General features: G+C 26.9%; 56 protein-coding genes, 12 tRNA genes, 2 rRNA genes and 2 pseudogenes (2 of these 72 cut by a window edge). 45 read left to right on the forward strand and 27 right to left on the reverse strand.

What is annotated here, in order from left to right:
* The 4 genes from JSR03_RS00370 to JSR03_RS00385 form a co-directional block, all read right to left on the reverse strand.
* A 23S ribosomal RNA gene (locus tag JSR03_RS00370) occupies nt 1-421 on the reverse strand; it reaches 2,455 nt to the left of the window's first position.
* Between the two features lie 22 nt (nt 422-443).
* Nucleotides 444-517 (reverse strand) — tRNA-Ala (locus tag JSR03_RS00375).
* A gap of 4 nt (nt 518-521) precedes the next feature.
* Nucleotides 522-595: transfer RNA gene (locus JSR03_RS00380), tRNA-Ile, on the reverse strand.
* Nucleotides 595-2,131 (reverse strand): 16S ribosomal RNA (locus JSR03_RS00385). The genes JSR03_RS00380 and JSR03_RS00385 overlap by 1 nt, the downstream gene beginning before the upstream one ends.
* The 16S and 23S rRNA genes sit together here with 2 tRNA genes alongside, the layout of an rRNA operon.
* Nucleotides 2,132-2,236: 105 nt before the next feature.
* Between JSR03_RS00385 and queA the strand changes: the two genes are divergently transcribed.
* From queA to rpoC, 15 genes are all read left to right on the forward strand, one after another.
* A complete protein-coding gene (queA, locus tag JSR03_RS00390; protein ID WP_204097784.1) occupies nt 2,237-3,352 on the forward strand; it encodes a tRNA preQ1(34) S-adenosylmethionine ribosyltransferase-isomerase QueA in 1,116 nt (371 codons plus the stop codon).
* Nucleotides 3,353-3,372: 20 nt separating this feature from the next.
* Nucleotides 3,373-3,792, forward strand: a complete 420-nt coding sequence (locus JSR03_RS00395) for a SufE family protein (RefSeq protein ID WP_204097785.1) — start codon at nt 3,373-3,375, stop codon at nt 3,790-3,792.
* Nucleotides 3,793-4,416, forward strand: a complete 624-nt coding sequence (locus JSR03_RS00400; RefSeq protein WP_204097786.1) for a hypothetical protein — start codon at nt 3,793-3,795, stop codon at nt 4,414-4,416.
* A gap of 5 nt (nt 4,417-4,421) precedes the next feature.
* A tRNA-Thr gene (locus JSR03_RS00405) sits at nt 4,422-4,495 on the forward strand.
* 9 nt (nt 4,496-4,504) lie between these two features.
* Nucleotides 4,505-4,586, forward strand: a tRNA-Tyr gene (locus JSR03_RS00410).
* A 4-nt stretch (nt 4,587-4,590) separates the two neighbouring features.
* Nucleotides 4,591-4,662, forward strand: a tRNA-Gly gene (locus JSR03_RS00415).
* Nucleotides 4,663-4,670: 8 nt separating this feature from the next.
* Nucleotides 4,671-4,743 (forward strand) — tRNA-Thr (locus tag JSR03_RS00420).
* 20 nt (nt 4,744-4,763) lie between these two features.
* A complete protein-coding gene (gene tuf / locus JSR03_RS00425; protein WP_204097787.1) occupies nt 4,764-5,945 on the forward strand; it encodes an elongation factor Tu in 1,182 nt (393 codons plus the stop codon).
* 8 nt (nt 5,946-5,953) lie between these two features.
* A tRNA-Trp gene (locus JSR03_RS00430) sits at nt 5,954-6,027 on the forward strand.
* A gap of 14 nt (nt 6,028-6,041) precedes the next feature.
* Nucleotides 6,042-6,494 carry a 50S ribosomal protein L11 gene (gene rplK, locus JSR03_RS00435; protein ID WP_204097788.1) on the forward strand — a complete coding sequence of 151 codons (453 nt, stop codon included), beginning with the start codon at nt 6,042-6,044 and terminating at the stop codon, nt 6,492-6,494.
* Nucleotides 6,463-7,086: a 50S ribosomal protein L1 gene (locus JSR03_RS00440; RefSeq protein WP_204097656.1), complete on the forward strand. Its 624-nt coding sequence runs from the start codon at nt 6,463-6,465 to the stop codon at nt 7,084-7,086. Before rplK ends, JSR03_RS00440 begins: the two co-directional genes overlap by 32 nt.
* A 56-nt stretch (nt 7,087-7,142) precedes the next feature.
* Nucleotides 7,143-7,682, forward strand: a complete 540-nt coding sequence (gene rplJ / locus JSR03_RS00445; RefSeq protein ID WP_204097657.1) for a 50S ribosomal protein L10 — start codon at nt 7,143-7,145, stop codon at nt 7,680-7,682.
* Complete coding sequence (locus JSR03_RS00450; protein WP_204097658.1) at nt 7,672-8,046, forward strand: ribosomal protein bL12; 375 nt, start codon at nt 7,672-7,674, stop codon at nt 8,044-8,046. The genes rplJ and JSR03_RS00450 overlap by 11 nt, the downstream gene beginning before the upstream one ends.
* 5 nt (nt 8,047-8,051) lie before the next feature.
* Nucleotides 8,052-11,747 (forward strand): DNA-directed RNA polymerase subunit beta, encoded by a 3,696-nt coding sequence (rpoB, locus tag JSR03_RS00455; protein ID WP_204097659.1) that lies wholly within the window; start codon nt 8,052-8,054, stop codon nt 11,745-11,747.
* 15 nt (nt 11,748-11,762) lie between these two features.
* A complete protein-coding gene (gene rpoC, locus JSR03_RS00460; RefSeq protein ID WP_204097660.1) occupies nt 11,763-15,845 on the forward strand; it encodes a DNA-directed RNA polymerase subunit beta' in 4,083 nt (1,360 codons plus the stop codon).
* Here rpoC and JSR03_RS00465 read toward each other — a convergent pair.
* Entirely contained in the window at nt 15,842-16,582 is a 741-nt protein-coding gene (locus JSR03_RS00465; protein ID WP_204097661.1) for a tRNA pseudouridine synthase A, read from the reverse strand. The two genes, rpoC and JSR03_RS00465, sit on opposite strands and share 4 nt — an antisense overlap.
* 57 nt (nt 16,583-16,639) lie before the next feature.
* On the opposite strand from JSR03_RS00465, the gene JSR03_RS00470 reads away from it, so the two are divergent.
* Complete coding sequence (locus JSR03_RS00470) at nt 16,640-17,623, forward strand: RluA family pseudouridine synthase (RefSeq protein ID WP_204097662.1); 984 nt, start codon at nt 16,640-16,642, stop codon at nt 17,621-17,623.
* Between the two features lie 77 nt (nt 17,624-17,700).
* Nucleotides 17,701-17,774, forward strand: a tRNA-His gene (locus tag JSR03_RS00475).
* A gap of 113 nt (nt 17,775-17,887) precedes the next feature.
* Here JSR03_RS00475 and rpmG read toward each other — a convergent pair.
* From rpmG to tyrS, 6 genes are all read right to left on the reverse strand, one after another.
* On the reverse strand, nt 17,888-18,067 hold the full coding sequence (gene rpmG / locus JSR03_RS00480; protein WP_204097663.1) for a 50S ribosomal protein L33: 180 nt from the start codon (nt 18,065-18,067) through the stop codon (nt 17,888-17,890).
* Nucleotides 18,057-18,281: a 50S ribosomal protein L28 gene (gene rpmB, locus JSR03_RS00485; protein ID WP_204097664.1), complete on the reverse strand. Its 225-nt coding sequence runs from the start codon at nt 18,279-18,281 to the stop codon at nt 18,057-18,059. The genes rpmG and rpmB overlap by 11 nt, the downstream gene beginning before the upstream one ends.
* Nucleotides 18,282-18,310: 29 nt before the next feature.
* Nucleotides 18,311-19,555 (reverse strand): serine--tRNA ligase, encoded by a 1,245-nt coding sequence (gene serS / locus JSR03_RS00490; protein WP_204097665.1) that lies wholly within the window; start codon nt 19,553-19,555, stop codon nt 18,311-18,313.
* 88 nt (nt 19,556-19,643) lie between these two features.
* A tRNA-Phe gene (locus JSR03_RS00495) sits at nt 19,644-19,717 on the reverse strand.
* 11 nt (nt 19,718-19,728) lie between these two features.
* Entirely contained in the window at nt 19,729-22,422 is a 2,694-nt protein-coding gene (locus JSR03_RS00500) for a class I tRNA ligase family protein (RefSeq protein ID WP_204097666.1), read from the reverse strand.
* Nucleotides 22,412-23,668, reverse strand: a complete 1,257-nt coding sequence (tyrS, locus tag JSR03_RS00505; protein WP_204097667.1) for a tyrosine--tRNA ligase — start codon at nt 23,666-23,668, stop codon at nt 22,412-22,414. The genes JSR03_RS00500 and tyrS overlap by 11 nt, the downstream gene beginning before the upstream one ends.
* 97 nt (nt 23,669-23,765) lie before the next feature.
* Here tyrS and JSR03_RS00510 point away from each other — a divergent pair, with 97 nt between their 5' ends.
* The 4 genes from JSR03_RS00510 to leuB are packed head-to-tail and all read left to right on the forward strand — an operon-like array spanning nt 23,766 to nt 28,001.
* The gene (locus tag JSR03_RS00510; protein ID WP_204097668.1) at nt 23,766-24,920 is read left to right on the forward strand and encodes a 2-isopropylmalate synthase; all 1,155 of its coding nucleotides are present in this window, start codon (nt 23,766-23,768) and stop codon (nt 24,918-24,920) included.
* Nucleotide 24,921: 1 nt separating this feature from the next.
* Nucleotides 24,922-26,319, forward strand: coding sequence for a 3-isopropylmalate dehydratase large subunit (gene leuC / locus JSR03_RS00515; protein ID WP_204097669.1), 1,398 nt, complete (start codon nt 24,922-24,924; stop codon nt 26,317-26,319).
* The gene (gene leuD / locus JSR03_RS00520; protein ID WP_204097670.1) at nt 26,306-26,890 is read left to right on the forward strand and encodes a 3-isopropylmalate dehydratase small subunit; all 585 of its coding nucleotides are present in this window, start codon (nt 26,306-26,308) and stop codon (nt 26,888-26,890) included. The genes leuC and leuD overlap by 14 nt, the downstream gene beginning before the upstream one ends.
* Before the next feature lie 34 nt (nt 26,891-26,924).
* Nucleotides 26,925-28,001, forward strand: coding sequence for a 3-isopropylmalate dehydrogenase (leuB, locus tag JSR03_RS00525; protein ID WP_204097671.1), 1,077 nt, complete (start codon nt 26,925-26,927; stop codon nt 27,999-28,001).
* 137 nt (nt 28,002-28,138) lie between these two features.
* On the opposite strand, the gene JSR03_RS00530 is transcribed toward leuB, so the two are convergent.
* Entirely contained in the window at nt 28,139-28,537 is a 399-nt protein-coding gene (locus JSR03_RS00530; RefSeq protein WP_204097672.1) for a ribonuclease P protein component, read from the reverse strand.
* A gap of 104 nt (nt 28,538-28,641) precedes the next feature.
* On the opposite strand from JSR03_RS00530, the pseudogene JSR03_RS00535 reads away from it, so the two are divergent.
* A pseudogene (locus JSR03_RS00535) lies at nt 28,642-29,430 on the forward strand (PCRF domain-containing protein); the annotation flags it as partial.
* Nucleotides 29,424-29,633, forward strand: coding sequence for a 30S ribosomal protein S21 (gene rpsU, locus JSR03_RS00540; RefSeq protein WP_204097674.1), 210 nt, complete (start codon nt 29,424-29,426; stop codon nt 29,631-29,633). The pseudogene JSR03_RS00535 and the gene rpsU, both read left to right, overlap by 7 nt.
* On the opposite strand, the gene JSR03_RS00545 is transcribed toward rpsU, so the two are convergent.
* From JSR03_RS00545 to JSR03_RS00560, 4 genes are all read right to left on the reverse strand, one after another.
* The gene (locus JSR03_RS00545; protein ID WP_204097675.1) at nt 29,630-30,595 is read right to left on the reverse strand and encodes a GTPase; all 966 of its coding nucleotides are present in this window, start codon (nt 30,593-30,595) and stop codon (nt 29,630-29,632) included. The genes rpsU and JSR03_RS00545 overlap by 4 nt on opposite strands.
* A gap of 3 nt (nt 30,596-30,598) precedes the next feature.
* Entirely contained in the window at nt 30,599-31,990 is a 1,392-nt protein-coding gene (gene lpdA, locus JSR03_RS00550; protein ID WP_204097676.1) for a dihydrolipoyl dehydrogenase, read from the reverse strand.
* A gap of 26 nt (nt 31,991-32,016) precedes the next feature.
* Nucleotides 32,017-32,090 (reverse strand) — tRNA-Leu (locus JSR03_RS00555).
* A gap of 129 nt (nt 32,091-32,219) precedes the next feature.
* A complete protein-coding gene (locus JSR03_RS00560; RefSeq protein WP_204097677.1) occupies nt 32,220-32,657 on the reverse strand; it encodes an SsrA-binding protein in 438 nt (145 codons plus the stop codon).
* Between the two features lie 99 nt (nt 32,658-32,756).
* Between JSR03_RS00560 and JSR03_RS00565 the strand changes: the two genes are divergently transcribed.
* On the forward strand, nt 32,757-33,071 hold the full coding sequence (locus tag JSR03_RS00565; RefSeq protein ID WP_204097678.1) for a DUF3127 domain-containing protein: 315 nt from the start codon (nt 32,757-32,759) through the stop codon (nt 33,069-33,071).
* Nucleotides 33,072-33,085: 14 nt separating this feature from the next.
* Here the strand turns inward: JSR03_RS00565 and groL are convergent, their stop codons facing one another.
* The 3 genes from groL to miaB form a co-directional block, all read right to left on the reverse strand.
* Nucleotides 33,086-34,729, reverse strand: a complete 1,644-nt coding sequence (groL, locus tag JSR03_RS00570) for a chaperonin GroEL (RefSeq protein ID WP_204097679.1) — start codon at nt 34,727-34,729, stop codon at nt 33,086-33,088.
* 3 nt (nt 34,730-34,732) lie between these two features.
* Entirely contained in the window at nt 34,733-35,002 is a 270-nt protein-coding gene (locus JSR03_RS00575) for a co-chaperone GroES (RefSeq protein ID WP_204097680.1), read from the reverse strand.
* A 90-nt stretch (nt 35,003-35,092) separates the two neighbouring features.
* Nucleotides 35,093-36,397, reverse strand: a complete 1,305-nt coding sequence (gene miaB / locus JSR03_RS00580; protein ID WP_317193092.1) for a tRNA (N6-isopentenyl adenosine(37)-C2)-methylthiotransferase MiaB — start codon at nt 36,395-36,397, stop codon at nt 35,093-35,095.
* A 44-nt stretch (nt 36,398-36,441) separates the two neighbouring features.
* Here miaB and sufB point away from each other — a divergent pair, with 44 nt between their 5' ends.
* From sufB to infB, 5 genes are read left to right on the forward strand one after another with little or no spacing between them, the layout of a single operon-like run.
* A complete protein-coding gene (gene sufB / locus JSR03_RS00585) occupies nt 36,442-37,869 on the forward strand; it encodes a Fe-S cluster assembly protein SufB (protein WP_204097682.1) in 1,428 nt (475 codons plus the stop codon).
* Nucleotides 37,870-37,905: 36 nt separating this feature from the next.
* Nucleotides 37,906-38,646 (forward strand): Fe-S cluster assembly ATPase SufC, encoded by a 741-nt coding sequence (gene sufC / locus JSR03_RS00590; protein WP_204097792.1) that lies wholly within the window; start codon nt 37,906-37,908, stop codon nt 38,644-38,646.
* Complete coding sequence (locus tag JSR03_RS00595) at nt 38,643-39,935, forward strand: SufD family Fe-S cluster assembly protein (RefSeq protein WP_204097683.1); 1,293 nt, start codon at nt 38,643-38,645, stop codon at nt 39,933-39,935. Before sufC ends, JSR03_RS00595 begins: the two co-directional genes overlap by 4 nt.
* 16 nt (nt 39,936-39,951) lie before the next feature.
* Nucleotides 39,952-41,154, forward strand: a complete 1,203-nt coding sequence (locus JSR03_RS00600) for an aminotransferase class V-fold PLP-dependent enzyme (RefSeq protein ID WP_204097684.1) — start codon at nt 39,952-39,954, stop codon at nt 41,152-41,154.
* A 10-nt stretch (nt 41,155-41,164) separates the two neighbouring features.
* Nucleotides 41,165-42,832: a translation initiation factor IF-2 gene (gene infB, locus JSR03_RS00605; RefSeq protein WP_204097685.1), complete on the forward strand. Its 1,668-nt coding sequence runs from the start codon at nt 41,165-41,167 to the stop codon at nt 42,830-42,832.
* Between the two features lie 3 nt (nt 42,833-42,835).
* On the opposite strand, the gene rpsT is transcribed toward infB, so the two are convergent.
* The 3 genes and pseudogenes from rpsT to rpsP form a co-directional block, all read right to left on the reverse strand.
* Entirely contained in the window at nt 42,836-43,054 is a 219-nt protein-coding gene (rpsT, locus tag JSR03_RS00610) for a 30S ribosomal protein S20 (RefSeq protein ID WP_204097686.1), read from the reverse strand.
* A gap of 13 nt (nt 43,055-43,067) precedes the next feature.
* Nucleotides 43,068-43,139: transfer RNA gene (locus JSR03_RS00615), tRNA-Glu, on the reverse strand.
* 38 nt (nt 43,140-43,177) lie between these two features.
* Nucleotides 43,178-43,426, reverse strand: a pseudogene (gene rpsP / locus JSR03_RS00620) (30S ribosomal protein S16); the annotation flags it as partial.
* A gap of 77 nt (nt 43,427-43,503) precedes the next feature.
* Between rpsP and JSR03_RS00625 the strand changes: the two are divergent.
* Nucleotides 43,504-43,574: transfer RNA gene (locus tag JSR03_RS00625), tRNA-Gln, on the forward strand.
* Between the two features lie 17 nt (nt 43,575-43,591).
* Nucleotides 43,592-43,780 carry a 50S ribosomal protein L32 gene (rpmF, locus tag JSR03_RS00630; protein WP_204097688.1) on the forward strand — a complete coding sequence of 63 codons (189 nt, stop codon included), beginning with the start codon at nt 43,592-43,594 and terminating at the stop codon, nt 43,778-43,780.
* On the opposite strand, the gene JSR03_RS00635 is transcribed toward rpmF, so the two are convergent.
* From JSR03_RS00635 to JSR03_RS00650, 4 genes are read right to left on the reverse strand one after another with little or no spacing between them, the layout of a single operon-like run.
* The gene (locus JSR03_RS00635; protein WP_204097689.1) at nt 43,770-44,753 is read right to left on the reverse strand and encodes a pyruvate dehydrogenase complex E1 component subunit beta; all 984 of its coding nucleotides are present in this window, start codon (nt 44,751-44,753) and stop codon (nt 43,770-43,772) included. The genes rpmF and JSR03_RS00635 overlap by 11 nt on opposite strands.
* 17 nt (nt 44,754-44,770) lie before the next feature.
* Nucleotides 44,771-45,715 (reverse strand): sigma-70 family RNA polymerase sigma factor, encoded by a 945-nt coding sequence (locus JSR03_RS00640; protein WP_317193093.1) that lies wholly within the window; start codon nt 45,713-45,715, stop codon nt 44,771-44,773.
* On the reverse strand, nt 45,712-47,799 hold the full coding sequence (locus JSR03_RS00645; RefSeq protein WP_239079301.1) for a polyribonucleotide nucleotidyltransferase: 2,088 nt from the start codon (nt 47,797-47,799) through the stop codon (nt 45,712-45,714). Before JSR03_RS00645 ends, JSR03_RS00640 begins: the two co-directional genes overlap by 4 nt.
* Before the next feature lie 2 nt (nt 47,800-47,801).
* Complete coding sequence (locus JSR03_RS00650) at nt 47,802-47,972, reverse strand: 30S ribosomal protein S15 (protein WP_204097690.1); 171 nt, start codon at nt 47,970-47,972, stop codon at nt 47,802-47,804.
* Between the two features lie 72 nt (nt 47,973-48,044).
* On the opposite strand from JSR03_RS00650, the gene JSR03_RS00655 reads away from it, so the two are divergent.
* Nucleotides 48,045-48,299, forward strand: coding sequence for a type B 50S ribosomal protein L31 (locus tag JSR03_RS00655; RefSeq protein WP_204097691.1), 255 nt, complete (start codon nt 48,045-48,047; stop codon nt 48,297-48,299).
* Nucleotides 48,300-48,303: 4 nt separating this feature from the next.
* On the opposite strand, the gene tsaD is transcribed toward JSR03_RS00655, so the two are convergent.
* On the reverse strand, nt 48,304-49,305 hold the full coding sequence (tsaD, locus tag JSR03_RS00660; RefSeq protein ID WP_204097692.1) for a tRNA (adenosine(37)-N6)-threonylcarbamoyltransferase complex transferase subunit TsaD: 1,002 nt from the start codon (nt 49,303-49,305) through the stop codon (nt 48,304-48,306).
* A 45-nt stretch (nt 49,306-49,350) separates the two neighbouring features.
* Here tsaD and rpsL point away from each other — a divergent pair, with 45 nt between their 5' ends.
* The 13 genes in view from rpsL to rpsQ are tightly spaced (at most 12 nt apart) and all read left to right on the forward strand, a layout consistent with a single transcriptional unit that may run on beyond the window.
* A complete protein-coding gene (gene rpsL / locus JSR03_RS00665) occupies nt 49,351-49,725 on the forward strand; it encodes a 30S ribosomal protein S12 (protein ID WP_204097795.1) in 375 nt (124 codons plus the stop codon).
* Nucleotides 49,725-50,204 (forward strand): 30S ribosomal protein S7, encoded by a 480-nt coding sequence (rpsG, locus tag JSR03_RS00670; protein WP_204097693.1) that lies wholly within the window; start codon nt 49,725-49,727, stop codon nt 50,202-50,204. The genes rpsL and rpsG overlap by 1 nt, the downstream gene beginning before the upstream one ends.
* 12 nt (nt 50,205-50,216) lie before the next feature.
* A complete protein-coding gene (gene fusA / locus JSR03_RS00675; protein WP_204097694.1) occupies nt 50,217-52,310 on the forward strand; it encodes an elongation factor G in 2,094 nt (697 codons plus the stop codon).
* Nucleotides 52,304-52,600: a 30S ribosomal protein S10 gene (gene rpsJ, locus JSR03_RS00680; protein ID WP_204097695.1), complete on the forward strand. Its 297-nt coding sequence runs from the start codon at nt 52,304-52,306 to the stop codon at nt 52,598-52,600. The genes fusA and rpsJ overlap by 7 nt, the downstream gene beginning before the upstream one ends.
* The gene (rplC, locus tag JSR03_RS00685) at nt 52,594-53,208 is read left to right on the forward strand and encodes a 50S ribosomal protein L3 (RefSeq protein ID WP_204097696.1); all 615 of its coding nucleotides are present in this window, start codon (nt 52,594-52,596) and stop codon (nt 53,206-53,208) included. Before rpsJ ends, rplC begins: the two co-directional genes overlap by 7 nt.
* Before the next feature lie 2 nt (nt 53,209-53,210).
* Nucleotides 53,211-53,858 carry a 50S ribosomal protein L4 gene (gene rplD / locus JSR03_RS00690; protein ID WP_204097697.1) on the forward strand — a complete coding sequence of 216 codons (648 nt, stop codon included), beginning with the start codon at nt 53,211-53,213 and terminating at the stop codon, nt 53,856-53,858.
* A gap of 6 nt (nt 53,859-53,864) precedes the next feature.
* On the forward strand, nt 53,865-54,179 hold the full coding sequence (gene rplW / locus JSR03_RS00695) for a 50S ribosomal protein L23 (protein ID WP_204097698.1): 315 nt from the start codon (nt 53,865-53,867) through the stop codon (nt 54,177-54,179).
* Between the two features lies 1 nt (nt 54,180).
* A complete protein-coding gene (rplB, locus tag JSR03_RS00700) occupies nt 54,181-55,008 on the forward strand; it encodes a 50S ribosomal protein L2 (RefSeq protein ID WP_204097699.1) in 828 nt (275 codons plus the stop codon).
* An 8-nt stretch (nt 55,009-55,016) separates the two neighbouring features.
* Nucleotides 55,017-55,307, forward strand: coding sequence for a 30S ribosomal protein S19 (rpsS, locus tag JSR03_RS00705; protein WP_204097700.1), 291 nt, complete (start codon nt 55,017-55,019; stop codon nt 55,305-55,307).
* Nucleotides 55,307-55,666: an uL22 family ribosomal protein gene (locus JSR03_RS00710; protein ID WP_204097701.1), complete on the forward strand. Its 360-nt coding sequence runs from the start codon at nt 55,307-55,309 to the stop codon at nt 55,664-55,666. The genes rpsS and JSR03_RS00710 overlap by 1 nt, the downstream gene beginning before the upstream one ends.
* Complete coding sequence (gene rpsC / locus JSR03_RS00715) at nt 55,651-56,313, forward strand: 30S ribosomal protein S3 (protein WP_204097702.1); 663 nt, start codon at nt 55,651-55,653, stop codon at nt 56,311-56,313. Before JSR03_RS00710 ends, rpsC begins: the two co-directional genes overlap by 16 nt.
* 3 nt (nt 56,314-56,316) lie before the next feature.
* Entirely contained in the window at nt 56,317-56,721 is a 405-nt protein-coding gene (gene rplP / locus JSR03_RS00720; RefSeq protein WP_204097703.1) for a 50S ribosomal protein L16, read from the forward strand.
* Nucleotides 56,721-56,921 carry the 5' portion of a 30S ribosomal protein S17 gene (gene rpsQ, locus JSR03_RS00725; RefSeq protein WP_394798632.1) on the forward strand. 39 nt of this gene lie beyond the right edge of the window, so the window shows 201 of its 240 coding nt (coding positions 1-201); its start codon is at nt 56,721-56,723; the stop codon falls past the right edge of the window. The genes rplP and rpsQ overlap by 1 nt, the downstream gene beginning before the upstream one ends.

Below are 56,921 nucleotides of genomic sequence, written 5' to 3' on the forward strand. Positions count from 1 at the left end.
CAGACAGAATTTCCCGTGTTCCGTCTTACTTAGGATACTAATAGGTAGCTCTTCTATTTCGCAGACAGGACTTTCACCTTCTTGGGTTAAGTTTTCCAAATTATTCTACTATAGAATCGTCTCCCATATTTTAGTCCTACAACCCCATTCACAGAAAATGGTTTAGGCTTTTCCAATTTCGCTCACCACTACTTTCGGAATCACTCTTGTTTTCTTTTCCTCTAGGTATTAAGATGTTTCAGTTCCCTAGGTATCTGCTCTTTTAAAAGATGCTAATGTTAAATATTAGCAGGTTCCCCCATTAGGAAATTTACGGATCTATTTCTTGTTAGCAAATCCCCGTAACTTTTCGTTGCTACCCACGTCCTTCATCCTCTCTCAGAGCCTAGGCATCCACCAAACGCCCTTAAGTTACTTATTAAATAAAATGAAATTATATTTATTGGAGGATATCGGGTTCGAACCGATGACCTACTGCTTGCAAAGCACTTGCTCTAACCTACTGAGCTAATCCCCCTTATTAGTCCCGCGTGGATTTGAACCACGGACCTCTACATTATCAGTGTAGTGCTCTTACCTACTGAGCTACGAGACTTTTAAAATGTTCCAGCCGCACCTTCCGGTACGGCTACCTTGTTACGACTTAGCCCCAGTCATTGATTTTACCCTTGGCAGATTCTTTGACGTCACTGACTTCAGGTACTTCCAACTTCTTTGGCTTGACGGGCGGTGTGTACAAGGCCCGGGAACGTATTCACCGCGTCATGGCTGATACGCGATTACTACCGATTCCAGCTTCATAGAGTCGAGTTGCAGACTCCAATCCGAACTGAGATCGGGTTTTGAGATTGGCTTATGGTTGCCCACTTGCTACTCTTTGTACCGATCATTGTAGCACGTGTGTGGCCCAAGACGTTAGGGCCGTGATGATTTGACGTCATCCCTACCTTCCTCTCAGCTTGCGCTGGCAGTTTTATTAGAGTTCCCGGCTAATAACCGCTGGTAACTAATAATGGGGGTTACGCTCGTTAAAGGACTTAACCTTACACCTCACGGCACGAACTGACGACAACCATGCAGCACCTTGTACTCCGTCCTAAGACTAAACTATTTCTAGTTTATTCGTAGTACATTTAAGTCTTGGTAAGGTTCTTCGCGTATTATCGAATTAAACCACATGCTCCACCGGTTGTGCGGGCCCCCGTCAATTCCTTTGAGTTTCAATCTTGCGATCGTACTTCTCAGGTGGATCACTTATCACTTTAGCTTAACCACTGAATATTTTCTTTCTAGTTTCTATCCAACAGTTAGTGATCATAGTTTACTGCGTGGACTACCAGGGTATCTAATCCTGTTTGCTACCCACGCCTTCGTGCCTCAGTGTCAGTTGAGATCTAGTAACCTGCTTTCGCTATCGGTGTTCTGTGTGATATCTATGCATTTCACCGCTACACCACACGTTCCAGTTACTCCTATCTCACTCTAGTTTTACAGTATCAGTAGCCGTTTGACAGTTAAGCTGTCAGCTTTCACTCCTGACTTAAAAAACAACCTACGCACCCTTTAAACCCAATAATTCCGGATAACGCTTGTATCCTCCGTTTTACCGCGGCTGCTGGCACGGAGTTTGCCGATACTTATTCGTATATTACCTTCAATTCTTTCTAAAAGTTTTTATTCATATACAAAAGCAGTTTACAACCTTTCTGGCCTTCTGCCTGCACGCGACGTAACTGGTTCAGAGTTGCCTCCATTGACCAATATTCCTCACTGCTGCCTTCCGTAGAAGTTTGGTCCGTGTCTCAGTACCAATGTGGAGGTACACCCTCTCAGGCCCCCTACTGATCATTGCCTTGGTGAGCCTTTACCACACCAACTAGCTAATCAGACATATGCCCATTTAATGCCGTTAATACTTTAACAAGTTTTCTTCTTAAAAACTTGTATTATGAGGTATTACTTCAAGTTTCCTTGAACTATTCCTCTGCAGAATGTAGGTTACATATGTTTTACTCACCCGTTTGCCGGTCGCCAACAAAATAAGTCACCTTATTTCTTGCTGCCCCTCGACTTGCATGTGTTAAGTTCGCCGCTAGCGTTCATCCTGAGCCAGGATCAAACTCTTCGTAGTTGTTAACTTATATTATTCTTTTAATTTTTTATTATTCTTTATTTTTATATTTAAATATATACTTACTTTTTAACACTTAAAAAAGTAACGAATCAAAACCACACTATGTCTAACACTGGCTTAATTAAAAAAGATAGTTATAATATTTCAAAACATCTTTTAATTAATTTTAAAAATTCTGATTTTAATTTTACAGTCCCTAAAAAACTAATTCCTAATAAACCGAGACTTGATAATGAGGCACGACTTATGGTTTTAAATCGAGATAATATGTCTATTGATCACCAATATATATATAATTTTAATAATTATTTTTTTAATGGCGATACTATAGTATTTAATAATACCAAGATGTATAAATCTATATTATATGGTAAAAAAGAAAAAACTGGGGACAATATTCAAGTCTATTTACTTAGAGAAGTGAACAAAAAAGAAAAATCTTGGGAAGTTCTGGTTCAACCAGCACGTAAAATTAGAATTGGAAATAGACTTTTTTTTTTAGATGAAAATAATGAAAAACTGCTTGCAGTAGTACATGATAATACTATTTCTAAAGGACGAATCTTAAAATTTCATAGTGACTTACCTAATAAAGAATTTAAAAGAAAGATTAATCATTTAGGAAAAATACAAGCTGATATATATACAGATTTTAAAAATTCTTTTCTTGATCTTTCCAAGATGCAAACTATCTATGCTAAAAAAGCAGGTTCAACATCTCCTCATTTTCCTGGTTTACATTTTTCTAAATTATTATTAAAAAAACTGGAATTACAAGGAGTAAATTTTTCTTATATTACTTTACACTTAGGTACTAATACTTATGAAAAAATCCTTGTTGAAGACATTCAAAAACATAGAATGAAAGAAGAATATTTTAATATTCCTATAAAAGCTTGTAAACTTATTAATTCTAGTCTAAAATCGCACCAAAAAGTTTGTGCAGTTGGTACTAGTACTTTACGAGCCTTAGAAAGCTCTGTTTCTACATATAATACTTTGAATCCTAATAAAAAATGGACTAATAAATTTATTTATCCTTATTATAAATTTAATATAGTTAATTCTATACTAACTAATTTCCATCCACCAAAATCTACCTTAATTCCTTTATTATGTGCTTTTACGGGCTATGAATTTTTAATGAAGGCATATGATATAGCAATTAAGGAAAAATATAAATTTTATAATTTTGGAGATGCTATGTTAATTCTTTAAACAGAAATTATTTTAAATTAATGAATTCTCATTCTCTTATTCATCGAGAAAAACAAATTTTACATATTTTTTCTACTCTAAAAAGTAAAAAGAATATTTCTAAATATTTAATCTACGTTGGAAAAAAAATAAATTATTCTCCTTTTTTTCTTAATAAGAATAATCTTTTGAGTGGTTGTCAAACTAAAATATGGTTATTTTTTTTTTATAAAAAAAAATATCTCTTTATTTTGTCATATAGTGATTCTATTATAATTAGAGCATTAACTTTCTTTTTAACAAAAATTTATAGTAATAATTTACCTCTTAATATTATTAATTATAGCTCTGTCTTATTGAAAAATAAAATTTTAAAATCTTTTTTCTCCAATCAGAAAAATAACGCTCTTCAAATTATAATAAACCGTATTAGGTATCAAGCTGTTAAATCTCTAATATAAATGGCTTTTATTTTGATAATAGAAACGGCTACTACAATTTGTTCTCTATCTTTAAGCTATAAAAATATTTTATTAAAAAATATTAATTTTTATAATTGCTATTTCCAACATATTAATATCTTACATTTCTTTCTAAGAAAAATATTAACAATTTGTAATTTAGAGTTTCTTTTTTTAGACGCTATTGCTTTTAATAATGGTCCCGGATCATATACTAGTTTAAAACTTGGTTTAGCTACTGCTAAAGGGATTTCTTATGCTCTTAATATTCCTCTAATATATTTTAATTTTAAACCGGCTTTAAAAGAATTATATAATAATTTCTTTCTGCTTATAAAAGATAAATATTCTCAATATAATATTCTTTACTTTGAAAACAAAATATTTTTTAATATTAATAAATATCATTTATTTCAATTAATAAAGAAAAATCTAATTAAAAACTTTTTTTTATATACTAGATATGATTTATATTTAGAGTTATATAATATTCTTAAATTAAATAAAATTAAGTATTATTTTATTAATACTAAATATTTTATTAATATAGTTTATTCAAAATATAAACACAATCTCTTTCTTAAAGAGAAAGAGAAATTATATATAAAATATAATTATATATAATAGTTGCCGGACTAGCTCAGTAGGTTAGAGCACTTGATTTGTAATCAAGAAGTCAAGGGTTCGAATCCCTTTTCCGGCTTTTAACAAGGGGGTGATACTCAAGTGGACAACGAGATCAGACTGTAAATCTGCTGGATTATCCTTCGTAGGTTCAAATCCTACTCACCCCAAGTTGCGGGAATAGCTTAATTGGTAGAGTATCAGCCTTCCAAGCTGAAAGCACGGGTTCAAATCCCGTTTTCCGCTTGCTGAAAGCCAATGTAACTCAATTGGTAGAGTACTTTCTTGGTATGAAAGTAGAAACAGGTTCAAGTCCCGTCATTGGCTATTAAAGTTAATTAAATTTAATGGCAAAAGAAATATTTAAACGTGAAAAACCACATTTAAATATCGGAACTATAGGACATGTTGATCATGGAAAAACTACACTAACAGCAGCTATAACTAATGTTTTATCTAAAAAAGGTTTAGCACAAGCTAAGGCTTTTAGTGCTATAGATAATGCCCCCGAAGAAAAAGAAAGAGGAATAACAATTAATACTTCACATGTTGAATATGAAACTACTTTAAGACATTATGCTCACGTAGATTGTCCAGGTCATGCGGATTATATTAAAAATATGGTAACAGGTGCAGCTCAAATGGATGGTGCCATATTAGTAATATCAGCAACAGATGGTCCCATGCCACAAACTAGAGAACATATCTTATTAGCTAGACAGGTTGGCGTACCTAATATAGTAGTATTTTTAAATAAAATAGAAATGGTTGAAGATAAAGAACTAGTTGAATTAGTAGAATTAGAAATCAGAGATTTATTATCTAAATATGAATATGATGGTAAAAATATTCCAATTATCAAGGGATCTGCTTTAGGCGCATTAAACGGAATTAAAAAATGGGAACTTAAAATTGAAGAATTAATGAATGCAGTAGATAAACATATCAAGCTTCCAAAAAGACAAATAGAAAAAGACTTTTTAATGCCTATTGAAGATGTTTTCACAATAACGGGAAGAGGCACAGTTGCAACCGGACGAGTAGAATCTGGTATAATTAAAACTGGGGATTCAATTGAAATTATTGGTTTTAGTGAAAAGAAAATAAATAGTATAGTAACAGGAGTAGAAATGTTTAGAAAAATTTTAGACAAAGGAGAAGCAGGAGATAATGTAGGCCTTTTGTTAAGAAGTATAGAAAAAAAAGATATAAGAAGAGGAATGGTAATTGCAAAACCTGGTACCGTATCAATACATAGAAAATTTAGAGCTGAGATATATATTTTAAAAAAAGAAGAAGGAGGTAGACATACCCCATTCTATAACAATTATAAACCTCAATTTTATTTAAGAACTACTGATGTTACTGGGAAATTCTTAAATCAAATTGAAATGGTAATGCCTGGAGATAATCTCACATTAGAAGTAGAATTACTACAACCAGTAGCCTTAAATGAAGGTTTAAAATTTGCAATAAGAGAAGGAGGTCATACAGTAGGAGCTGGAAAAATTACTAAAATATTAGAATAACAAAAGAAACGGGTGTAGCTCAATTGGTCAGAGCATCGGTCTCCAAAACCGAAGGTCGTAAGTTCAAATCTTACCATCCGTGATAAATTATTTAATATGAAAAAAAAACCGATTAAAATTATTAAATTAAATATAAAAGGAGGTCTAGCAAATCCCTCCCCCCCAATAGGTCCAATATTAGGAGCAGCAGGAATAAATATTATGGACTTTTGTAAAAAGTATAATAAAAAAACTTTAAATCAAATTGGGAAATTAATACCAGTAGTGATCAAAATAAATGAAGATAAATCTTTTAAAATAAAGCTCAAAAAACCCCCAACCTCTTATTTATTATTAGGATACTTAAATCTTAAGAAAGGTTCAAACGAATCCAAAAAAAAAAAAATAGGAGTTATTTCTACTAAAATTATAAAAAATATAGCCAAAGAAAAGATAAAAGATATGAATTGTTTCAAATTAGAACCTGCAATTAATATGGTAATAGGTACTGCTAAAACTTTAGGAATAGAAATAAAAGATGAAGAAAACGATAAAAAAAGCTTTATATAAAATTAAAAAAAATAATAAAAACAAAATAAATTTCTCAATTGATATTGATATAATCTTAAATATAGATTATAAAAATAAAAATACCCCTATTAGAGCAGCCATTCCTTTACCCTATGGTAATGGTAAGAAATATAAAATCTTAGCTTTAATTGAAAAAGAAAAAAGGAAAGAATTATATAATATCAAAGAAAATAATCTTAAAATTGGATATAAGAAATATATCTCCAAAATTAAAAACAGATTTATTAAATTTGATCTCATAATAGCTACTCCAAAAACAATGCAACTTGTTAGTCAATTAGGACAGATTTTAGGTCCTAAAGGACTAATGCCCAATCCCGTTTTAGGGACTGTAACTAATTCCCCACAAAAGATTATTAATGAAATTAGAAATGGGAAAATCTTCTTAAAATCAGATAGATATGGTATTATTCATTCTTCTATCGGCAGAATAAATTTTACTAATCAACAGCTTATAAGTAATATCCAAGTTTTAATTAACTATTTAAAACAAAATCATACCTTAAAAGGTGAATTAATTAAAAAAATATACTTATCAAGTACAATGGGTACTAGTTATTTAATATATTAAATATTAGATTAGATTAGATTAGATTATATTATATTATATTATATATTAAGTTAAAAATGAAACCAAATAATAAAAAAAAAATTATTATTTATTTCAGGGATCTATTGTTAAACCAATCATTAAATTTTTACTTTCTAAATATAAAAGGATTAAAGGCTTCACAACAAGCTTATTTAAGAAAAAAAAGTAATAAAAACAAAATAAAAATTAAAGTTGTAACAAATACTTTATTAAAAAAAAGTATAGAACTTACCAACAATTCTAAGCTGCTTGATATTATTCCTTTTATAAGAAAAAATACTACTTTAATGTGGTCTCAATTTAATAAAGCTCCAGCAGAATTATTATTAAAATTTATAAAAAAAGATAAATTATCTCTAAAAAAAATCTTTAAGTTAGCCTTATCAGAAAATAATTTATATTTTGGGGAAAAATCACTTAAAGATTTAAGAAATGTTAAATCTAAAAAAGAATTATTAACTCTAATAATAAAAAATATTAAAATTTTAATATCAAAAAATTTTCTATTTTTAAAGAAAATATCAATATTAATATTCAGATTAAAACTGAAGAAAGTTTATAAAAATGAAAACTAAAGACTTAGCAAAAGAATTAGTCAAATTAACAGTCTTAGAAATCAATGATTTATCTAAGATTCTTAAAGAAAAATATGGCATAGAAGAATTTCCAGTACATACACAAATAAATAATAAAAAAAAGGAAAAAAAGGAAAAAACAGAAATAAAAAAGAAAAGCTTTGATTTATATCTTAAATCAAGTGGAAATTCTAAATTAGCTACTATAAAACTAATAAAAAATATAACTGGAAAAGGCTTAAAAGAATCCAAAGATCTAGTAGATAGTGCTCCAAGTCTCATAAAAAAGAATTTAAACAAAACAGAAGCTGATTTATTAATAAAAGAATTTGAACAAATAGGTGCTATAGCTGAATTAAAATAATTAATATGACTAATTTTAGTAAAATAATATCTTTTGAAAAAATTAAAAAAAGAATTAGTTATCCAGATTTTTTAAATCTCCAAATATCATCATTTAAAAAATTTATATCTTATGATTATAAAAAAAAAAAACAGAAATATAAAAATGATGGATTAACTAGAATATTTAAGGAATATTTGACAATTAAAAATTATAAAAATATGAATTTTTCCTTTCAAGGTTATTATTTATCAACACCTATACATTCTCCCGAATATTGTTTAGAACGTGGCTTAACTTATAGTATACCATTAAAAGCTAAATTTAAATTATTTTTTTACAAAAAATTATATAATAAAAAAATTACCAAAACCTTTTTCCTAGGTAATATTCCTTACATGACCCCAAATGGGTCATTTATTTTTAATGGTTACGAAAGAGTAATAGTCGCTCAAATTATTAAAGCTCCAGGTGTTTTCTTTGGTGAATCATCCCTTACAAATGGATATAAATATTATTATGGAAAAATAATCCCTCAAAAAGGGATTTGGATTGAAATTACTGCAGATAATAAGAATTTATTAAATGTGATTTTAGATGTCAAAAAAAAAATTTACTTAACTACATTTTTAAGAGCTATAGGATATAGTCATGATGAAGATATTTTAAATTTATTTAAATTATCTAAAACTATTTCTTTAAAAACAGAAAATGAAAAATCCCTTCTTGGTAAAATCTTAGCTGGTAAAGTATTAACCTTTTGGTTTGAAGATTTCATTGATGAAAAATCAGGAGAAATTTTAACTTTAGAAAGGAATTCTATAATATTAGATAGAAATACTATAATTACTAAAAACAAAATTAAAAAATTAAAAACAAACCAACTTACAAAAGTTTTAATAAAACAAAAACAAGATTATACCAGTGAATATTCACTTATATATAATACTTTAAAAAGGGATCCAACCAACTCGCAAGAAGAAGCCTTGGTATATATATTCCAACAATTAAAAAATAAAAATCCTAGAGATAAATTTTCAATAGAAAAACTAATTACTGAATTAATATTTTCGATTAAATATTTTTCACTTAGCCAATTCGGTAGAATTAAATTAAATAAATTACATTTTTATCCTAAAAAAATCTTAACACTCACACTCACATACGAAGATATATTAGCTGTAATTGAAAATTTAGTGGCATTATATAATTCCAAAAAAGGAATAGATGAATTAGAACATTTATCTAATAAAATTGTTAATACAATTGAGGAACAACTATACGCACAATATTCATTAGGTATATCGAAAATATTAGCTTATTTAAAAGAAAAATTAAAAACAAATCTAAAAACAAATGCGAGTATAAAGACTATTTTAAAAAATGTTAATCCCAAAAAATTAATCCAAGCCAAATATTTAAACAATGTATTAAATACATATTTTGGAACTAATCCATTGTCACAATTTATGGATCAAATGAATCCATTATCAGAACTAACACATAAAAGAAGATTGTCATATCTAGGTACAGGTGGACTTTATAGAGAAAGGGCTGGGTACGAAATAAGAGATATTAATTATTCTTATTATGGGAGATTATGTCCAATAGAAACGCCTGAAGGCCCCAATATAGGACTTATATCATCTTTATGTGTATTTGGAAAAGTCAATTCAATGGGTAATTTAATTACTCCTTATTTTAAAATAAAAAAAGGTAAAATAATTAATAAATTAATTTATCTAAGTAGTGATGAAGAAATGGGAAAAAATATATGCCAATTATACAAAAACAATTTTTTTTCTTCATCCAAAAATAAAATTTGTAGAATAAATTCAGATTATAAAATGATAAATAATGAAAAAATAGATTTTATGGATGTAGCCTGTAATCAAATTGCATCTATCTCAGTATCTTTAATACCTTATTTAGAACATGATGATGCGAATAGAGCCTTAATGGGATCAAATATGATGCGACAAGCAGTTCCATTATTAAATCCAGATCTTCCTATTGTTTCCACTGGAATGGAAAAAGATATGATTAAATATACTAGAAATATAATATATTCCAAAAGAAATGGAATAGTGAAATATGTGGATAGTAAAAAAATAATTATACAAAATAATAGTAAAAAGAAATTTTTTAAAAATAATATAATAATACACAAACTCCCAAAATTTAAAACTACTAATCAAAATACTTGTTTTACATTAAATCCGATAGTAAAAATTGGTGATAAGATAAAAAAAGGACAAGTTATTAGTGAAGGCTTTGCAACTAAGAAAGGAGAATTAGCACTAGGAAAAAATATAAAAGTAGCCTTTATGCCATTTCAAGGATATAATTTTGAAGATGCTATTGTGGTTTCAGAAAAAATAATAAGACAAGATTACTTTACCTCAATAAAAATTATAAAATTAACAATAGAAGCACGAAAAACCAAATCAAGGAAAGATAAATTTACCAATCAAATACCAAATATATCTAAAAAAGAAATCAAAACTTTAGATAAAAAAGGAATAGTAAAAATTGGAACTTTTATAACTCCCGGAAGCATAATAGTAGGAAAAATTTCTAAAAATCCTGAGACTCAAATCAAACCAGAAAAAAAATTCTTAACAGCAATATTAGGAGAAAAAAACTTGAATATAAAAGATAGATCTGTAAGAGCTGGTCCTTCGATTAAGGGTATAGTAATAAGAAGATCTATATTTAAAAGAGATAAAAAAAATAATCAAACTATATTCTCTTTTAAAAAAAATAACAGGAGATTATACTTAAAAAACCAAATACACTATATAAAAAGTCTGTTAAAAAAGAAGGTAAAGATAATAAAAAGAAAGCTCTTAAAAATAAGAATAAGCCCAAAATTGAGAACAATAATTTTAACCAATGTTTTAAATGAGTTTAAAACAGAAAACAGCAGATTAAAAACTCTTTATTTACAAATGAAACAAAATATAATTAGTGGAGATCCAATTCCACCTGGAGTCTATAAATTAGTAAAGCTTTATATAGCTGAGAAAAGAAATTTAAAAGTAGGAGATAAAATGTCAGGTAGACATGGAAATAAAGGAGTAGTAGCTAAAATAGCCAAAGCAGAAGATATGCCATATTTAGCCGATGGATCAATTATTGATATGGTATTAAATCCTCTTGGAGTACCATCAAGAATGAATTTGGGGCAAATATATGAAACCATAACAGGAGATATAGGTTATAAACTAAACAGCAGATTAAAAACTCCTATTTTTAATGGTGGCACAATGAAAGAATTATTAATATACGGAAAAAAAGCTAAAATGCCTAATTTAGGTAAAACTTATTTATATAATGGAGAAACTGGAGAAAAATTTAAAAACCCATCTACAGTTGGGATATTATATATGTTAAAATTAGGACATATGGTAGATGATAAATTGCATTCACGTTCTATAGGTCCTTATTCCTTAATCACTCAACAACCTTTAGGTGGAAAATCACAAGATGGAGGACAACGTTTTGGGGAAATGGAAGTCTGGGCTTTAGAAGCTTTTGGAGCTTCCAATATATTACAAGAATTACTTACTATCAAATCAGATGATATAAAAGGTAGAATAAAAACATATGAATCAATAGTAAAAGGTTTAAAACTACCTAAACCAAATCCTCCAGCAGCTCTAAGTGTTTTAAAAAATGAACTAAAAGGATTATGTCTAAATTTAAAGCTAAGTAAATAATAGTTTTTAAACCTAATGATAAAAAAAGTATCAATTGCTATAGCATCTCCAGAAGAAATATTAAAAGAATCTTATGGGGAAGTAGTCAAAGCAGAAACCATAAATTACAGAACTTACAGACCTGAACCAGATGGCTTATTTTGTGAAAGAATATTTGGTCCAACAAAGAATTATGAATGTTATTGTGGGAAATATAAAAATAAACGCTATAAAGGTGTAGTTTGTAATACTTGTGGAGTAAAAATAACAAATAACAAAGTACGTAGAGAGAGATTAGGTCATATTTCCTTAGTCTCACCAATAATCCATATCTGGTTTTTTAGATGTTTTCCTAATAAGTTAGCTAACTTACTAAATTGGCAAACTGACGAAGTAGAAAAAGTTATTTATTCAGAAAAATATGTATTACTTGATAAAGGGGATTTAGAGGATCAATTATTTTTTATTAAAAATTTTGATTTGATTGGATCTCGTATTTACAAAAAAATTATAAAAATTATTAAAAGAAAACAACCAAATCAACCACCTATTATAAAAACTGGGGCTCAAGCTTTTGAAAAAATATTTCAAATTATTAATATTAAACAATTAAAAATAGATCTAAATGAAGAAAATAAAATTTTAAGATCAAATTTTAAAAAAAAAAATATTAAATATCAATTAAAAACTCTTAGGGATTTGATAAAAGGGAAAAAATCATATAAAAATATAATACTAAAAATTATACCAGTTATCCCCCCAGATATTAGACCTTTAGTACAACTTGATAATGGAAAATTTGCGACTTCTGATTTGAATGAATTATACAGAAGACTAATTATAAGAAATAATAGATTAAAAAAATTTATTACAATCCGAGTACCACAAATTATAATTCGTAATGAAAGGCGATTATTGCAAGAATCGGTAGATTCATTGTTTGATAATTCAAAAAAAATAATTCCTTTAAAAAGTGAAAATAATAGAGTAATTAAATCCTTATCAGATACTTTAAAAGGAAAATTAGGAAGATTTAGGTTTAATTTGTTAGGAAAAAGAGTCGATTATTCAGGGAGATCAGTCATTATATCTGGACCAAAATTAAAATTATCTGAATGTGGATTACCTAGAGAAATGTTAATAGAATTATTTAGGCCATATTTATTAAAAACCATTATAGAAATTGGAGAAAAAAAAAACTTAAAAGAGGCACAAGAAATAATAATTAAGAACAAAATACAAACCTATAAATTATTAAATAAATTAATATACAAATATCCGATATTATTAAATCGTGCCCCTACTTTGCATAAATTAGGAATTCAAGCCTTTTATCCCAAAATAAATGATGTAAATGCTATAGAATTACACCCCTTAGTATGTGCTGGATTTAATGCTGACTTTGATGGAGATCAAATGGCTGTTCATATTCCACTCTCAAAAAAAGCAATTTTAGAAGCGAAAAGACTGCTATTCCCGAGCCAAAATATATTAAATCCAGCTAATGGCAAGGCTATATTAGTACCATCACAAGATATGCTTTTAGGTTTGTATTACTTAACTAATGAAGTTAAAAGAAAGAATCTAAATATAATTTTATTTTCAAGTTCTAAAGAGGTTCAAATAGCTTATAATAATAAGATAGTAGATATACATAGGAAAATATTATTAAGGCTTAAAAAGAAAATAATATCAACGACAGTAGGTCGAGTATTATTTAACCTACTACTACCTAAAAAAGTAGGTTATTATAATAAAATAATAACCAAAACCTCATTATCCAAAATAATTAAAACAATTTTACTAAAAACCAATAATTATGAAACGATAAAATTTCTTGATAAAATAAAAGAAATTGGTTTTGAAATCTCATTTCAAGCTGGACTCTCCTTTAATTTAGAGGACTTAATAATTCCAGATCTAAAAACAAAGCTTTTAATAAAGGCTATTAAAAACAATAAAATTCTTAATAATAAAAGTGAGGATAATAATATTAGATACAAACAAAATATTAAGTTTTGGAGTTTAATAAATAATCAACTAACTAAAGAAATAATAAATTACTTAAAAAATAGTCAAAATGGCTTAAATCCGATTTACATGATGCTAAATTCAGGAGCCAGAAGTTCAATCGAACAAATAAGACAAATAGCAGGAATGAGAGGCTTAATGGCAAAACCTCAAAAAAATATAGATGAAGGTAAAAATATAATTGAAAATCCAATCTATTCCAATTTTCTAGAAGGTTTATCTAATTTTGAATATTTTATATCCACACATGGTGCTAGAAAAGGATTAGCTGATACGGCATTAAAAACAGCAGATGCTGGATATCTTACAAGGCGATTAGTAGATGTAGCACAAAATGTAATAATAAAAGAAGAAGATTGTAAAACTTTGTTAGGAATATATGTTACCCCATTAATAATAAATAATAAAATAGTAGTAAAATTAGATAAAAGATGTTTAGGAAGAATTTCTTTACAAAACATATATGATAAAAAAAACAGAAAATATATTATAAAAAAAGATGAATTAATAAATGATAAAATAGCTAAATTGATTAAAAAAAGTAATTTAGACAAAATCAAAGTTCGTTCCCCACTAACTTGTCAAGCTAAAAACGGAATATGTAGAAAATGCTATGGAATAAATCTTTCAACTGGCTCATTAGTTCAAAAAGGAGTTGCTGTCGGTATATTAGCTGCACAATCTATTGGCGAACCAGGAACACAACTAACTCTACGTACTTTCCATATTGGAGGGACTGCAGGTAATATAGCTGAAAGGAATGAAAGGAATGAAAGGAATAAAAGGAATAAAATATTATCAAATTATGATGGGAAAATAAAATACCGAAATATTAAATATATAAAAAGAAAAAACTACAAAATAGTAGTGTCTAAAGACGCTCAAATTATAATTTCTAATTTTTATGGGGATAAAATCATCCGAATCAATATTCCATATGGATGTAAACTGTTTCTAAAAAATAATCAAAATATAAAAAAATCTGATATAATCTATAAATGGAACCCAGATTATTATCCAATAATATCTGAAACAAACTGTAAAGTAATTTTAAAAAATTTCTATAAAGAAATAAATTACATTAAAACAAACCATAAGACAGGGAAAGAAGAAATAATAATAAAAAGAAATATACACAATAATTTAATTCCGTCGATGATATTAATAAATAAAAATAAAAAAAACTTAAACTTAAAAAAATATCTTTTTCCGACTTTATCCAAAATATTAGTTAAAAACTTAGATAGACTCAAACAAGGAAAACTAATAGCAAAAATACCAAGAAAATTTTATAAATCTACAGATATAACCGGAGGTTTACCAAGGGTATCCGAACTATTAGAAACCAGAAAACCTTTCAATTCTTCTATTATATCAGAAATAGGAGGATTGATTCACTTTGGTAGAATCAAAAGAAAAAAACAAGATATATTTATAATATATAAAAAAGGAATCAAACATAAATATAAGATAAATATAGAAAAAAAAATATTAGTTAATAATAAGGATAAAGTTAAAGCAGGGACACAATTATCAGAAGGAGAAATAGCCATTTCTGAAATTTTAACAATTAAAGGAATACATGCATTCCAAAAATATTTAATTAACGAAATCCAAGAAATTTATATATTAGAAGGAGTAAAAATAGCTGATAAACATTTTGAAATAATAATACGTCAAATGCTTAAAACAGTTAAAATTCTAAAATCAGGAGATACTGAATTATTAGTAGGTGAGATAATAGATAAAGAAACATTAGAAAAAGAAAATAACAAAATAAAGAATAATAAGATAATAATATCAAGTTCTAAAAAATATCTCATAGGAGAAAAAATAGAAAATAAAACCTTAAAATATAAACATCTTAAAACAAGAGAAACCTTACCAGCAATTGGACAACCAATATTACAAGGGATTACTAAATCCGCTTTACAAAATCAATCCTTTTTATCAGCAGCTTCTTTTCAAGAAACGACAAAAATATTAAGTGAATCAGCACTAAAAAGACAAACAGATTATTTAACAGGTGTAAAAGAAAATGTTATTTTGGGGAATAAAATTCCAGCTGGAACCGGATATAAGGATTAAAAATTAAATATGTTTTTAGGATATATAATTCTTACTAAATAAAGGCCTTTAGCAGGAACTGAAGGACAATCAAGTAATCTTGTTTTTGATTTAACATAAAGAAAAAACTCCAAGAGGTTAATTTTTCTAATGCCTATATATAAACAGACTCCTATTATTCTCCTGACCATATTTCTTAAAAATCTATTTGCTATTATATCAATATATATAACTCTATTCCGAATTTTCCAAGTTAAAGAATATAATTTACATTTATTAAAACAATTAATATCTTTCCCAAAACTCCTGAAATCTTCAATCCTTTTTAAAAGGAAAACCGCTTTTTTAATTAAGCCAAAATTAAGGTTTAGAAATGGGAAATTAAAATAATTAGAACTAAAAGGTCCTTTATAAATATTTATACGATATTGATAATGCCTACTTATAACATCAAATCTTGCATTAGCTTTAGGCTTAACTGAAATAAGATTTTTAATTAGTATATATGAAGGTAATATAAAATTAATTTGTTTTAAAAATGTTTTCTTTTTTAAAACCCTAAAATAATCAAAATGCGCAAACATTTGCAATGCGTTGACACCACTATCAGTACGACTTGCACCTACAATAGGAATTGTTTTTCTTAAAATTAATGATAAACATTTTTCGATAGTTTCTTGTATAGAAATTTGATTTTTTTGTATTTGCCATCCACTAAAATACTTTCCATTAAATGAAAGTTCTAAAAAATATCTCATATTTTTATCTTTCTCTTTAAAGATCTCATATCTTTATATTTCAATCCGAAACATATTATGCAAAAGCAAATAATTAAAAAATATTATAAATTTTTTAGAGTTAAACATAAAACAAGATTAGATAATTACTTAATAGAAACCTTACCAATAATGTATACACGCTCCATAATCCAGAAAATAATAAGACTAGGAAATGTATATATAAATAAAACCCAAATTATTAACAAAAACTATAAATTGAATAAAAAAGATATAATAGAAATATATAATCTTTATATAAAGACACCCAAGTTTTTCTTAAAAAGCGAGAATATAAAACTTCATATTATATACGAAGATGAATACTTATTAATAATTAATAAGCCATTTAATTCAGTAGTTCATCCCGGAACTAGCAATCCAAAAGGTACCATACTAAATGGTATAAAATTTTATTTAGAAACTTTAGAAAAAAACAAGCTAAAAAAGCCTTATTTAGGTAATAGGATAGATAAAGAAACAAGTGGTTTAATTATAGTAGTAACTGATGAAAAAATATTAAAAAATATATCCAAACAATTTACTTTAAATTTAATTAAGAAAAAATATATCGCATTAGTAAATGGAAAGATAGAAAAGAATAATATAACTATATACTCAAATATTCTAAGAAATAGAAAAACAAAATACAATATGGATATTTCCAAATTTAGAGGAAAAGTTTGTATTTCAAGTTTTAAAGTAATAGAAATATTAAAATATATAACAGTATTAAAATGTCGACTTTATACTGGGAGAACACATCAAATAAGAGTACATTTAAAAAAAATAGGCAATCCAATATTTAATGATAAAAAATATGGTGGGGATCAAATATTATGCGATAATATCCCATTATGCAAAAAAAAAATAATAAATCATATAATAAAAAATTCAAATTTTATCGCTCTGCATGCCAATTCACTAGAATTAATACACCCAATTTTTAGAAAAAACATAAAATATAATTCTATAATTCCATATCAAATTTATCTTTTGATAAAGATAATGTCTACATTATGAGTTTGAATTTTATATAAGTGAATTAACAAATCTTCCTAGATGTTTTATTTTTTTTATAATCAGATTGTGCTACAATGGTAAACGTAGCTCAACTGGTTAGAGCATTAGATTGTGGTTCTAAAGGTTGCCGGTTCAACCCCGGTCGTTTACCTGATTAAATAATCAGAGACTTTATCAGAAGGAATAATTAGATTGCGAAAGCGATATCTATCATTCTTATAAAAAAAAAGAATTAATCTAGTTATTTTTTTTTTAGTCTTCATATTAAATTTCTTTATGAAGAGTAACTCTCTTTAAAAAGGGATTAAATTTACGTAAATTCAATTTCCGAGGAGTATTGATTCTGTTTTTAGTAGTGAAATATCGAGATATACCATTGATGCCAATTTTTTTTTGTTCGAGACATTCTAGAATAATTTTAATCCTATTTATTTTATTTCTCATATGAGGAAATGTTCTTATATTTAAAGAAATTTTTATTAAGTGTTTTTAACCCTTTATTAGAAATAAAACTAGGAATCCATTTATTTTTATTAAGAATAAAAAGACGTTTTCTAAAAATATTAGCCTTAAAAATTCTCCTACTTTTTTTATTAGAATGTGAAATTTTTTTACCAAAAAGATTTTTTTTCCGAGTAACTTGACAAACTTTAGACATAGTGTGAATTTAATTCTAAGTAATTATAATTAATTTAAAGAAATTTTATTATCCATAAAATAGTGAATTAAAACTTTAGGAATTTGAATATAATCGCTAAATTGATAATTTTCTATTAAAGCTGCAAACAAACGTGGAATAGCTAAAGAACTTCCATTTAAAGTATGACAAAAAGATTTTTTTCCATACTTATTAAGGAATTTTATCCCCATTCTATGAGCTTGAAAATTGGTACAGTTAGAAACAGAACTAACTTCCAACCATTTCTCTTGTCCAGGAGAATAAACTTCAAAATCATATGTCAAAGCTGAAGTAAAACCTAAAGCTTTAGCTGAAATACTAATAATACGAAAAGGAAGATTTAAAGAAGATAAAAGGTTTTTTACATGTCTTATCATGTAATTAAAAGATTTATAAGAATTTTTATCCGAATTAATTTCTATTATTTCTACTTTATCAAACTGATGTAATCTATTTAAACATTTAACTTTTCGTCCATATGACCCAGCTTCTCTTCTAAAACAAGAAGTAAAAGATGTAGCTTTAAAAGGTAAATCCAGAATTTTAAAAAGAGAACGTCTGAAAACATTGAGTAAAGGGATTTCAGCTGTAGGAATCAAATATAATTTATCTTTTTCTAAAAAATACATTTGCTTTTTTTTATCAGGCAGCTGTCCAGTACCAAAAATAGAATTTTTATTTACTAAAAAAGGTAAAACATATTCAATATATCCTGCTTTAAGATTTTGATCTAAACAATATTGAATTAAGGATCTTTGTAACTTAGCTCCTTTATCAAGATAAAGGTTAAAACCACTACAAGCCATATTAGAGGCGAAATTAAGATTAAACAGCTTAAACTTTTTTCCTAATTCCCAATGTGGTCTTAAGTTTTTTTTATAATATAATTTCTTATTTTGATAAATAAAAATATTTTTATTTGAATTAACTTTTTTATAAGGAATATTAGGTAAAGTAATTAGGCAGTGATATATTTTATTATCTAATACTTTCAACAGAGCAGATAAAAGTTGCAGTTTGTTTTTATAAACAGTAGCTTTTGGTATAAGATACCTATTATTAATATTAGAACCAATTAATATTGAAATTTTTTTCAGTTTAGCAAGTAAAGATTTTTTTTTAAGTATTTTTTTTATTTTTTCTTTTTCTAATTTAAAAATAGAATCGATAATCTTTAAATTGCTAAATTTGCGCCTTTTTAATCCCAAAATGACTTTATTTTTATTTTTTCTGATAAAAGAGATCGGTAACATATTTAATTTATTGTTTTTAATTAATCTTAAGATTTTGTTTAAAACTTTTTGTATAACTTAGGACTATTTTTTGTATACAAAAAATAAATGGTACCTCCCGGATTTGAACCAGGGCCTACGGATTTTCAGTCCGTTGCTCTAACCAAGCTGAGCTAAGATACCTAATAATTTTGTTAAGATACTAAATTAATAATTTTGTTTTTAACTAAAAACACAGTTTTAATTAACAAAAAATTAAAGTTATTATTACATAAAATTTTCTGAATAAGTTTTATAGGATTTACTGATAATTCAGTATTAAGTTTGAATTTTAATTTACCATTTAAAGTAATAGGATAAATAATATCTTTTTTTAAGAAAAATTTTTCCTTAATTTTAGGAAAATTAGCAAAAAATATAGAGTTTTTATTACCTAATTTTTCCCAAATTTCTTCTGAAATATGCGGAGCATAAAAACCAATTAAGATGGTAAAAGGTTCTAAAATTTCCCGTTTATTACATTTAATTTCTTTGAGCTGATTTAATAAAATCATCAATTCACTTATAGGAATATTAAAATGATGTGACTCTAAACTTTTCTTAATTTTCCTAATTGAAAGATTCAAAATACTTTTTTCTTTATAAGAAGATTTACTTTCATCAATTATAAATTTATTTTTAGAATGAAATAGATTCCAAAATTTGTTTAAAAACAGGTGAACCCCTTTAATATATCTTAAATTCCAAATTTTAGATTTTTCTAGTGGACCAAGAAACATTTCATATAAACGCAGAGTATCTGCTCCATATTCTTCGCAGATTGAATCAGGATTTATAACATTAAATTTAGATTTAGACATTTTTTCAAATAAACGATAGCAAAAAAATTTTTTCTTTTCATAAAGAAATTTAGCATGTTTGAATTCAGGCAGCCATTTTCTTAGTTTATTAATATTAACCTCATTATTATTTTTAACTAATTTTATATCTATATAAATTTTCTGATATTTCTTTATCTTGTCTTTTATTAAAAAATAAGAGAAAAATTTATTCTTTTTTTTAAAAATTATAGCAGATTTTGCTAAAATCATACCTTGATTTAAAATTCTTCTAAAAGGTTCTTTAGAACTGACCAAACCACGATCATATAAAAATTTGTATATAAATCTAGAATAAATTAAATGTCCGGTAGCATGTTCAATACCACCAATATAGAGATCAACATTTCTCCAATAATTTTCTATTTTTTTATCGACTAACAAATATAAATTATTAGGATCCATATATCTTAAAAAATAGAAATTTGAAGCCGCCCAACTAGGCATAGTACAAGTCTCAAGTTTTAAAATCTTTTTATTATCTATTAAAGAAGTATAGACAATTTTTTTTTTCTTTTTATTCCATGCAAAATAAAAATCTTTTCTTTTTTTTTTAACCTTAGGAAAGGATAAAGGTAGGTATTTCTCAGAAATTGGCAGAGGGATTTTATTTTTAAAATAAATTGGTATAGGTTCTCCCCAAGCTCGTTGTCTAGAAAAAATAGCATTATTAATTTTATATTTTATACAAATAAAGCCTATTTTGTTTTTAAGCATATATTTAACTATTAATATATTAGCTAGTTTAATATCAATACCATTTAAAAAATTATAATTTGTACAAATTGTTTTGTTTTTTTTATTTTGAATAAATCTTGGAATATTTAATTTAAATTTTTTAGCAAAGAAAAAGCTTTCAAAATTACAAGCAGGTATACAAGGGATAATTGTTTTATTAAACTTATCTTTTACAAAATTGCTAAAATATATAGGAATCTTATTTTTATTTAAGTCGTTAACTGCATAGAATCCAGAAAAAATTCCTATTCGATTTTTATGATTTAGACTCAAGCTTTTGTTAGTATATTTTTTAATTAGAGAACTATCAAAAGGCAAACAAAAGAAAGAAATCCCAAAAATTAAATATGGTTTAGTAGTGAAAATTTCAAATTGATTGATGATTTTTTTATCTTTATATAGAAAAAAAACTATCTTTATTCCCTGAGTTTTACCAATCCATTTTTTTTGAATAGATTTTAGTTTCTTAGTACATTTTATCAATTTTAAGTCTTTTAAGAGTCTTTTTAAGTAAGCCTTAATTCTAAGACTCCATTGAAACATTTTTTTTTTAAAAACGGGATAACCACCAATTTTACTAAGCTTGTTTTCAATTTCTTCATTTGCAAGTACAGAACCTAATTTTGGACACCAATTTACTGAACTTTTAGAAAGAAAAGCTAATCGATAGTTTTGTAAAATTCTTTCTTTTTCCGAAACATTAAAATGTTTCCATTGCAGTGAATTAAATTTTTTCTTAAAGCTAGAATAAGCCATAACGTTTAAGTTACCATTCTTATTAAAAATTTTAATTAATTGATTAATATTTTTAGCCTGTTCATTTTCTTTATCATACCATGAATTAAAAAGTTTAAGAAAAATCCATTGTGTCCATTTAAAATATTCTTTTTTATGAGTATATATAGTTCTGTCCCAATCATAAGAAAAACCTAATTTTAATAATTGTTTCCTATATTTTGTTATATTTAATTTAGTAATTTTCTGTGGAGATTTACCAGTCTTAAGAGCAAATTGCTCTGTTGGTAATCCAAAAGAATCAAATCCTATAGGATGTAAAACATTATAACCAAGACTTTTTTTGAAACGTGAATAGACATCAGCTGCGGTATAACCCAAGATATGGCCAACATGTAATCCATATCCTGAAGGATATGGAAACATATCTAAAACATAACATTTTTTTTTATTTAAAATGTTTTTAGTAAGATATATTTTCTTTTTATTCCAAATTTCTTGCCATTTTGTTTCTATTTTTTTAAAGTTATACTTCATATTTAAAATATAAAAGGTAAAAATTTTTTTTTCCTTTTTTTATAAGAATAAAATGCTTATGAAGAAAATCTTTTTTAGTTATTACATAATCACTAAAGAAAGGCTTCATGTTTAAAAGGAATGAATTAATTTTTCTTAAAGCTTCTGTTTTGGACTTACAAATAAAGTTATCAATAATCAAAAGATCCAAAATTTTAAACTTTGTGTCATTTAATATAATTTTTTTACAAGGAATATATTTTTTAATTAGTAATAATTTTTTTTGGCTTAAAAAAGTTAGCATGTTATTAAGATTAGGATTAAATAAAATTTGGTTGATATTATATATATCTGTAAAAGTTTTTTTACTATGTACTAAAATAGTAGTAATTTTAGCTATTTTTTTTTGCAAAATCCTTAAAAATGGAGCTCGATCGTGTAAAGTAATTATTTTAGAAATAGAGATTTTATTAGAAAAAGAAAAAATTTTTATTAATTTTTTAGCTTGTACATCTGAAAGATTAATCCAAAATTGATAAAAATTATAAGGTGAAGTTAATTTGGGGTCAAGCCAAATATTTTCACCATTTTCAGTTTTGCCAAATTTTGTGCCATCGGATTTAGTAAGGAGTGGATGAGTCAAACCATGTACTTGAGTTTTTTGTTTTTTTTTAATTAAATCAATACCACAAGTAATATTACCCCATTGATCAGAACCACCGATTTGTAAAACACAGTTTTTATTTTTGTATAAATAATAAAAATCATAAGCTTGTAAAAGTTGATAAGTAAATTCAGTAAAAGAGAGACTTCGTAATCTTTTTTTAACTGAATCTTTATTTAACATATAATTAATAGAAAAGTATTTTCCAATATCTCTAGAAAATTCAATAAAGTTTAGTTTTTTATTCCAATTATTATTAATAATTGGTATTTGAAATTGTTTTGAGAATTTAAATAATTGCTTTCTAATTTTTCTAGAATATAAAGAATTTTCTTCACTTTTAATTAAACTACGTTCCCCTTTTTTCCCAGATGGATCACCAATTAAACTAGTACTAGTACCAAGTAAAAACAACACATTATGTCCAGAATTTTTAAAATGAATAGAAAGAATAATAGAAATTAAATTCCCAATATGCAAAGAAGAAGAAGTGGGATCAAATCCTGAATACAGGTTAACCTTTCTTTTAAAGATCTCTGAAGTTCCCTTAGTTTTATTACTAATTAAACCTCTCCATCCTATTTCTTGAATAAATTTAAGCATAAGAATATTTTAAAAGCAATAATATACACAAAAAATGCCACCTAAAAAAATAAGAAAATAGGAGAGAAGGTTGACAAGTAGTAAGTATCAAGTATCAATGCAACCTAAAAAAATAAGAATTTTTGATACTACATTAAGAGATGGAGAACAAGTACCAGGTTGCAAACTAAACGAAAAAGAAAAAATTATAATTGCTAAAAAGCTCGAACTCTTAGGGGTAGATATAATAGAAGCAGGTTTTCCAATTTCTAGTCCCGGAGATTTCCAATCAGTTAGAGAAATTTCAAAACATATTTCCAATACTATAATATGTGGCCTAACAAGAGCTAAAAAAAAAGATATAGAAATAGCTGCACTAGCCTTAAAAGATGCCAAACGTCCTAGAATTCAGACTGGAATAGGTACTTCTGAGTCTCATATAAAACATAAATTTAAGAGCACTGAAGAAAAGATATTAGACATTGCTTATGAATCAGTAAAGTATGCCAAAAACTTTGTAGAAGATATAGAATTCTATGCCGAAGATGCTGGTAGAACCGAAAACTTGTTTTTAGCAAAAGTTTGTGAAAAAGTTATCCAAGCCGGAGCAACAGTTATTAATTTACCAGATACTACTGGATATTGTTTACCAGAAGAATATGGGAAAAAAATAAAATTTTTAAGAGAGAATGTACCGAATATAGACCAAGTAACACTCTCAACTCATTGTCATGATGATTTTGGATTAGCAACTGCAAACTCAATAGCAGGTATTAAAAATGGTGCCCGACAAGTAGAATGCACTATAAATGGAATTGGGGAAAGAGCCGGTAATACTCCATTAGAAGAGATAGTAATGATCTTAAAAAAAAAGAAAGAATTAAATTTTTTTACTAATATTAATACCAAAATGTTATATCCGATTAGTAAATTGGTTTCCCAATATACTGGAATGTTTGTCCCCCCAAATAAAGCGATAATAGGAAAAAATGCCTTCTCTCATTCTTCTGGGATTCATCAAGATGGAATGCTAAAGCATAGGGACACATATGAAATTATAAATCCTAAGGAAGTTGGATATAAAACATCTTCCCTAGTATTAACTGCACGGAGTGGACGATCTGCGTTAATATATAGATATAAAAAAATAGGGTATGTATTTACAAAATATCAAATTGATACAATATATCAAATATTTTTAATATATGCGGATAAAAAAAAAGAAATTTATGATGAAAACTTGAAACAAATTATAAAGAGTGTAAGAAATTGAGATGGCACTGACACTTTTTGAGAAAATATGGAATTCACATGTAATAGATACAATAAATAAAAAAACAGATATTCTCTATTTAGATAAACAATTTATTCATGAAGTAACTAGTCCACAAGCTTTTGAAACCTTAGAAAAAAGAAACATTCCAATCTTCAGGCCAGAAAAAATTATTGCAACTGCCGATCATAATGTTCCTACTAAAAATCAACATTTACCAATTAAAAATGCTTTATCTAGGTTACAAATAAATTTACTTAAAAAAAATTGCCTAAAAAACGGAATTAAATTTTTTGGTTTAGGACATAAATATCAAGGCATTGTCCATGTAATAGGACCAGAATTAGGAATTACTTTACCCGGAATGACTATAGTATGTGGGGATAGTCATACTTCAACTCATGGGGCTTTAGGGTGCCTGGCTTTTGGAATTGGGACTAGTCAAGTAGCTATGGGAATGGCTTCTCAATGCTTATTGCTTAATAAGCCTAAAAAAATGCGAATTATTCTAAAAGGTAACTTACAATTAGGAGTGACACCAAAAGATATAATATTATATATAATCTCGAAATTAGGTACTGGAGGAGCAACTGGATACTTTGTTGAATATTCAGGTCCAGTAATTGATGAGATGAAGATGGATGGCAGAATGACTATTTGTAATATGAGTATTGAGATGGGGGCAAGAGGAGGAATAATAGCACCAGACAAAACTACTTATAATTATCTAAAAGATAGAGCCTTCACTCCGAAAAGAGATAATTTATTAGCAGCTAAATTATTTTGGAAAACTTTGAAAACAGATAAAACAGCTCATTTTGATAAAGAATATGAATTTGATGTCTCGAAGATAGAACCGATGATAACATATGGTACGTCTCCAAATATGTGTCTAAAAATAGATGATTGTATCCCAAAAAACTCTGACACTTCTTTTAAGAAGTCGTTAAAATATATGGGATTTAAACCCGGAGAATATTTAATAGGAAAAACTATTAATTATGTTTTTATTGGTAGTTGTACCAATTCTAGAATGGATGATCTAAGGTTAGTATCAAAACTAGTAAAAGGAAAAAAAGTTGCTAAAAATGTACAGGCAATGATAGTCCCAGGATCCACACAAGTCTTTAAACAATTAATTAAAGAAAAAATAGATCTTATATTAAAAGAGTCGGGTTTTGATTTACGTCAACCTGGATGTTCGGCTTGTTTAGGCATGAATGAAGATAAAATACCTTCTGGAGAATATTGTGTTTCGACCTCAAATCGTAATTTTGAAGGACGTCAGGGCAAGGGGTCCCGTACGTTATTGACAAGTCCCTTAGTAGCAGCTATTACTGCTTTAAAAGGTAAAATAGTAAGTATTAAAAAATATCTTAAAAAATATGGAGAGATTTAAGACCATAATTAGTCAATGTCTTCCATTAGATATAGATAATATTGATACTGATCAAATTATTCCAGCTAGATTTTTGAAACTTTCCTCTAGATTAAATTTATGCAAAAATTTATTTAGAGACTGGCGGTACTATAAAAATGGAAAAAAAAAAAACTTTATATTAAATAATCCCAAATATACTGGAGAAATTTTAATTACAGGGAAAAATTTTGGGTGTGGTTCAAGTCGCGAGCATGCAGTCTGGGCAATTATGGATTATGGAATTAAAGCAATAATATCAAATTATTTTGCTGATATTTTTAAACAAAATGCGTTAAATAATGGTTTATTAGTCATAGAACTTAAAAAAGATATTGTTAATTCTTTATTGAATCATATCTTCAAATTCCCTAATAGTAAATTAAAACTTAATTTAAAAAAACAATATATAGAATTTAAAAGAAGAAAATTAAAATTTAAAATAAATTCTTATAAAAAAAAATGTTTTCTTAAAGGATATGATGATATAGAGTTTTTACTTAAATTAAAAAATAAAATAATTAAATTTGAACAAACCCTATTTTATAAATAAAGATTATATTAATCCCAAAGCCTAAGTTAGAATTATGGTAATGAAACTTGCAATCCTTCCAGGAGATGGAATAGGACCAGAAATTTTGGTTCAATCATTAAAAGTTTTAAAAGCAATAAGTTTAAAATTTGGACATAAATTTATTATATCAAATGGTTTGATAGGTGCAGAGTCAATTAAAACAAACGGCTTACCACTTACTCAAGAAACTATAAATCTTTGTAAAAGTTCTGATACTATCTTATTGGGAGCAGTAGGTGATCCATTATATGATAATGACCCTCAAATAAAGATTCGACCTGAACAAGGTCTTTTAGAATTAAGAAAACATTTAGGATTATTTTGTAATATGAGACCGATAAAAACTTATAAGAAACTATTAAAAGTTTCTCCAATTAAACAATCCTTTATAAAAAACGTAAATTTTGTTATTTTTAGAGAATTAACAAGTGGAATATATTTTGGAAAAAAATGGAGATCCCAAGATGAAGCATATGATATATGTACTTATCATAAAGTTCTAATAAAAAAAATAGCTATTAAAGCCTTTGAAACTGCTAGACAACGCAAGAAAAAAATTACTTTAGTAGATAAAGCCAATGTCTTAGAAACTTCAAGATTATGGAGAGAAACAGTCAAAGAAATAGCTCAAAAGAACCAAGATATTAAAGTAGATTATATTTTTATTGATAATGCCTGTATGCAAATAGTTTTAAAACCTAGACAGTTTGATATTTTACTAACTGATAACATGTTTGGTGATATTTTATCGGATGAAGCTAGTGTTATAACAGGTTCATTAGGTTTATTGCCTTCTGTATCTTTTGGAGCTCATTATTCATTATATGAACCGATTCATGGTTCCTTTCCACAAGCAAAAGGAAAAAATATTGCTAATCCACTGGGATCTATTCTTTCAGTTTCTTTAATGTTAGAAAATTTTGGTTTAAAAAAAGAAAGTTTTTTGATCAATAGGGCAGTAAATGAATCAATCAATTTAGGAATTACTACTCAAGATCTAAATCCTAAAAAGCCTTGCACAACTAGTGAAGTTGGAGACTTCTTATTTAGTTCAATTTTGAAGAAAATAAAAATCAAGTATAAAAGATAATTATCCACTAAGTTATTTTTAGTGGAAGTAAATTTTAGTCGCTTTTAAGGCAAAGACAGCTATCTAAGGTATTGTTTGATGAAGCATATGATATATATTCTCTAAATGTTAGTAAGGCTACTGCTAGTATACTGTTTTTACTTAAAAAATATTTTTTGTATTATATGTTCAAAACATTTTTTTAGTTCATAAAAATTATGTAGTGTTTTTTTAAAATACATGAATATAATATAATATCTTTTTTTTATTTTAAAAGGAATTATTTTTTTATTCAATTGATAAGACCTTCTCATTAATCTTTTTATTCTATTTCTTTGATAAGATTTTATAATTGTGTGTTTGGAGACGAAGAAAGCTATTTTTACTTTAAAATAATTCTTAGCAGTATAATTAGAAGTAGCCGTAGCAGTTTCTAGGTAGGCTACCTTCAATAAATTATTTTCTATTTTTTTTCCATTACGAAATATTTTATTTACTATTGTTTTTTTCTTTATAAGCTCTTTTTTTTTTAATTTATTGTTAGGAAAAAACGGCATGGTTTTATTATAATGGGTCTGATTATTCTTATAATTAAGATAATTATATTAATTGCTTCCTTTAAGCAAGAGTTTAAATTCAGGAGAGAGAGAAAATGAAACCTATTATTAAAACGATTGACAAGACATTATTTAATTTAGAATTAGAAAATTTGTTATTTAAAAAAGAAGATAGCTTAGGAGCCATTATACAAATATCATCAGGTCCAGGAGGGAATGAAAGTTGTGATTGGGTATTTTTATTACATAGAATGTACACTATGTGGGCCGAAAAAAATAATTTTAAAATTAAAACGGTGGAGTTTTTACCAGGAGAATTAGGAGGGTTTAAAACGATTACTTTTAAAATTCAAGGAATGTATGCTTTTGGATATTTAAAAGGTGAAAATGGAATCCATAGATTAGTGAGGTTATCTCCTTATAAAAAGAAATCTAAAAGACACACTAGTTTTGCTTCAGTCTACATCTATCCTTTAATAAAGAAAGAAATTAAAATATCTATTAAAGAAGCAGACATTAAATGGGAAACTTTTAGATCAAAGGGATCTGGAGGGCAAAATGTTAATAAAGTAGAAACTGGGGTAAGACTGATTCATAAACCCACCAATATAATCATAGTAAATATGGAAACTCGTTCTCAATACAATAACAAAATTAAAGCCTTACGTTTACTAAAAGAGAAATTATTTTCTCTCGAAATTAATTCCCAAAGATATAATCTAGAAAAAAAGAAATCTCAATGGGGGGCACAAATAAGAAATTATATTATGCATCCTTATAAACTAGTAAAAGACATTAGGACGAATTATGAAACAACTGATGTCAAATCAGTATTAAATGGTAACATAAATATTTTTTTAAAAAAGTATTTAGATCAAAATAAAATATGCTAAAACAAAAAATGAAATTGATTTTGAAATACAAAAAAGGGGAAGATATAGATAAAGTATTAAAAAGGTATAGAAAAAAAATTGAGAAATCAGATTTAATAAAAGCAGTAAAAAAGCACCAAGAATATATTAAACCTTCACAAAAAAGAAGAAATAATTTGATTAAAGCGAGATATAAACAATTTCTTAAATATTCTATAGATTAAGATTTTAATTTTAGGTGATTATATAAAACCTGTTTTATATTTTTAATTTCTTTAGGCTTAAAAAAAGAAAGAAAAAAAGTTTTTTCTTGTGTTGGGAATTTATGAAGAATAATTTTTTTAAAACTTAGAATATCAGCTTTAGAAATAAGAATAATTTTTTGTTTTAATAATAGACTATTATCGTAATTCTTAAATTCTTTAATAATTATATTATATTCCTGAAGCAGGTTATGACTCTCAACTGAAAGAATAATTAGAATAACTTTATTATATTTAGTATGTTTTAAAAACTTAATTCCTAAACCTTTTCCAATATTAGAACCTTTAACGAGACCAGGGAATTCCAAAATAATAAAAGTATACCATTTATTGTACTTTACTATCCCTAGATTAGGGAGAGTAGTAGTAAAAGGATAATCATTGATCTCATGCTTAAGAGCAGCTAGTTTAGAAATTAAAGTGGATTTCCCAGAATTTGGAAATCCAATTATACCAACCTCAGCATAAATTATGAATTCTAAGATTAGCCAGTTAGATTTACCAGGAGAACCTTTTAAATCCAGGGAACTTCTAAAGTGGGAATAAGAATTTCCTTTCCCTCCTTTTCCACCTTTAAATAAAACTTTGGGTTTTTTATGTTTATGAATATTTAATAAGATATTGTTATTAATATCTTTTATGGTGGTTCCTAAAGGAACTTCAATTAAGAAATCTTTTCCATTGGAACCATTTTTACAATTATAACCACCTATTGCACCAGTTTCTGCAATATTATGTTTTAAAGTATTAAGAGATTTGAGTCGTTTATTTCCTTTTATAATAATATTGCCACCATTGCCACCATTGCCACCATCTGGAAGACTCCTTTTAGATCTTCTGTTTTTAACAAAATGTATTTTACCGGATCCTCCATCTCCACTTTTACAAAATATTTTTAAATAATCTAAAAAGTTTGATGACATTTTTTAAATATGTATACTTTTTCCATAAGCATTTTCGATAGCCTCAACTATAGCTTCATTAATTGAAGGATGAGGATGAGTACTTTCTAATACATCAATCGGCGTAGTTTCCAAGTTTCTTGCGATTATTACTTCTGGAATTAGTTCGGTTACACCTTTTCCAATCATATGACATCCTAACCATTCCCCATATTTTTTATCAAATATGACTTTAATAAATCCTTCTGTTTCTCCATTAATTTTTGCCTTCCCTAAAGCAGAAAAAGGAAACTTACCTACTTTAATTTCAAAGCCTTTTTCTAATGCGGCTTTCTCAGAGTAGCCTACAAAGGCTATCTCAGGATTAGTATAAATACACATAGGTATATTATTGTAGTTTAATTTTTTAGGATTTAATCCCATCATTTTTTCTACACAAAGTTTTGCTTCTTGAGAGGCAACATGGGCTAATGAAAATCCAGGGATTACGTCACCTATTGCATAATAATTTTTTATATTAGTTTCATAATATTCATTAACTTTAATATGTCCATTTTTAGTCAATTTTATGCCTACATTTTCTAAGCCTAAATTATGGGTAGCTGGAGCTATCCCAATAGCAGAAATAAGGTAATCTACCTTTAGGTTTAGATATGAGTTCGTTTTAATATTCTTTATTTCTATTTTGGTTTTTTGGTATTTTAATGATTTAATATCTGTTATTACTGAATTAGTTAATATCTTTATTCCTTTAGTTTTAAAAGTTTTGCTAATCTCGAGAGAGATTTCTCTCTCAGCATTAGGTAAAATGTGGGCATTTTTTTCTACTATTATTACATTGGATCCAATAACGTTATAAAAAGAAGCAAATTCTAAGCCAATAGCACCTGAACCAAGAATTAAAATATTCTTGGGGATTTCTCTTATTGACATTGCCCCTTTATAATTTACTAAATTGGGGCTTTTAGGAAAATCTAATTTTTTAGGTTTGGCACCAGTAGCTATTACTAAATTAGCAAATTGATATTTTTTTATATTGTTTTTATTCTTTACAGTAATTGTATTTTCTTTGCATATTTTCGCAGTACCATATATTAATTTTATATCATTTTTTTTTATTAAAAATTCTACTCCTTTTTGGAGTTCCTCAACTATTTTCCTACTTCTATCTAAAATCTTTTCCAATTTTAATTGGACCTTTTGAACCTTTATTCCAAATTGTTTCGAAGTTTTAAACAGTTGGAATAAATTAGCACTTTTCAATAACGACTTTGTCGGAATGCAGCCCCAATTTAAACATACTCCTCCTAATTCTTTTTTTTCTATTATTGCAGTTTTTAAACCTAATTGGGCGGCTCTGATTGCTGCTGTATATCCTGCCGGACCACTGCCAATAACTATTAAATCAAAAGGCATAAAATATCAATTTAAAACCCAACAAATGCTCACGACTGGATTTGAACCAGCAGAAACTACTCCCTCAAAGTAGTGTGTATACCTCTTCCACCACGTAAGCTTAAATTAAGAATACCCTGACTTGGCGTGATAGCTTGGTCAGAGTCAGGGTATGAGTCTGGGACTAGGGTGATTAAGAACTCTGATTTTAAGGGAAGAGGAGTTGTTTTTAACAACTCACTAAGTAAGATCATAAGAATGAAGCTGATTTTCTTTTTGATAATATTTCAAAGTCTTTTTTTTTAAGAAGTTCCCTTTTATCGTATTTCTTTTTACTTTTTGCTAAATGTATTACTAATTTTATTAATCCTTTTTTATTAAGAAAAATATTTTCAGGGATAATGTTTAACGAAAATTTTTTAACAGATTCTGAAATTTTTATAATTTCTTTTTTTTTTAAAAGAAGTAAAATTTTACGATTTTTATAAGTTGAAAGTTGCTTTATATAGCAATTGAAAAGAAAAATTTCTTTTTTTAAGACTTTGCAAAAGCTATTATTTAAATTAGCATTATTATTTTTAATAGCTTTGACTTCGTGTCCTAATAATTTTAATCCTGCTATATATTTTTCGAGAAATATAAAATTATATAAAGCCTTTTTATTTTTTAGATTAACAGTTCTTAACATTTATTTAGGAACATTTTATATTTCTTTTATTTAAAAAAAAGGTATATATATTATATACTCCATTTTTTTATAGGAGTTAATTATTTAAAATTAATTATTATGGAGATAATTGGGACAGTAAAAAAAATCTTCGACTTGCAGGTCTATAAAAACAAGTTTAAAAAACGAGAACTTCTTATCAAAACAGCAGAACAATATCCTCAAATTTTAATAATAGAATTTATTCTTGATAAAACTAAATTATTAAATTCATTGAAAAAAGATGACAAAATAAAGATATTTATTAATTTAAAAGGAAAAAAATGGACTACTAAAACAGGTGAAACAAGATTTTTCAATTCGATTCAAGGTTGGAAAATAGCACACATTACAGAAAATAAAAAACAGCATGAATTTGATTCATTCCCTTTTTAGGTAAAAAGGTGCGTTTACATCATTCCCCCCAGATTTGGCCCCAGATTTGGGGTGGTATTTTCAGGGAGATTATTTTCTTCTTTTTTTATTTCTGTTATTACACATTCAGTAGTTAATAACATTCCAGATACTGAAGCCGCATTTTCTAAAGCTACTCGAGTAACTTTAGTAGGATCAATTATTCCTTTCTTAATAAGAAATCCAAATTCCCCTATTTTAGCATCGTATCCATAATCATTTTTTCCTTCAGCTACTTTAGCAACAATTACTGAACCTTCTTCCCCTGAATTAGCAACTATTTGTCGTAAAGGTTCTTGTAAAGAACGCTCAACTATTTTTATTCCAGTATTTTGATCCATATTTTCTCCTTTGGCTTCGCTTAATGAGTTAATAGCTCGAACTAAGGCAACCCCACCACCAGTTACTATTCCTTCTTCGACTGCGGCTCTTGTGGCATGTAAAGCATCTTCTACTCTATCTTTTTTTTCTTTCATTTCTACTTCGGTGGCGGCACCAACATAGAGGACGGCTACTCCCCCGGCTAATTTTGCTAATCTTTCTTGAAGTTTCTCCTTATCATAATCTGAAGTTGAAGCCTCGATTTGTGATTTGATTTGATTTATGCGTATTTTTATATTGGTTTTATTTCCTTGTCCATTAACTATTGTGGTATTATCCTTATCTACAGTAATTTTCTCTGCTTTTCCTAGATGTTTCATTCTAATTTTTTCTAAATGATTCCCAGTTTCCTCAGACAAAACAGTACCTCCAGTTAAGATAGCGATATCTTCCAAAATAGCTTTTTTTCTTTCCCCAAATCCTGGTGCTTTAACTGCAACAACCTTTAAAGTTCCTCTAAGTTTATTAATTACTAATGTAGTTAAAGCTTCACCTTCTACTTCATCGGTAATAAGTAATAAGGATTTATTAGTTTTAGAAATTTTTTCTAATACTGGAATGACTTCTTTCATGGTTGAAATTTTCTTATCTGCTAGTAAAATATAAGGGGTATCAAGTTCTGTGATCATTTTTTCCATATTGGTTACAAAATAAGGAGATTGAAAGCCTCTATCAAATTGCATACCTTCAACAATCTCAACCTTAGTCTCAATTCCTTTGGCTTCTTCTACTGTTATAACTCCTTCTTTCCCTACTTTTTCAAAAGCTATAGCTATTAATTTCCCAATTTCTTCATCATTATTAGCAGAAATCGAAGCTATTTGTTTTATTTTTTTTTTGCTATCTCCAATTGCTTGGGATTGTTTTTTTAAATTTAAAACTACTGTTTCTACTGCTTTTTCTATTCCTCTTTTTAAATCCATGGGATTAGCACCCGCGGCGACATTCTTTAAACCTTCTCTTACTATTGCTTGAGCTAATACAGTTGCTGTAGTAGTTCCATCCCCAGCTATGTCATTAGTTTTCGAAGCTACTTCTTTTAGCATTTGTGCTCCTAAGTTTTCTATTGCGTCTGCTAATTCTATTTCTTTAGCTACGGTGACACCATCTTTAGTTATTTGAGGATTACCAAAAGCTTTTTGTAAAATGACATTTCTTCCTTTTGGACCTAATGTTACTTTTACTGCATTAGCAAGTGTATCAACTCCTTGTTTTAATTTATTTCTTGCTACAGCATCAAATTTTATTTCTTTTGCCATTTTTTAATTTATTATTGCTAGTATATCAGTTTGATGGAGAATTAAGTATTTTTTTTGCTTATAATTAATTTTAGTACCTGAATATTTTTTAAATAATACTTTTTCTCCAACTTTTAGGAGAGGGTTTTTTACCTCTTTTCCTACTGCTAAAATAATTCCTTCTTGGGGATTTTCTTTAGCATTTTCTGGGATAATTATTCCTGATTTTGTTTTATTTTCTGCTTTTAATGGTTTTATTAATATTCTTTCTGAAATAGGTATTATATTTTCCATTTTTTGTTTGAATTTTACTAAATTCTATATTTTCTTTTTTTTAATTATAGTTTGAGTTTATAAAACTATTATTTTAAATAATTTAAATAATTATGGGAGAATTTCTCCTATTAGTGTGGTAAAAGTAGACTTGAGAATTTTTACTTTTTTATAAGAACCAATCTTACTTTTATTTTTAGTAAAAACGATAATATCATTCTTATAATTTCTCCCATAATAATATTTTTCATCCTGTTTTGATATTCCTTCTATCAAAACTTCTTGGATTGTCCCAATATTTTGTTTTAATCGGTAAAAGGAATGCGATTTTTGAAGCCTGATAATTTCATTTAATCTGCTTATTTTTAAACTATTTGGGACATTATCTTTTAATTTTCTATATGCATAAGTACCTTGTCTAGAAGAATATTTAAACATAAAGGAAAAATTAAATTTTATTAGATTCATAATTCTTATTGTCTCTCTGTGATCTGCTTGAGTTTCAGTGCAAAATCCTGTCATTATATCACTAGAAATTGAACAATCAGGAATAATTTTTTTTATCCTTTTAATAATTAATAAAAATTCTTCAACTGTATATTTTCTCCTCATTAATGATAAAATTCTTGTACTACCTGATTGCAGCGGGAGATGAAAATGCTTACATATATTGGTATACTTCTTAACAACTTTTAAAAGATTTTTTGTGATATTAGAAGGATAAGATGTTAAGAAACGAATTCTCATTAATGGAACTGTTTTGGCTATTAATTCTAATAGTTGGAAAAATTTCATTTTTTTCCAAAAATACGCATCTACATTTTGTCCTAAAAGTATTATTTCTTTATAACCTTTTTTATAGAGTAGTTTGCATTCTTTTAATATACTATTAGGATTTCTGCTTTTTTCTCTACCCCTAGTATAAGGTACTATGCAAAAAGTACACATATTATCACATCCTCTCATTATTGAGAGAAAAGCTGAGATGCCATTTCTTACTCCCTTAGGAATTATATTTGTATATCTTTCTTTATTTGCTAAGCTTACATCAATTTCTTTTTTATTATTTTTTAATTTATTAATAATTTCTGGCAGCTGTTTATAAGAATCTGGACCAACTATTAAATCTAGAAACTTGAATTTTTCAAATAGTTTTTTTTTATAATGTGTCGCTAAACAACCTACTATTCCAAGTTTTAGTTGTTTCTTTTTTTTTTTAAAACATTTTATTTTGATCAAACGATTAAATATTTTTTTTTCTGGTTTTTCACGTATAGAACAGGTATTTAATAATATTATATCAGCCTTTTTTAAATTAGAGGTTTTAATAAAACCTGATTTTAACAGAATGGAACATATTATTTCACTATCATATATATTCATTTGACAGCCATAAGTTTCTAGATAGAATTTCATACTCATCTGTTATGTATTATTAATATAATTTATTAGAAAAAAAATTGAAGAAAAAAAATAAAAATATTTTATATCATTATAAATATGGATTCAATTATAAAATTGAATCTGATAAGATTTCCAAAGGACTTAACAAAAAGATTATTTTTGAAATTTCAAAAAAAAATAAAGAACCTAAGTGGTTATTAAATTTTAGATTAAGAGCTTTTAAATTATTAAAACAAATCTCTCTACCTAAATGGGGAAATGTAAAATATAAAAAACTTGATTTACAGAATTTAAGATATTATTCAGCTCCAAAAAATTATAAACAGAATAAAATTGATCCTGAATTAATAAAAACTTTAAAGAAATTAAAACTGCCCATAAATAATAAAACTCAGAAATCTCAGCTTTACAAAAAAATTATTGAAATAATAATTGATTCGGTTTCTGTAACTACTTATTTTAAAAAATTATTATTTGAAAAAGGCATAATATTTTGTTCTATAAGTAAAGCCATAAGATACTATCCTAAATTAGTTAAAAAATATCTGAGTAAAGCAATTCCGATAAATGATAATTTTTTTTCTACTTTAAATTCTTCAGTCTTTTCTGATGGCTCTTTTTGTTATATTCCCAAAAATATACGATGTCCGATTGAGTTATCTACTTATTTTAGAATTAATGAATCAGGTACAGGACAGTTTGAAAGAACTCTTTTGATAGCAGATAAAAATTCATATGTCAGTTATTTAGAAGGTTGTACAGCTCCTCAAAGAAAAGAAAATCAATTACATGCTGCAGTTGTAGAATTAATTGCTAGGGATGGTGCTGAAATTAAATATTCTACTGTTCAGAACTGGTTTCCAGGAACTAAAAAAGGACTTGGTGGAATCTTTAATTTTGTTACCAAAAGAGGTATATGTGAAAATAAATCCAAAATTTCATGGACTCAAATCGAAACTGGCTCTGCTATCACTTGGAAATATCCAGCCTGTATTTTGAAAGGAAAAAATTCAAAAGGAAATTTTTTTTCAATAGCAATTACAAAAAATTATCAACAAGCTGATACTGGTACTAAAATGATTCATATTGGAGAAAATTCAAAAAGTATTATAATTTCTAAAGCTATTTCTACTGGGAATTCTCAAACAACTTATAGGGGATTAGTTAATATTTTAAACTCTGCTTTAAATTCTAGAAATTATACTCAATGTGATTCTTTATTATTTGGTACTCAATGCAAAACTTATACTATACCAGATATACAAGTCGAAAATTCTGCATCTCAAGTTGAACATGAAGCTATAATTTCTTTGATTGAAAGGTCTAAAATCTTTTATTGCAATCAACGTGGAATAAGAAAGGAAAAAGCTTTACAGTTAATAGTTAACGGATATAGCAGAGAAATAATTAATAAATTGCCTTTAGAGTTTGCGTTAGAGGCCAGAAAATTATTAGATTTAACTATAGAAAATTCTATTGGATAAGTTTTTATAAAATAGAAAACTTCAATTTTTTTAATGTTGTTAAAAATTATCGATTTATCAGCTTCAATAAATAATAAAATAATATTAAATAATATTAATTTAAATATTAATTATAATGAAGTTCATGTACTTATGGGGCCAAATGGCTCTGGAAAAAGTACTTTGTCTGCTATTATAGCTGGGAAAAAAGAATTTTCTATTTTAAAAGGGAAAATTTTATTTGAAAAAAAAAATATAACTTACTTATCTCCTGAAGAAATTGCACAGCGAGGTATTTTTTTATCTTTTCAAGATCCTATAGAAATCCCTGGAATATCAATTCTAAATTTTATTAAATATTCAATAAACGAAATTAGAAAAAGTAAAAATTTGAAAGAAATTTCTTCTAAAGATTTTCTTAAAAAAGTTTACAAAGTTTCTAAAATGCTTGGTTTTAAGAAAGCTTTTTTATCACGATATATGAATTTTGGATTTTCTGGAGGGGAAAAAAAGCGTTGTGAAATTTTTCAAATGGGAATGATAGAACCTAAATTTGCAATTTTAGACGAAATTGATTCTGGGTTAGATTTGGATGCTCTTAAAATTATTGCTAATGGTATTTTGAGATTAAAGAAGAAAAAAGCCTCAATTTTAATTATTACTCATTATAATAGAATTTTAAAATTTATAAAACCAGATAAAATACATATTTTATATAAAGGCCAGATTATTAAATCTGGTTCTAAAAATTTAGCTCTAAAAATAGAAAAATATGGTTATGAAGGTTTAAAGAAATGACTTTAAAGGAAAAAATTTTGTTTTTATTAAAAAACAAAGAAAAAAGCCCTAATAAATATCTTGAAAATATTATTACTAAGTCAATTGTTTGTTTTAAGAAAATCGGTTTTACCGAATTAAAGAAAACTTGTTTTAAGTCTGTTTTAAATGCTGACTTTGATCTACCCAATAGAAATAACGAGATAGAATCTTCTCTTTTAAAAAAATTATCATTTAATAATAAATTTATTTCACTTTATTTTATCAATGGTTTTTTGAACTCCAAATTATCTAATTTATGTAAATTAAAAAAATATATAAAATTTGATTCATTAAATAATTGCTTATTTAACAAAAACAAACAAATTACTAAATATTTTTGTAATACTCTTTTTTATAAAGAGAATTTGTTTGTTCCTAACTCTTTCATTGCTATAAATATTTCTTTAACAACTGATGGCATATTTATAAAAATTCCAAAAAATACTAATTTAAAGATCCCAATAGAAATAATAAATATTTATTCCCCTAAAAAATCTAGTATAATTAATTTTAAGAATATTATCGTAGTTGGAAAAAATTCTAAGTTAAAAATTATTGAAAGACATATTTCAACAAGCAAAAATTCCATTTTTAGCAATGTTTTTACAGAAATTTTTTCAAAAGATCAAAGCAAGATAGAACTTTTTAAGTTAGAAAATGATTTACGAAAAACTTATTTAATAGATAATACTTTTATTAAGCAAAGTTCGAAGAGTGTCTGTAAAGTCTTTACTTTTTCATCAAATATAAGAAATCTTATTAATAATATTAATTGTGTTCAAGTTGGAACAGACACTCACTCATTTTTTAATGGACTTTCTTTTTTTAAGAAAAGTAATAAGATAAGTAAAATATATAATAATATCTTTCTTAAAAGTTTATTTTCTAATTCTGTTAGTTTACAGAATTATAAAGGTATTTTTAGCAAAAATTCTTATGGAATTTTTAAAAGCAAACTTAAAATTAAGGAGAATTTATATAATATTAAGTCCAAACAAATAAATAGCAATTTATTATTATCTAATTCTTCTAAAGTTTTATCTCGACCAGAATTTCAAACTGCATCAAGTAAAGTAAAATGTTCACATGGTACAAATATAGGAAAACTCGAGAAAAAAACTCTATTTTTTTTTAGATCTAGAGGAATAGAAAAAAAAAAATCAAGAAAATTGGCTATTTTAATTTTTGCAAACGAGCTAATAAAATTAGTAAATTTAAATATTTTAAAAAATAATATTAGAGATTACTTTAAACAGAATATTAGATGAATAAAATTTCAGGCTCATGTTTTCTTATGAAGAAATAAAAACAATTCGTAAGCAATTTCCAATTTTGAAAAAAAAAAATATAATATATTTTGATAATGCAGCAACTACTCAAAAACCTTTTCAAGTAATAAATGCAATAACAAAGTATTATTGTAATTTTAATTCTAATGTCAAACGAAGTTTTAATTTTTTAGGCCAAGTTTCGACTAATTGTTTAGAATTAAGTCGAAATAATATTAAAGCTTTTATTAATGCTAAATCTAGAGAAGAAATAATTTTTACTAGTGGAACCACAGAAAGTATAAATTTAATAGCATTTTGTATTTATAAATTAATTAAAAAATACGATAATATTATTATATCACATTCTGAACATCATTCAAATATAATTCCTTGGCAAGTTTTAAGCCAAAAGAAGCAGGCCACTTTAAAAGTAATTCCAGTTAATTCAGAAGGCGAATTAAATCTTAGAAGTTTTAAGAAATTAATTACAAAAAACACAAAATTGATTTCTATTAGTCATGTTACTAACACATTTGGAATTATTAATCCTATTAAAACCCTGATTAAAACTGCTCATAAGTATAATTCTTTAGTTTTAATTGATGGTTCCCAAGCAATATCCCATCTCACTATTGATGTGCAAAATTTAGCGTGTGATTTTTATGTATTTTCCAGCCATAAAATGTATGGACCTACTGGATTAGGTATTTTATATGGGAAAAAAAAACTCCTTGATAAGTTTCCTCCTTATCAAGGTGGAGGGGGAATGATTGAAAAAGTAACTTTAAAAAAAACTATATTTTCTGGTCTTCCTTTTAAACTAGAAGCTGGGACACCAAACATTTCAGGAATAATTGGAACTAATAAAGCTTTAAATTTTATTGTCAATTATTCTATTCGAAAAATAAATAATTATGAAACTAAACTCCTGAAATATGCTCTTAAAATTTTAAGTAATATAAAGGGAATTAAAATTTATAATTATAACAAGATTTTATCTTTTAATATAGAAAATATACATTCATTTGATTTGGGAAAATTATTAAATAATCATGGGATAGCTGTTAGAACTGGAACACATTGTGCTCAACCAATCATGGATTACTTAAAACTTAATGGAACGATTCGGATAAGTTTCGCAATATATAATACTATTGAAGAAATTGATATATTTTATAATTCTTTAATTAAAGTTTTAGATTTTTTTATTTATTAAATAAATAAAAATGAAAAAAAAAATAAGAATATTTAATTTAATAACTATAAAAGACTTAGCCTCATTAACTAATGTACGAAAAGAGGAAATAATAAAGATTTGTAGTTCCTTAGGAATTAAAGTATCTGTTTATCAACGATTAGATTATGAATTATTGACTTTAGTGGCTTCAGATTTGGGATATGAAGTTGAATTGATAGATAAACAAATAATAAGACGCAATAAAGCCAGAATATCAAGAGATCCAGTTATTATTCTTCTAGGTCATGTTGACCATGGAAAAACTTCTTTATTAGACTACATAAAAAGAAGCAAAGTAAATTATGAAGAATATGGTGGGATTACTCAAAACATAGGAGTGTATAAAGTAAATATTAATAAAAATAATAGTTTAACTTTTATAGATACTCCAGGACATGAAGCTTTTCTGGCGATGAGATATAGGGGGACTCAAATAACGGATCTCGCTGTAGTAGTAATAGCTATTGATGAAGACATTATGCAACATACTAATGAAGCAATAAATAATGCCAAAGCGGTTGGCATACCTATTATCTTTGCTTTTAATAAAATAGATAAAAAAAATTCAGATATAGATAAAATAAGGAGAAAATTAGCAGAAAGAAATCTTTTAGTTGAAGACTGGGGTGGGGCTTATCAATCACAAGAAATATCTGCAAAATATGGCATTGGAATAGATAAACTAATAGAAAAAATAATTTTAGAAGCTGAATTATTAGATTTAAAATCCTCTCAAGAGAAGGCTGTCGGTTCGATCATAGAATCCTCTTTAAATAAAGAAAATGGATATACAGCTACAATAATTATTAAAGATGGAATCTTAACTTTAGGAGATTATCTCTTAGTTGGAGAAATTTTTGGTAAAGTAATTAAAATACTAGACGAAAGAGGTAATCAGCTGAAATATGTTCGACCTTCACGACCAGTCTTAATTTTTGGTCTTAATGGAGCCCCAGCAACAGGAGATATCTTTCATTCCTATAAAACGGAAACAGAATTTCAAAAAAGATTTTCTTATAAAAATCTTTTAAAAAAAGAGCCAGATTTAAGATTCGAAACTAAGCCCTCAGAAAAACTAAACTTAATAATTAAGGCAGATTTAAACGGATCTCTAGAAGCTCTTACTGAAGTTTTAGAAAAAATTATTCTAAATAATAAAAAAATAAATTTAATTTATAAAAGCATAGGAAATATTAATGAATCGGATGTTTTACTAGCAGATACGTACAAAGCTATGATAGTTGGTTTTAAAGTTAAAATTTCTTCAGCAGCCCAAAAAATAGCTAATAAGAAGAAGATACTTATTAAATTATATAATATAATATATAAAATTGATAAAAAGCTCAAGGAGTTTTTGAGCAATAATTCAAAGAGAGCAGAGTTAATTTACGGGAGAGCAAAAATAAAAACTTTTTTTACTATCCGAAAACTTGGTATAGTAGCAGGTTGTATCGTTTTAGAAGGTAAAATGGTAATCAATTCAAAGCTAAAATTAAAAAGAGATAATCAAAGTTTTTATATTGGTAAATTGACTTCTTTAAAAACTTTTAAAAAAGATGTAAATCTAGTAAAAAAAGGTTGTGAATGTGGAATAAATATTAAAAATATTAATAATATTAAAATAGGAGATATTATAGAAGCCTATAAGGAGATATAGAATCTAAGGTAATTTATTGATATAAATCTGGATTTTTCTTTTTAATCTATTGGCTTTATTTTTAGGTATAATTTTTTTTTGGGCTAATTTATCGATTAAGGCTGAAGTGAAACTAAATTTTAGTTGTGCTATTTTTTTATCTTTTACTGATTTATTCTTTTTAATTGCAGTTTTTGTGGTTTTCAAAAAATATTTTTTGGTAATTGTTTTATGTGAACCCATTCTTTCTTATTTATAGCCCATAGGGGAATTGAACCCCTCTTTTCAGAATGAAAATCTGATGTCCTAACCAATAGACGAATGGGCCCTTAAATATTTTTATCAAGTATTAGTTTTTTTAAAAGGTTTTTTGGAAAAAACTCCTGTTTTATATAAAACAGATTTAACCGTATTAGTAGGTTGTGCACCTTTTTCTAACCAATAGATAGCTTTCTCCACATTGACTTCAACCATATATGGAGTTTTAATGGGATTGTAAATGCCGATTTTTTCAATGAATTTTCCATCTCTAGGAGAATTGGAATTAGCTATTATAATGGAATAAAACGGTTGTTTTGTTTTTCCCTTTCTTTGGAGACGTATTCTAAGAGACATAAATTGAATTGAGTAAATAAAGTATATATAATAAAATATACTTATATTGTAAAAAACATTTAGCTTTAGAGGTCGAAAGATTCGTGGTGTAATGGTAGCACCGCAGATTTTGGTTCTGTTAGTTGGGGTTCAAATCCCTACGAATCTGTAGGAAATTGATTTGATATGGCACATCCAAAAAAAAGAAAATCTAAATCTAAAACCCGAAAAAGAAGAAATAGCAAAAAGCTCGAGATTATTAATCTATATAAAGATAAACTTAGTAAGCAATTTCATGTTTATCATAGAGGACTTTTAATTGATAAAACGATTTATTACAAAGGGAGAGTGTTTAAAAGAAAGACTATCTCTTGAGATAGAGTAAATTTTTAGCAGCATGAATTATTTCGGTTTTACTAGGGTACCAAAGTTTAATTAAGTTTTTGGCATAAGGGGCTGGAGTATCTTCTAAAGTAATTCTTTTGATTGGAGCATCTAAGTAATCAAAAGCATATTTTTGTACTAAATAAGTAATTTCAGATGAAATAGAACAAAATGGCCAAGCTTCTTCTAGAATAAGCAGTCGATTAGTCTTTTTAACTGATTTTAGGATTGTTTTATAATCCAATGGTCTTATTGTTTGTAAGTCAATGATTTCAATATCAATATTTTCTTTTTCTAGTTCTTTACTGGCTTTAAAAGCCAGTTTTAAAATTTTCCCAAAAGACACCAAGGTGAGATCTGCCCCTTGTTTTTTAATAAGAGATTTACCTAATGGTAAATAATATTCTAGATTTGGAAGTTTCATTTGATCACTATACATGTGTTCTGATTCTAAGAAAATGATTACATCATTATCTTTAATAGCTGATTTTAAAAGCCCTTTAGCATCATAGGCATTAGATGGAACTACTACTTTTAGTCCAGGACAATGAGCATACAAAGTTTCTAAAGCTTGGGAATGGGTAGCTCCTAATGGACCAGCAAATCCTGTAGGGCCTCGAAAGACTATTGGTAGTTGCCATTGACCTCCACTCATTTGGCGGATTTTAGCAGCATGATTTATTATTTGATCTATAGCTACTAATGAAAAGTTGAAACTCATAAATTCAATAATTGGACGACAGCCATTTAAGGCGGAACCTATTCCTATCCCGGTAAAACCTAATTCTGAAATTGGAGTATCAATCACTCGGTTTTTTCCAAATTCTGCTAACATTCCTTTAGAAACTTTATAGGCTCCATTATATTCACCAACTTCTTCTCCAATTAAATAAATACTTTTGTCTCTTCTCATTTCTTCACTCATAGCTTCTTTAATTGCTTCTCTAAAACTTATTGCTTTCATTTTTTTTCTCTTTACTTTTAATATAAGAAAGAAATTAATTTCCTAATTTTAGAAGTATGTCTTAGTCTTTTTAAAGTATGGATTTCGATTTGTCTACATCTTTCGCGAGTTAATTTTAAGATTTTAGCTATTTCTTCTAAAGAATGAGGGTAACAGCCTAGACCAAAATGAAGTTTAATAATTTTAGCTTCTCTCTCGGGTAGAGTGTTTAAAACTGATTGGATTTCTTCTTTAAGAGAATCAAATTCTAATTTTTCTTCTGCATTTTCACAATTTTCATTTTGGAAAATTTCATACAAGTTAACTGGTTCTTCGCCTTCATTCAAGGGAGCATCTAAAGAAGGGAGTTTATATGAGTTGAGTAGTGCTTCATCTACTTCTTTTTCTGTACATTTTAAGGTGTCGCTTATTTCTTTTATAGTGGGTTTTATTTGGAAGTTTTGTTCGAATTTTAAAATGAATTTATTGACTTTATTATAAAATGCTATCTTATTTGTTGGGCACCGTATTCCACGAGATTGTTCCGAAATAGCTTGTAATATCGATTGTCTAATCCACCAAACGCAATATGAAATGCATTTGTATCCTTTTCGTTCATCAAATCTACAGATTCCTTTTATTAAGCCCATATTGCCTTCATTAATTAAATCACTAAAGCTCAAGCCTTGGTTTTGATATTTTTTAGCTATAGAAACTACAAAACGAAGGTTGGATTTTATTAATAGATCAATACATTTTTTAGCTATTTTCTTTTCATATTGAGTTGCCTTATCATTATATCCCCTTCTAATTTTTCTAGCCAAAATTATTTCTTCTTTATAAGATAATAATTTAATTTTTCCTATTTCCTCTAAGTATTTTTCAATAGTTTCTTCATCTAAATTTTGGTATAATTTCTGTTTTTTATTTTTGATCATCTTTTGAATCTGATTTTGAGGTTTAAGAGGTTGGTTTAATATCATTTTAAGGCTTTATTTGAGAATATCATTTTCCCATTTTTATTATCTACTCCCAAATATTTGACTAAGATTATATCTCCAATTTTTAAAAAATATTCTAATCTATCAAATTGCTTAAAATTAATTTCAGAAATCTGTAAGAGGCTTTCTACACCTTTATAAATTTCAATAAATACTCCGAATTCTGTTATAGATTTAACTCTTGCCTTATAGATATTTCCAATTTTAGGAATAAGAGATTTTATTACTCTTACTGCTTTTTTAATTTCCTCATTTTTTTTTCCAATTACTTCAATACGTCCTAAATTATTTTTTTCCTCGATCAAAATACTTGTATTAGTTTCATGTTGAATGTCATTAATTTTTTTTCCACCATAACCTATCACCGCCCCGATAAAGGATTTAGGTATAGTGAAAGCATAAATTTTTGGAGCATGAGGTTTAAGAAATATTCTAGGTTTTGGTATAGTTTTTAACATTTTGCTTAAAATAAATAATCTCCCAATTTTAGCCTTTAAAAGTATTTTTGCTAAAATTTCATTATTCAAACATTCAACTTTCACATCCATTTGACATGCAGTAATTCCTAGTTTAGTCCCTGCTATTTTAAAATCCATATCTCCCCATGAATCTTCTTCTCCTAAGATATCTGATAGTACTATTTTTTCTCCAGTTGATTGATTGATAATTAAGCCCATCGCAATTCCTGCTACTGGTCTAATAATAGGTATTCCAGCATCCATCAAGGCTAAAGTACTTGCACATACGGTTGCCATAGAAGAGGACCCATTAGATTCTAAGACATCTGCTACTATTCTTACAGTATATGGATTATTACTTGGCAGTATATTCTTTAAAGCTCTTTGAGCTAAATTACCATGTCCTATTTCACGACGTGAAATACCTCTAATAATTCTTATTTCTCCGGTAGAAAAAGGTGGAAAATTATAGTGTAAATAAAATTTTTGTTGAGCTGGTTCAGTTGGCTCAATTACAGCCTCGACTTTCTTAACGTCTGAAGAGGACCCTAAAGTAATGGTAGCTAAAGCTTGTGTTTCACCTCTTGTAAATAAGGCGGAACCATGAACTCCTGGTAAAAAATCCACTTGACACCAAATATCTCTTATTTTATTAAAATTACGTCCATCTATCCTTTGTTTTGTTTTAAACATTAAATCAAGAATAATTTTCTGTTTTAATTCGTTAAAATAATATTTTATTTCAGTTTCACTTGGCTGCATTTTTTGTTTTACTTTTTTTAATAAAGTTTCTAATTTGTCATTTCTTTTTTGTTTATTATAAAATTTATTATAAATTTTTGTTATATTGTATTTTATTAATTTGATTATTTTATCATTAAAAAAAAAATTAGCTGCTGTTTTATTGATTAGAGGTTTAAGTTGAATTTTTTTTCTTAATCGTTTTTGAGCTGATATTTGAGATTTAATATGTTTGTGAGCATATTTTATAGCTTTTAGAAGTTCCAATTCAGAGATTTCTTTCATTTCACCTTCTATCATAAGAATTGAACTGTTAGACCCACCTATAATTAACTCAAAACTTGAGTTTTTAAGTTGTTCTATTCCAGGATTTAATACAAAAGAATTATTGACTCTAATTATTCTTACCATTGAAACCGGTTCTTTAAAAGGGATTTCAGAAATATATAATGCAGCAGAAGCTGCTAGGCAGGCTAAAACATCTGGTAATATATTTTTATCATAAGATAAAAGAGAAATCATAATTTGAATATCTTTATAGAAGTTTTTGGGAAAAATGGGTCGTAATACACGATCTATAAGTCTCATCGTCATTATCTCTTCTTCTGTCGGTCGGCCTTCTCTTTTAAGATATCCACCCGGAATTTTACCTATCGCTGAATATTTTTCTCTATAATCTATAGTAAGTGGTAGAAAATTTCCACCTTCTTTTTCTTCTTTTGAAATTACTACTGTAGCCAGTAAAATTGTATTTCCCATTCTGATTAGAACTGAACCATCGGCTTGCTTTGCTAATTGGCCCGTTTCAATATTTAGATATTTTCCATCCTTTAAAAATATTTTTTCTTTTATTAATTTTGGCAGCATAGTTATTTTAGCAATGATTTAATTATTTGTTTTTTTTTAGTAAGTTTTTTAATTAAAATTCTATAAGTATTATAATCGTGTTGATTTTGTTTTAAATGATTAGTAATTATTTTTATCTTTTTATTTAAGTATAATAGTTGTGCTAGATTGGAACCAGTATCTAATTTTTTCATTTCTAATATTTGATTATATAATAATATAATAATATAATAATATAATAATATAATATAATAAATAAATATAAAATGAAAAAAGGAATACATCCAAAAAATTATAGAATTGTAGTATTTCAAGATATAGCCAGCCAAAATAAAATATTTTGTAAATCAACAGTAGAAACTAAAAATGTTATAAAAATTAAAAATAAAGTTTATCCTTTATATAAAATGGAAGTTTCTAGCTTCTCGCATCCTACTTATATTGGGAAACTAAAATATATTAATAAAGCTGGTAGAATAGAAAAGTTTAATGCTAAATATAGCTCATATCAAAAAAGATAATATGCTAAGGTTTGATCGAAAATTTATCGAATAAATTTCGTTCATATTTTAATTTACCAACTAGAGCAATCATAGCTGCATTATCATTTGAAAATTGTTGTGGAAAAAAAGTTTTCCAGTTATTTTCTAGAGATTTTTTGCTAAAAAATTTTTTTAATCCAAGATTTGATGAAATTCCTCCAGAAAAAACTATATTTTTTATTCCAGTTTTTTTAACAGTTTTATTTAATTTATCAAATAATATCTCAAAAACAGTCTCTTGAAAAGAAGCACAGATATCATTAATATTTTGGGAAATAAATTTCCTATTTGTTTTAATTTTAGTTTTCAATAAATCTAAACAATTAGTTTGTAACCCACTAAAACTAAAATTTAATTTTTTTACTTTAGGTTTCTTAAAACCAAAGGTTTTCGAATTCCCTAATTGAGCATATTTATCTATAATTCTCCCCCCTGGATATTTAAATCCAAGTCTTTTAGCCATATTATCAAAGAGATTTCCTAAAGAAATATCGTTCGAACTCCCTAAAATTTTAAATTCTAAAAAATCTTTTACTTTTATTATATTAGTATGTCCTCCACTAATAGATAAAGAAATAAATGGAAAATTAGGGGGAGTAGAATGTACTCCTTTAATAAAATGAGCTAGAATATGAGCTTGAATATGATTGACAGAAATTAATGGAATTTGCCAGCACAGAGCTAATGATTTTGCAAAAGCACTGCCAACTAATAAAGAACCGATTAACCCTGGGGAATTAGTAAATGCAATAGCATTAATAGTATTATTTTTAATTTTTGCCTTAAAAATAGCATTATTAACTACAGAAACTATATGCTGAAGATGCAAACTGGCAGCTAGTTCAGGGACCACTCCACCAAATTTTTGATGAATTGTTTGAGTTCTTACAATATTTGATAAAACTGTGTGGTTATTTAGAATGGCTGCACAAGTATCATCACAAGAGGTATCTATACCTAAAATAATTAAATTCTTTTTTTTCATGGTTAAAAAAAAATGATTACTTTTGTACTTAAAGACAGTTCTATAATGCCTACAATTCAACAATTAATAAAAAAAGGTAGAAAAAAAAGAAAAAATCCAAGTAAATCTTTAGCCTTAAATCACTGTCCTCAATGTAGAGGAGTATGTCTTCGAGTATATACAACTACACCCAAAAAACCGAATTCTGCTATGAGAAAAGTTGCAAGAGTTCGTCTAAGCAATGGAAAAGAAGTAAACGCTTATATACCTGGGGAAGGACATAATCTTCAAGAACATTCAATAGTTTTGATAAGGGGAGGGCGTGTGAAGGATTTACCAGGAGTACGTTATCATATCATTAGAGGAGCTTTGGATACTTTAGGAGTTAAAGATAGAAAGAAATCCCGTTCCAAATATGGAACCAAACAGAAAAGTAAATAATGAGAAAATTAAAAAAAACAAACAGAATATACGAACCAGATCCAAAATTTAAAGAACCATTAGTTACAAGATTTGTGAATCATTTAATGAAACATGGGAAAAAAAAATTAGCATATAGAATATTTTATAATTTTCTAGATGAATTAGAAAAGATCAATAATAAGAAAAATAAGAAAAAAGGAATAAAAATTTGGAAAAAAGCTTTAAAAAATGTTACTCCACAAGTCTATATAAGAAGCAAACGAATAGGGGGGACAAAAATAAATATACCAATTATTATACCAAAAAACTTACAATTAACTAAAGCTATTAAATTACTTATTAATAGTTCTAAAGAAAGAAAAGAAAAAGCAATGTATAAGAAATTAGCAGGAGAAACCTTAGCAGCTTACAAAAAAGAGGGAAGAGCAATAAAAAAAAAAGATAATATGCATAAAATAGCTGAATCCAATAAAGCCTTTTCACATCTAAAATTTTAAAAACCAAACCAAATGGGAACAAAGTTAAAATATACAAGAAATATTGGATTCGCAGCTCATATAGATGCGGGGAAAACTACACTAACAGAAAGAATATTATTCTATACTGGAATAAATCATAAACTTGGAGAAGTTCATGATGGTACGGCTACTATGGATTGGATGGCACAAGAACAAGAGAGAGGAATTACTATAACTGCTGCCGCTACACGGTGTGAATGGAAAAATAAAGATAAGCTATATAAAATTAACATTATAGATACACCAGGTCATGTGGATTTTACTGTGGAAGTTGAAAGATCGTTAAGAATATTAGATGGTTTGGTGATTTTATTTAGTGCAGTGGATGGGGTTGAACCCCAATCAGAAAATATTTGGTTACAAGCTGACAAATATAAAGTACCAAGAATTTGTTTTATTAATAAGATGGATAGGCAAGGTGCGAGTTTTTTTGAAGTTTGTGATCAAATAGAAAAAGTACTAGATACTAATTGTTTGATCTTACAAATCCCTATAGGGAATGAGGACAGTTTTCAAGGGATCGTAGATCTAATTTATAAGAAAGCATTCATATGGAATGAAATTGACTTTGGCAGAACCTTAAAAGAAATCCCAATTCCTTCGAATTTAAGCCAATTGACGGAAGAATATCGAAACAAAATGATAGAAAGGTTAGCTGAGTATGATAGTAAACTTTTTGAGAAATACTTTGATTCAAAAAACCAAATCACTGAAGAGGAGATAATAACTACTATAAAAAAACAGACCTTAAAACTGGAAATAACTCCTGTTATTTGTGGTTCAGCTTTCAAAAATAAAGGAGTCCAATATATTTTGGATGCAATCTGCAGATTTCTACCATCACCACTAGAATGTAAAAAGATATACGGTTATAGTGTGCAGGAAAAAAAAAAACAACCGATTATTCCAAAGATTAATAAACCTTTTTCAGCTTTAGCTTTTAAAATTTCTTCTGATCCTTTTGTTGGAAAATTGACTTTTTTTAGAGTCTATTCAGGAAAAATAAAATCTGGATCTTATGTTTTAAACAGTAGAACAAATAAGAAAGAAAGGATTTCAAGAATTTATCAAATGCATGCTAATAAACAAAATCCTATTAATTTAATTAAAACTGGTGATATTGGAGCCGCAGTAGGGATTAAAAATATTAAAACTGGAGATACTCTCTGTGATATTAAGAATCCAATTTTTTTAGAACAGATCTTTTTCCCAGCCCCCGTGATTGGATTAGCTATTGAACCTAAATACAAATCAGATATAGATAAAATGAGTATGGCGCTATCCAAATTAATAGTAGAAGATCCATCATTCCAAATTCGGAATGATCAAACCACTGGACAAACCATAATTTCAGGAATGGGAGAGTTACATTTAGAGATTATTCTTGATAGAATTAAAAGAGAATTTAACGTTGAAGTTAATAAAGGCAAGCCACAAGTAGAATATAAAGAAATATTAACTAAAACAGTTCTTCACAGAGAAATCTATAAAAAACAAACTGGTGGAAAAGGGAAATATGCTGATATTCTATTTCAGATTGAACCAATAAAAAAAGATTTCCAAGGGTTAAAATTTGTAAATCAAGTAAAAGGAGGAAATATTCCAACAGAATTTATTCCTTCAATAGAAAAGGGCTTTAAAGAAGCTTTAAGAAATGGGCCTTTAGCAGGATACGAAATAGAAAAAGCTAAAATTATTTTACTTGATGGATCATATCATACAGTAGATTCAGATCAACTATCTTTCGAATTAGTTAGTAAAATAGGGTTTAAAAATGCAGCTAAAAAAGCTAAGCCATATCTTTTAGAACCTTTTATGAAGTTGGAAGTTTTTACTCATCCAAAATATATGGGTCTTATTGTTGGGGATCTGAATCGTAGGAGAGGTGTAATTCAAGGAATGGAAGATAAGCGAAAAAATGTAAAACTTATTAAAGCAGTAGTTCCACTCTCTGAAATGTTTGGGTATGTCACGGCTTTAAGGACTTTATCTTCTGGAAGAGCCACCTCAATAATGATGTTTTCTCATTATCAGAAAGCTCCTGAAAGGATTTGGAATAAAATAATATATAAAGAAATATGTTAAATTATAAAATTAAAATAAAAGCATTTGACGGATATATATTAAACCTATCAGTAATAAAAATTATGAATTACATTTCAAAGCAGAATATAAAAGTTAATGGACCAATTACCTTACCAACTAAAAAAAAAATATATACCATATTAAGATCACCACATGTGCATAAAAAATCAAGAGAACAATTTAAATGGTTCATCCATAAAAGAGTTTTAATGGTATATAATGTAAAATCAAATTGTTTCAAACAAATTGATCTCCCTAGTGGAGTAAAATTAGAACCAAAAAAATGTTAGGGCTAATTGGAAAGAAGATAGGTATGACTAGTTATTTTAATGAGTTAGGTTACTGTATACCCTGTACAGTAATAAAAGCTGGACCCTGTACAGTATTACAAAAAAAAACTCTAAAAAAAGATGGCTATTATTCTCTTCAACTAGGGTTTGAAGAGAAAAAAAAAACTAATAAACCTTTATTAGGCCATTTTAATAAATTTAACTCCTCTCCGAAAAAAATAATATTTGAATTTGCAGGTAATTTTTTAAATTCTCCAGGAGATATAATAAAAGTAGATTTCTTTAAAGAAAATGAGAAAGTAGACATAGTAGGAAAATCGAAAGGTAAAGGCTTTCAAGGTGTTGTCAAACGTCATGGCTTTTCCGGAGTGGGCGAAAAAACACATGGTCAACATAACCGTGCTCGTGCTCCTGGAGCTATTGGAGCTGGTTCAGATCCATCCAGAGTGTTTAAGGGAACACGAATGGCAGGGAGAATGGGTGGAAAAAGAAGCACGATAAAAAATTTAAATATTTTAAAAATAGATTTTAAAAGAAATTTATTAATAGTAAAAGGTTCAGTCCCAGGTCCCAAAAATTCTTATTTATTAATAAATAAAATTGGATAAAAATGGTAATAGAAATTTTAAATAAAAATGGTTTAAAAACTGGTAGAAAAATAAAATTTAATTATAATTTTATTTCCAATAATATTAATATAAAAACTAAAAACCATCTAATTTATTTAGAAATTAAAAGATTTTTAGCTGCAAAAAGACAAGGAAGTCATCAAACTAAAAGCAGGAGTCAGATTCAAGGAAGTAATAAAAAAATTCAGAAACAAAAAGGAAGTGGTAATGCTAGAAAAGGAGATATAAAAAATCCTTTATTTGTTGGCGGGGGGAGAATTTTTGGTCCAGTTAAAAGAAAGTATAATTTAAAATTAAATAAAAAGATAAAAAAAATTGCTATAAAAACTTTATTTTATTACAAACTTATAAATAAACAAATTAAAATTATTGAACCTTTTATGTTAAAACAAATTTCAAGCAAAACAATAAAGAAACTATTAAATAAATTAAATATATTTAAAAAAAAAATATTAATTATTACTAATAAGAGAGATAAAAATCTCTATTTTTCTTCTAGAAATTTTCAAAATGTAAAAATTATAAATATAAGAAATGGAATAAACAGTTATGATATAGCAAAAGCTTATTACTTGATAATTAAAGAAAATTCAATAAAATATTTAGAAAATATGTTAAATAAGAGATAAAAAAAGGTGAGTGAAAAGAGAAGAAAATTCCTGTTTTATAAGAAGTATATAAATAAAAACTTAAGTAAAAAAATAAAACCAATTATAACTGAAAAAGCTCTATTTACCAATATATCAAATAATTATTATACTTTTATTTTTCCTATTTATTTTAATAAAAATGAAATTTCCAAATATCTACAGAGAGTTTATAGAATTAAGATAACCAAGTTACATACTAATATTTCTTCTAAAAAAAAGAGTAATAAAAGAATATTGAAAAAAACTTTTTCAGGAATAAAATTTCAACAGTTTAAAAAGGCTGTTTTTAAAGTAAAGTAAAATGCCACTTAAGATAAAGAAACCCATTACGCCAAGTCAAAGGTTTCAGATATTAAATAAATTTTCTGAAATAACTAAAACCAAACCAGAGAAATCTCTGGTTTTTGGGCTTTCGAAAAAAGGAGGAAGAAATAATACTGGAAAAATTACGATGAAATATATCGGAGGAGGACATAAAAAAAAATATAGAATAATAGATTTTAAAAGAAAAAAAAGGGGAATTCCTGCTATAGTTAAATCTATAGAATATGATCCCAATAGATCTTGTTTTATTTCACTGCTACATTATATAGATGGTGAAAAAAAGTATATTTTATCTATTAAAGGACTTACAGTTGGACAAAAAATATTATCTGATGAAATTACGGAACCCAAAATAGGAAATGCGATGTTATTAAAAAATATCCCTTTAGGAAGTATTATTTGCTGTATTGAATTATGCCCTAATGGGGGCGCTGCCTTAGCTCGTAGTGCTGGAACAGCTGTACAATTAATTGCGAAAACAGAAAAATATTGTACTTTGAAATTACCATCAGGTGAAACCCGAATGGTATTATCTAATTGTCTGGCAACTCTTGGTTCAGTCTCAAATCAAGATCATAAATTAGTAATTTCAGGAAAAGCTGGAAGAAATCGTAGATTAGGAAAAAGACCAAGAACAAGAGGAGTAGCTATGAATCCTGTGGATCATCCAATGGGTGGCGGAGAAGGCAAGGCCTCAGGTGGCCATCCAAGAAATCGAAATGGAATTCCTGCCCATGGTTTTAAAACACGTAAGAAAAAAAAACAATCAAATAAATATATTATAATAAAAAAAAAAAAGAAGTAATAATAATTATGCCACGTTCTTTGAAAAAAGGGCCATTTATTAATTACAAATTGATTAAAAAAATAGTAATTAATAATAGATTAAAGACAAGGAAAATAATAAAAACTTGGTCAAGAGCTTCAACAATAACTCCAGAATTTATAGGCAATTCAATTGCAGTTCATAATGGGAACAAATTCCTGACAATTTATATTTCAGAAAATATGGTAGGACATAAATTAGGAGAATTTTCTCCTACTCGAAATTTTCGTAGTCATTCTGGAGCTAAAAAAATAACACCTACTCGAAATAAAAAGTAATGTTTCAAAACAACAAATTATATTTCTATTATAAATCTAATAATATTAATTATTCAAAAATTAAACTGATAAAATTACTTAATATTATTAAGTCGAAAAATATTGAATATATAATGAATTTATTGGGAAATTTTAAAACCAAAGGAGCCCTCATTTTAAAAGAGATAATTTTGAATGCTTCTAAGCATTTTAGTAGACAGATAGAATCCCAAACACAAAATGTATATATAAAAAATATTCTAATTAACAAAAGCATAAGTTTTAAAAAACTGAGGGCAGCGCCACAAGGCAGAGCCAATCAAATAAAAAAACAATTTTTTAAAATTATTTTGATACTTAAAAAATGGGACAAAAGGTAAATCCGATAGCCAATAGGCTAGGAATCTCAACTTGCTGGAAATCAATATGGTATAGTGAAAAGTTTAATCAGCTGAAAGAAGATTTAGAAATACGAAAATATCTAAATATAAGATTAGCAAAATCTTCTTTATCATATATATATATAGAACGAAAAAAGTATAAAATTTTTCTTACAATTTCCTCTTCAAGACCTGCAATAATCATTGGAAAAGGCGGCAGTGAAATAGAAAAATTAAAAACAGAACTTAAGAAAATTACTAAGAAAAAAATAAATATTAATATACTAGAAGTAAAGATCCCAGAATTAGATGCTCTTTTAATTGCAAAAAACCTTGCCAATCAAATTGAAAATCGTCTCCCTTACAAAAAAGCTATAAAATTCGCTATTTATTCTGCCTTACGTCAAAAGGTAGAAGGGATCAAAATTAAAATTTCTGGTCGTTTAAATGGAACTGAAATGGCACGTACTGAATTTTATAAAGAAGGCAGAATTCCTTTTTCGACTTTTAGAGCTAACATAGATTATGCCACTTCTGAAGCTCAGACTCCTTATGGAAAAATAGGTATAAAAGTATGGATTATGAAAGGAGTAGTATATAATAAAAAAGACTTATATCTCTTAAGACCTAAACAGAACAAACTGTAAGTCATGTTAAAGCCAAAAAGAAATAAATTTGAGAAACTCCATAAAGGCAGAATAAAAGGATATGCTAAAAAAGGTACAAAACTTCACTTTGGGATATTTGGACTGAAGACTTTAGATACAGCTTGGCTTTCAGATAGACAAATCGAAGCGGCTCGCATTGCGGCGACACGACATATGAAAAGACAAGGAAAATTATGGCTCAATATTTTTCCTAATAAGCCTATTACAAAAAAACCTCAAGAAGTTAGAATGGGAAAAGGAAAAGGGGCTATAGACCATTGGGTTTCTGTGGTAAAACCTGGGAGAATCTTAATAGAAATCGATGGAGTAAATTTGGAAATAGGAAAAGAAGCTTTAAGATTAGCTGCTAATAAATTACCAATAAGAACAAAATTAATTTTAAAATGATGAGGAAAAAAAAAAGACTTGGTATAATATTAAGTGATAAAATGAATAAAACAAGAGTAGTAGGTGAAGTAGTAAAAAGGAAACATAAGATTTATAAAAAGAATATTTATTATACCAGAAAATATTTTGTTCACGATGAAAACAATCAATCAAATAAAGGGGATACAGTAGAAATAATTTTTACACGACCATTAAGTAAG

This window comes from Candidatus Karelsulcia muelleri, from assembly GCF_016888765.1.
Lineage (GTDB): Bacteria > Bacteroidota > Bacteroidia > Flavobacteriales > Blattabacteriaceae > Karelsulcia > Karelsulcia muelleri_F.

Bases quoted from the DNA above. Each gene is read 5' to 3' on its own strand.
- JSR03_RS00635 (WP_204097689.1), bottom strand. From the start codon at position 44,753: ATGAAAGCAATAAGTTTTAGAGAAGCAATTAAAGAAGCTATGAGTGAA.
- tuf (WP_204097787.1), top strand. From the start codon at position 4,764: ATGGCAAAAGAAATATTTAAACGTGAAAAACCACATTTAAATATCGGA.
- rplC (WP_204097696.1), top strand. From the start codon at position 52,594: ATGTTAGGGCTAATTGGAAAGAAGATAGGTATGACTAGTTATTTTAAT.
- rpmF (WP_204097688.1), top strand. From the start codon at position 43,592: ATGGCACATCCAAAAAAAAGAAAATCTAAATCTAAAACCCGAAAAAGA.
- fusA (WP_204097694.1), top strand. From the start codon at position 50,217: ATGGGAACAAAGTTAAAATATACAAGAAATATTGGATTCGCAGCTCAT.
- JSR03_RS00440 (WP_204097656.1), top strand. From the start codon at position 6,463: ATGAAGAAAACGATAAAAAAAGCTTTATATAAAATTAAAAAAAATAAT.
- JSR03_RS00645 (WP_239079301.1), bottom strand. From the start codon at position 47,799: ATGCTGCCAAAATTAATAAAAGAAAAAATATTTTTAAAGGATGGAAAA.
- miaB (WP_317193092.1), bottom strand. From the start codon at position 36,397: ATGAAATTCTATCTAGAAACTTATGGCTGTCAAATGAATATATATGAT.
- JSR03_RS00530 (WP_204097672.1), bottom strand. From the start codon at position 28,537: ATGCCGTTTTTTCCTAACAATAAATTAAAAAAAAAAGAGCTTATAAAG.
- JSR03_RS00565 (WP_204097678.1), top strand. From the start codon at position 32,757: ATGGAGATAATTGGGACAGTAAAAAAAATCTTCGACTTGCAGGTCTAT.
- rpsL (WP_204097795.1), top strand. From the start codon at position 49,351: ATGCCTACAATTCAACAATTAATAAAAAAAGGTAGAAAAAAAAGAAAA.
- leuC (WP_204097669.1), top strand. From the start codon at position 24,922: ATGGCACTGACACTTTTTGAGAAAATATGGAATTCACATGTAATAGAT.
- JSR03_RS00450 (WP_204097658.1), top strand. From the start codon at position 7,672: ATGAAAACTAAAGACTTAGCAAAAGAATTAGTCAAATTAACAGTCTTA.
- rpoC (WP_204097660.1), top strand. From the start codon at position 11,763: ATGATAAAAAAAGTATCAATTGCTATAGCATCTCCAGAAGAAATATTA.
- rpsS (WP_204097700.1), top strand. From the start codon at position 55,017: ATGCCACGTTCTTTGAAAAAAGGGCCATTTATTAATTACAAATTGATT.
- serS (WP_204097665.1), bottom strand. From the start codon at position 19,555: ATGTTACCGATCTCTTTTATCAGAAAAAATAAAAATAAAGTCATTTTG.
- rpsC (WP_204097702.1), top strand. From the start codon at position 55,651: ATGGGACAAAAGGTAAATCCGATAGCCAATAGGCTAGGAATCTCAACT.
- rplB (WP_204097699.1), top strand. From the start codon at position 54,181: ATGCCACTTAAGATAAAGAAACCCATTACGCCAAGTCAAAGGTTTCAG.
- rpoB (WP_204097659.1), top strand. From the start codon at position 8,052: ATGACTAATTTTAGTAAAATAATATCTTTTGAAAAAATTAAAAAAAGA.
- rplJ (WP_204097657.1), top strand. From the start codon at position 7,143: ATGAAACCAAATAATAAAAAAAAAATTATTATTTATTTCAGGGATCTA.
- JSR03_RS00640 (WP_317193093.1), bottom strand. From the start codon at position 45,715: ATGATATTAAACCAACCTCTTAAACCTCAAAATCAGATTCAAAAGATG.
- JSR03_RS00395 (WP_204097785.1), top strand. From the start codon at position 3,373: ATGAATTCTCATTCTCTTATTCATCGAGAAAAACAAATTTTACATATT.
- tsaD (WP_204097692.1), bottom strand. From the start codon at position 49,305: ATGAAAAAAAAGAATTTAATTATTTTAGGTATAGATACCTCTTGTGAT.
- rpsJ (WP_204097695.1), top strand. From the start codon at position 52,304: ATGTTAAATTATAAAATTAAAATAAAAGCATTTGACGGATATATATTA.
- rplD (WP_204097697.1), top strand. From the start codon at position 53,211: ATGGTAATAGAAATTTTAAATAAAAATGGTTTAAAAACTGGTAGAAAA.
- lpdA (WP_204097676.1), bottom strand. From the start codon at position 31,990: ATGCCTTTTGATTTAATAGTTATTGGCAGTGGTCCGGCAGGATATACA.
- leuB (WP_204097671.1), top strand. From the start codon at position 26,925: ATGGTAATGAAACTTGCAATCCTTCCAGGAGATGGAATAGGACCAGAA.
- JSR03_RS00400 (WP_204097786.1), top strand. From the start codon at position 3,793: ATGGCTTTTATTTTGATAATAGAAACGGCTACTACAATTTGTTCTCTA.
- rpmB (WP_204097664.1), bottom strand. From the start codon at position 18,281: ATGTCTAAAGTTTGTCAAGTTACTCGGAAAAAAAATCTTTTTGGTAAA.
- rpmG (WP_204097663.1), bottom strand. From the start codon at position 18,067: ATGAGAAATAAAATAAATAGGATTAAAATTATTCTAGAATGTCTCGAA.
- JSR03_RS00650 (WP_204097690.1), bottom strand. From the start codon at position 47,972: ATGAAAAAATTAGATACTGGTTCCAATCTAGCACAACTATTATACTTA.
- JSR03_RS00510 (WP_204097668.1), top strand. From the start codon at position 23,766: ATGCAACCTAAAAAAATAAGAATTTTTGATACTACATTAAGAGATGGA.
- rplK (WP_204097788.1), top strand. From the start codon at position 6,042: ATGAAAAAAAAACCGATTAAAATTATTAAATTAAATATAAAAGGAGGT.
- queA (WP_204097784.1), top strand. From the start codon at position 2,237: ATGTCTAACACTGGCTTAATTAAAAAAGATAGTTATAATATTTCAAAA.
- JSR03_RS00595 (WP_204097683.1), top strand. From the start codon at position 38,643: ATGACTTTAAAGGAAAAAATTTTGTTTTTATTAAAAAACAAAGAAAAA.
- groL (WP_204097679.1), bottom strand. From the start codon at position 34,729: ATGGCAAAAGAAATAAAATTTGATGCTGTAGCAAGAAATAAATTAAAA.
- rpsU (WP_204097674.1), top strand. From the start codon at position 29,424: ATGCTAAAACAAAAAATGAAATTGATTTTGAAATACAAAAAAGGGGAA.
- tyrS (WP_204097667.1), bottom strand. From the start codon at position 23,668: ATGCTTAAATTTATTCAAGAAATAGGATGGAGAGGTTTAATTAGTAAT.
- rpsG (WP_204097693.1), top strand. From the start codon at position 49,725: ATGAGAAAATTAAAAAAAACAAACAGAATATACGAACCAGATCCAAAA.
- JSR03_RS00710 (WP_204097701.1), top strand. From the start codon at position 55,307: ATGTTTCAAAACAACAAATTATATTTCTATTATAAATCTAATAATATT.
- JSR03_RS00575 (WP_204097680.1), bottom strand. From the start codon at position 35,002: ATGGAAAATATAATACCTATTTCAGAAAGAATATTAATAAAACCATTA.
- rplP (WP_204097703.1), top strand. From the start codon at position 56,317: ATGTTAAAGCCAAAAAGAAATAAATTTGAGAAACTCCATAAAGGCAGA.
- JSR03_RS00500 (WP_204097666.1), bottom strand. From the start codon at position 22,422: ATGAAGTATAACTTTAAAAAAATAGAAACAAAATGGCAAGAAATTTGG.
- JSR03_RS00545 (WP_204097675.1), bottom strand. From the start codon at position 30,595: ATGTCATCAAACTTTTTAGATTATTTAAAAATATTTTGTAAAAGTGGA.
- JSR03_RS00600 (WP_204097684.1), top strand. From the start codon at position 39,952: ATGTTTTCTTATGAAGAAATAAAAACAATTCGTAAGCAATTTCCAATT.
- JSR03_RS00465 (WP_204097661.1), bottom strand. From the start codon at position 16,582: ATGAGATATTTTTTAGAACTTTCATTTAATGGAAAGTATTTTAGTGGA.
- leuD (WP_204097670.1), top strand. From the start codon at position 26,306: ATGGAGAGATTTAAGACCATAATTAGTCAATGTCTTCCATTAGATATA.
- rpsT (WP_204097686.1), bottom strand. From the start codon at position 43,054: ATGGGTTCACATAAAACAATTACCAAAAAATATTTTTTGAAAACCACA.
- JSR03_RS00655 (WP_204097691.1), top strand. From the start codon at position 48,045: ATGAAAAAAGGAATACATCCAAAAAATTATAGAATTGTAGTATTTCAA.
- infB (WP_204097685.1), top strand. From the start codon at position 41,165: ATGAAAAAAAAAATAAGAATATTTAATTTAATAACTATAAAAGACTTA.
- JSR03_RS00560 (WP_204097677.1), bottom strand. From the start codon at position 32,657: ATGTTAAGAACTGTTAATCTAAAAAATAAAAAGGCTTTATATAATTTT.
- JSR03_RS00470 (WP_204097662.1), top strand. From the start codon at position 16,640: ATGCAAAAGCAAATAATTAAAAAATATTATAAATTTTTTAGAGTTAAA.